The sequence below is a fragment of the Micromonospora cremea genome (genome assembly GCF_900143515.1).
In the GTDB taxonomy this organism is placed as follows: domain Bacteria; phylum Actinomycetota; class Actinomycetes; order Mycobacteriales; family Micromonosporaceae; genus Micromonospora; species Micromonospora cremea.
Map to the genome: position 1 here is coordinate 2460087 of NZ_FSQT01000001.1, position 56278 is coordinate 2516364.

Annotated in this window: 54 protein-coding genes and 4 pseudogenes (1 of these 58 running past the window's edge); 31 read left to right on the forward strand and 27 right to left on the reverse strand. The window is 69.8% G+C overall.

What is annotated here, in order from left to right:
• The first annotated feature begins 602 nt into the window (after positions 1 to 602).
• From BUS84_RS11320 to BUS84_RS39810, 6 genes and pseudogenes are all read left to right on the forward strand, one after another.
• A pseudogene (locus BUS84_RS11320) lies at positions 603 to 1657 on the forward strand (IS110 family RNA-guided transposase).
• A gap of 112 nt (positions 1658 to 1769) precedes the next feature.
• Positions 1770 to 3053 (forward strand): IS256 family transposase, encoded by a 1284-nt coding sequence (locus tag BUS84_RS11325; RefSeq protein WP_074312498.1) that lies wholly within the window; start codon positions 1770 to 1772, stop codon positions 3051 to 3053.
• A 219-nt stretch (positions 3054 to 3272) separates the two neighbouring features.
• Positions 3273 to 4583, forward strand: coding sequence for an IS110 family RNA-guided transposase (locus BUS84_RS11330; RefSeq protein WP_074311185.1), 1311 nt, complete (start codon positions 3273 to 3275; stop codon positions 4581 to 4583).
• A gap of 295 nt (positions 4584 to 4878) precedes the next feature.
• Entirely contained in the window at positions 4879 to 5160 is a 282-nt protein-coding gene (locus BUS84_RS11335) for a hypothetical protein (RefSeq protein WP_074311187.1), read from the forward strand.
• A gap of 453 nt (positions 5161 to 5613) precedes the next feature.
• Entirely contained in the window at positions 5614 to 6129 is a 516-nt protein-coding gene (locus BUS84_RS11340) for a hypothetical protein (protein ID WP_084757458.1), read from the forward strand.
• A gap of 1 nt (position 6130) precedes the next feature.
• Positions 6131 to 6208: pseudogene (locus tag BUS84_RS39810) on the forward strand (class F sortase); the annotation flags it as partial.
• A gap of 261 nt (positions 6209 to 6469) precedes the next feature.
• On the opposite strand, the gene BUS84_RS11345 reads toward BUS84_RS39810, so the two are convergent.
• Together BUS84_RS11345 and BUS84_RS11350 are read right to left on the reverse strand one after the other, a co-directional pair.
• A complete protein-coding gene (locus BUS84_RS11345) occupies positions 6470 to 7594 on the reverse strand; it encodes a pentapeptide repeat-containing protein (protein ID WP_074311191.1) in 1125 nt (374 codons plus the stop codon).
• A gap of 257 nt (positions 7595 to 7851) precedes the next feature.
• Complete coding sequence (locus BUS84_RS11350) at positions 7852 to 8100, reverse strand: hypothetical protein (protein ID WP_425293448.1); 249 nt, start codon at positions 8098 to 8100, stop codon at positions 7852 to 7854.
• 494 nt (positions 8101 to 8594) lie between these two features.
• On the opposite strand from BUS84_RS11350, the gene BUS84_RS37460 reads away from it, so the two are divergent.
• From BUS84_RS37460 to BUS84_RS39815, 3 genes are all read left to right on the forward strand, one after another.
• On the forward strand, positions 8595 to 8858 hold the full coding sequence (locus tag BUS84_RS37460) for a hypothetical protein (protein ID WP_143728328.1): 264 nt from the start codon (positions 8595 to 8597) through the stop codon (positions 8856 to 8858).
• Positions 8859 to 9206: 348 nt separating this feature from the next.
• Positions 9207 to 9380: a hypothetical protein gene (locus BUS84_RS38620; protein ID WP_167627034.1), complete on the forward strand. Its 174-nt coding sequence runs from the start codon at positions 9207 to 9209 to the stop codon at positions 9378 to 9380.
• A gap of 369 nt (positions 9381 to 9749) precedes the next feature.
• Positions 9750 to 10253, forward strand: a complete 504-nt coding sequence (locus BUS84_RS39815; RefSeq protein WP_425293449.1) for a glycosyl hydrolase — start codon at positions 9750 to 9752, stop codon at positions 10251 to 10253.
• Here the strand turns inward: BUS84_RS39815 and BUS84_RS11365 are convergent.
• The gene (locus tag BUS84_RS11365) at positions 10177 to 11070 is read right to left on the reverse strand and encodes an NAD-dependent epimerase/dehydratase family protein (RefSeq protein WP_074311197.1); all 894 of its coding nucleotides are present in this window, start codon (positions 11068 to 11070) and stop codon (positions 10177 to 10179) included. The two genes, BUS84_RS39815 and BUS84_RS11365, sit on opposite strands and share 77 nt — an antisense overlap.
• Positions 11071 to 11241: 171 nt before the next feature.
• Between BUS84_RS11365 and BUS84_RS11370 the strand changes: the two genes are divergently transcribed.
• On the forward strand, positions 11242 to 11736 hold the full coding sequence (locus BUS84_RS11370; protein WP_143728330.1) for a hypothetical protein: 495 nt from the start codon (positions 11242 to 11244) through the stop codon (positions 11734 to 11736).
• 166 nt (positions 11737 to 11902) lie between these two features.
• Entirely contained in the window at positions 11903 to 12772 is an 870-nt protein-coding gene (locus tag BUS84_RS11375; RefSeq protein WP_074311201.1) for an NAD(P)-dependent oxidoreductase, read from the forward strand.
• 95 nt (positions 12773 to 12867) lie between these two features.
• On the opposite strand, the gene BUS84_RS11380 is transcribed toward BUS84_RS11375, so the two are convergent.
• On the reverse strand, positions 12868 to 13218 hold the full coding sequence (locus BUS84_RS11380) for a hypothetical protein (protein ID WP_074311203.1): 351 nt from the start codon (positions 13216 to 13218) through the stop codon (positions 12868 to 12870).
• A 117-nt stretch (positions 13219 to 13335) separates the two neighbouring features.
• Positions 13336 to 15273, reverse strand: coding sequence for a beta-propeller domain-containing protein (locus tag BUS84_RS11385; protein ID WP_244298477.1), 1938 nt, complete (start codon positions 15271 to 15273; stop codon positions 13336 to 13338).
• Between the two features lie 159 nt (positions 15274 to 15432).
• Between BUS84_RS11385 and BUS84_RS11390 the strand changes: the two genes are divergently transcribed.
• Both BUS84_RS11390 and BUS84_RS11395 read left to right on the forward strand, forming a co-directional pair.
• Positions 15433 to 16032, forward strand: coding sequence for a TetR/AcrR family transcriptional regulator (locus BUS84_RS11390; protein ID WP_074311205.1), 600 nt, complete (start codon positions 15433 to 15435; stop codon positions 16030 to 16032).
• Positions 16029 to 17657, forward strand: coding sequence for an isovaleryl-CoA dehydrogenase (locus BUS84_RS11395; protein ID WP_074311207.1), 1629 nt, complete (start codon positions 16029 to 16031; stop codon positions 17655 to 17657). Before BUS84_RS11390 ends, BUS84_RS11395 begins: the two co-directional genes overlap by 4 nt.
• Positions 17658 to 17791: 134 nt before the next feature.
• Here BUS84_RS11395 and BUS84_RS11400 read toward each other — a convergent pair whose 3' ends face one another.
• Entirely contained in the window at positions 17792 to 18982 is a 1191-nt protein-coding gene (locus tag BUS84_RS11400; protein WP_244298478.1) for an MFS transporter, read from the reverse strand.
• A gap of 100 nt (positions 18983 to 19082) precedes the next feature.
• Here BUS84_RS11400 and BUS84_RS11405 point away from each other — a divergent pair, with 100 nt between their 5' ends.
• A complete protein-coding gene (locus BUS84_RS11405) occupies positions 19083 to 19409 on the forward strand; it encodes a DUF4326 domain-containing protein (protein WP_074311209.1) in 327 nt (108 codons plus the stop codon).
• 47 nt (positions 19410 to 19456) lie between these two features.
• Here BUS84_RS11405 and BUS84_RS11410 read toward each other — a convergent pair whose 3' ends face one another.
• Positions 19457 to 20947 (reverse strand): CoA-acylating methylmalonate-semialdehyde dehydrogenase, encoded by a 1491-nt coding sequence (locus BUS84_RS11410; protein ID WP_074311211.1) that lies wholly within the window; start codon positions 20945 to 20947, stop codon positions 19457 to 19459.
• A complete protein-coding gene (locus tag BUS84_RS11415; RefSeq protein ID WP_074311213.1) occupies positions 20944 to 22233 on the reverse strand; it encodes an aspartate aminotransferase family protein in 1290 nt (429 codons plus the stop codon). Before BUS84_RS11415 ends, BUS84_RS11410 begins: the two co-directional genes overlap by 4 nt.
• A gap of 124 nt (positions 22234 to 22357) precedes the next feature.
• Here BUS84_RS11415 and BUS84_RS11420 point away from each other — a divergent pair, with 124 nt between their 5' ends.
• The 4 genes from BUS84_RS11420 to hydA all read left to right on the forward strand — a co-directional run bounded on the left by BUS84_RS11420 (position 22358) and on the right by hydA (position 28011).
• Positions 22358 to 23962 (forward strand): PucR family transcriptional regulator, encoded by a 1605-nt coding sequence (locus BUS84_RS11420; RefSeq protein ID WP_074311215.1) that lies wholly within the window; start codon positions 22358 to 22360, stop codon positions 23960 to 23962.
• 238 nt (positions 23963 to 24200) lie between these two features.
• Positions 24201 to 25757, forward strand: coding sequence for an NCS1 family nucleobase:cation symporter-1 (locus tag BUS84_RS11425; protein ID WP_084757348.1), 1557 nt, complete (start codon positions 24201 to 24203; stop codon positions 25755 to 25757).
• A complete protein-coding gene (locus tag BUS84_RS11430) occupies positions 25754 to 26596 on the forward strand; it encodes a nitrilase-related carbon-nitrogen hydrolase (RefSeq protein WP_074311217.1) in 843 nt (280 codons plus the stop codon). The genes BUS84_RS11425 and BUS84_RS11430 overlap by 4 nt, the downstream gene beginning before the upstream one ends.
• A complete protein-coding gene (hydA, locus tag BUS84_RS11435) occupies positions 26593 to 28011 on the forward strand; it encodes a dihydropyrimidinase (protein WP_074311219.1) in 1419 nt (472 codons plus the stop codon). Before BUS84_RS11430 ends, hydA begins: the two co-directional genes overlap by 4 nt.
• Positions 28012 to 28037: 26 nt before the next feature.
• On the opposite strand, the gene BUS84_RS11440 is transcribed toward hydA, so the two are convergent.
• A complete protein-coding gene (locus tag BUS84_RS11440) occupies positions 28038 to 29204 on the reverse strand; it encodes an RNA-guided endonuclease InsQ/TnpB family protein (protein ID WP_074311221.1) in 1167 nt (388 codons plus the stop codon).
• Between the two features lie 22 nt (positions 29205 to 29226).
• Between BUS84_RS11440 and tnpA (BUS84_RS11445) the strand changes: the two are divergent.
• Positions 29227 to 29826, forward strand: a pseudogene (gene tnpA, locus BUS84_RS11445) (IS200/IS605 family transposase).
• Positions 29723 to 30715 (forward strand): TIGR03842 family LLM class F420-dependent oxidoreductase, encoded by a 993-nt coding sequence (locus BUS84_RS11450; RefSeq protein ID WP_074311223.1) that lies wholly within the window; start codon positions 29723 to 29725, stop codon positions 30713 to 30715. Before tnpA (BUS84_RS11445) ends, BUS84_RS11450 begins: the two are co-directional and overlap by 104 nt.
• Before the next feature lie 70 nt (positions 30716 to 30785).
• Here BUS84_RS11450 and qcrB read toward each other — a convergent pair whose 3' ends face one another.
• Genes qcrB through coxB form a run of 9 tightly spaced genes read right to left on the reverse strand, consistent with a single transcriptional unit; the run spans position 30786 to position 39511 of the window.
• Positions 30786 to 32549, reverse strand: coding sequence for a cytochrome bc1 complex cytochrome b subunit (gene qcrB, locus BUS84_RS11455; RefSeq protein ID WP_074311225.1), 1764 nt, complete (start codon positions 32547 to 32549; stop codon positions 30786 to 30788).
• Entirely contained in the window at positions 32546 to 33409 is an 864-nt protein-coding gene (locus BUS84_RS11460) for a QcrA and Rieske domain-containing protein (RefSeq protein WP_074311227.1), read from the reverse strand. Before BUS84_RS11460 ends, qcrB begins: the two co-directional genes overlap by 4 nt.
• Complete coding sequence (gene qcrC / locus BUS84_RS11465) at positions 33406 to 34206, reverse strand: cytochrome bc1 complex diheme cytochrome c subunit (protein WP_074311229.1); 801 nt, start codon at positions 34204 to 34206, stop codon at positions 33406 to 33408. The genes BUS84_RS11460 and qcrC overlap by 4 nt, the downstream gene beginning before the upstream one ends.
• 3 nt (positions 34207 to 34209) lie before the next feature.
• A complete protein-coding gene (locus BUS84_RS11470) occupies positions 34210 to 34602 on the reverse strand; it encodes a c-type cytochrome (RefSeq protein WP_208869579.1) in 393 nt (130 codons plus the stop codon).
• The gene (locus tag BUS84_RS11475) at positions 34599 to 35513 is read right to left on the reverse strand and encodes a cytochrome c oxidase assembly protein (protein ID WP_074311231.1); all 915 of its coding nucleotides are present in this window, start codon (positions 35511 to 35513) and stop codon (positions 34599 to 34601) included. The genes BUS84_RS11470 and BUS84_RS11475 overlap by 4 nt, the downstream gene beginning before the upstream one ends.
• Entirely contained in the window at positions 35501 to 35905 is a 405-nt protein-coding gene (locus BUS84_RS11480; RefSeq protein ID WP_074311233.1) for a hypothetical protein, read from the reverse strand. Before BUS84_RS11480 ends, BUS84_RS11475 begins: the two co-directional genes overlap by 13 nt.
• Positions 35902 to 36528, reverse strand: a complete 627-nt coding sequence (locus BUS84_RS11485) for a cytochrome c oxidase subunit 3 (RefSeq protein ID WP_208869580.1) — start codon at positions 36526 to 36528, stop codon at positions 35902 to 35904. The genes BUS84_RS11480 and BUS84_RS11485 overlap by 4 nt, the downstream gene beginning before the upstream one ends.
• Positions 36525 to 38450: a cytochrome c oxidase subunit I gene (gene ctaD / locus BUS84_RS11490; RefSeq protein ID WP_074311237.1), complete on the reverse strand. Its 1926-nt coding sequence runs from the start codon at positions 38448 to 38450 to the stop codon at positions 36525 to 36527. The genes BUS84_RS11485 and ctaD overlap by 4 nt, the downstream gene beginning before the upstream one ends.
• Positions 38451 to 38467: 17 nt before the next feature.
• Complete coding sequence (gene coxB / locus BUS84_RS11495) at positions 38468 to 39511, reverse strand: cytochrome c oxidase subunit II (RefSeq protein ID WP_208869581.1); 1044 nt, start codon at positions 39509 to 39511, stop codon at positions 38468 to 38470.
• Between the two features lie 136 nt (positions 39512 to 39647).
• Here coxB and ccsA point away from each other — a divergent pair, with 136 nt between their 5' ends.
• Genes ccsA through BUS84_RS11520 form a run of 5 tightly spaced genes read left to right on the forward strand, consistent with a single transcriptional unit; the run spans position 39648 to position 44172 of the window.
• The gene (gene ccsA, locus BUS84_RS11500) at positions 39648 to 40400 is read left to right on the forward strand and encodes a cytochrome c biogenesis protein CcsA (protein WP_074311239.1); all 753 of its coding nucleotides are present in this window, start codon (positions 39648 to 39650) and stop codon (positions 40398 to 40400) included.
• On the forward strand, positions 40397 to 40807 hold the full coding sequence (locus BUS84_RS11505) for a cytochrome c maturation protein CcmE (RefSeq protein WP_074311241.1): 411 nt from the start codon (positions 40397 to 40399) through the stop codon (positions 40805 to 40807). Before ccsA ends, BUS84_RS11505 begins: the two co-directional genes overlap by 4 nt.
• Positions 40797 to 42728 (forward strand): heme lyase CcmF/NrfE family subunit, encoded by a 1932-nt coding sequence (locus tag BUS84_RS11510; protein ID WP_074311243.1) that lies wholly within the window; start codon positions 40797 to 40799, stop codon positions 42726 to 42728. Before BUS84_RS11505 ends, BUS84_RS11510 begins: the two co-directional genes overlap by 11 nt.
• Positions 42728 to 43279 carry a TlpA family protein disulfide reductase gene (locus tag BUS84_RS11515; protein WP_074311246.1) on the forward strand — a complete coding sequence of 184 codons (552 nt, stop codon included), beginning with the start codon at positions 42728 to 42730 and terminating at the stop codon, positions 43277 to 43279. The genes BUS84_RS11510 and BUS84_RS11515 overlap by 1 nt, the downstream gene beginning before the upstream one ends.
• The gene (locus BUS84_RS11520; RefSeq protein WP_074311248.1) at positions 43276 to 44172 is read left to right on the forward strand and encodes a cytochrome c-type biogenesis protein CcmH; all 897 of its coding nucleotides are present in this window, start codon (positions 43276 to 43278) and stop codon (positions 44170 to 44172) included. The genes BUS84_RS11515 and BUS84_RS11520 overlap by 4 nt, the downstream gene beginning before the upstream one ends.
• A 94-nt stretch (positions 44173 to 44266) precedes the next feature.
• Here the strand turns inward: BUS84_RS11520 and BUS84_RS11525 are convergent, their stop codons facing one another.
• Both BUS84_RS11525 and BUS84_RS11530 read right to left on the reverse strand, forming a co-directional pair.
• Entirely contained in the window at positions 44267 to 45415 is a 1149-nt protein-coding gene (locus BUS84_RS11525) for an RNA-guided endonuclease InsQ/TnpB family protein (RefSeq protein WP_074311251.1), read from the reverse strand.
• Entirely contained in the window at positions 45412 to 45822 is a 411-nt protein-coding gene (locus BUS84_RS11530; RefSeq protein ID WP_074311254.1) for a hypothetical protein, read from the reverse strand. Before BUS84_RS11530 ends, BUS84_RS11525 begins: the two co-directional genes overlap by 4 nt.
• A gap of 23 nt (positions 45823 to 45845) precedes the next feature.
• Between BUS84_RS11530 and tnpA (BUS84_RS11535) the strand changes: the two genes are divergently transcribed.
• Positions 45846 to 46277, forward strand: coding sequence for an IS200/IS605 family transposase (tnpA, locus tag BUS84_RS11535; protein WP_074311256.1), 432 nt, complete (start codon positions 45846 to 45848; stop codon positions 46275 to 46277).
• Positions 46274 to 46795, forward strand: a complete 522-nt coding sequence (locus BUS84_RS11540; protein ID WP_074311258.1) for a glycosyl hydrolase family 65 domain-containing protein — start codon at positions 46274 to 46276, stop codon at positions 46793 to 46795. Before tnpA (BUS84_RS11535) ends, BUS84_RS11540 begins: the two co-directional genes overlap by 4 nt.
• A gap of 78 nt (positions 46796 to 46873) precedes the next feature.
• On the opposite strand, the pseudogene BUS84_RS11545 reads toward BUS84_RS11540, so the two are convergent.
• Positions 46874 to 48304: pseudogene (locus BUS84_RS11545) on the reverse strand (CoA-acylating methylmalonate-semialdehyde dehydrogenase); the annotation flags it as partial.
• A gap of 27 nt (positions 48305 to 48331) precedes the next feature.
• Between BUS84_RS11545 and BUS84_RS41215 the strand changes: the two are divergent.
• On the forward strand, positions 48332 to 48472 hold the full coding sequence (locus tag BUS84_RS41215) for a DUF4326 domain-containing protein (protein WP_425293450.1): 141 nt from the start codon (positions 48332 to 48334) through the stop codon (positions 48470 to 48472).
• A 20-nt stretch (positions 48473 to 48492) separates the two neighbouring features.
• On the opposite strand, the gene BUS84_RS11555 is transcribed toward BUS84_RS41215, so the two are convergent.
• Positions 48493 to 48888 carry a nitroreductase family deazaflavin-dependent oxidoreductase gene (locus BUS84_RS11555; RefSeq protein ID WP_074312510.1) on the reverse strand — a complete coding sequence of 132 codons (396 nt, stop codon included), beginning with the start codon at positions 48886 to 48888 and terminating at the stop codon, positions 48493 to 48495.
• 328 nt (positions 48889 to 49216) lie between these two features.
• On the opposite strand from BUS84_RS11555, the gene BUS84_RS11560 reads away from it, so the two are divergent.
• Entirely contained in the window at positions 49217 to 50362 is a 1146-nt protein-coding gene (locus tag BUS84_RS11560) for a hypothetical protein (protein ID WP_143728331.1), read from the forward strand.
• A 70-nt stretch (positions 50363 to 50432) separates the two neighbouring features.
• Here BUS84_RS11560 and BUS84_RS11565 read toward each other — a convergent pair whose 3' ends face one another.
• Positions 50433 to 50882 (reverse strand): VOC family protein, encoded by a 450-nt coding sequence (locus BUS84_RS11565; protein WP_074311262.1) that lies wholly within the window; start codon positions 50880 to 50882, stop codon positions 50433 to 50435.
• Positions 50883 to 51007: 125 nt separating this feature from the next.
• On the opposite strand from BUS84_RS11565, the gene BUS84_RS11570 reads away from it, so the two are divergent.
• Positions 51008 to 51430, forward strand: a complete 423-nt coding sequence (locus BUS84_RS11570) for a TIGR03668 family PPOX class F420-dependent oxidoreductase (protein WP_074311264.1) — start codon at positions 51008 to 51010, stop codon at positions 51428 to 51430.
• Positions 51431 to 51445: 15 nt separating this feature from the next.
• Here the strand turns inward: BUS84_RS11570 and BUS84_RS11575 are convergent, their stop codons facing one another.
• From BUS84_RS11575 to BUS84_RS11585, 3 genes are all read right to left on the reverse strand, one after another.
• Positions 51446 to 52357 carry a TIGR03619 family F420-dependent LLM class oxidoreductase gene (locus BUS84_RS11575; protein WP_074311266.1) on the reverse strand — a complete coding sequence of 304 codons (912 nt, stop codon included), beginning with the start codon at positions 52355 to 52357 and terminating at the stop codon, positions 51446 to 51448.
• 40 nt (positions 52358 to 52397) lie between these two features.
• Positions 52398 to 52790, reverse strand: a complete 393-nt coding sequence (locus BUS84_RS11580; RefSeq protein WP_074311268.1) for a DUF2267 domain-containing protein — start codon at positions 52788 to 52790, stop codon at positions 52398 to 52400.
• An 85-nt stretch (positions 52791 to 52875) separates the two neighbouring features.
• On the reverse strand, positions 52876 to 53292 hold the full coding sequence (locus tag BUS84_RS11585) for a DUF2267 domain-containing protein (RefSeq protein ID WP_074311272.1): 417 nt from the start codon (positions 53290 to 53292) through the stop codon (positions 52876 to 52878).
• Positions 53293 to 54204: 912 nt separating this feature from the next.
• On the opposite strand from BUS84_RS11585, the gene BUS84_RS11595 reads away from it, so the two are divergent.
• Entirely contained in the window at positions 54205 to 55434 is a 1230-nt protein-coding gene (locus BUS84_RS11595) for a PucR family transcriptional regulator (protein ID WP_074311277.1), read from the forward strand.
• 43 nt (positions 55435 to 55477) lie between these two features.
• Here BUS84_RS11595 and BUS84_RS11600 read toward each other — a convergent pair whose 3' ends face one another.
• On the reverse strand, positions 55478 to 56278 hold the end of the coding sequence (locus BUS84_RS11600; protein ID WP_074311279.1) for a CocE/NonD family hydrolase. 1113 nt of this gene lie beyond the right edge of the window; only the last 801 of its 1914 coding nucleotides appear in the window; the start codon falls outside the window, past its right edge — the gene reads right to left on this strand; it ends in the stop codon at positions 55478 to 55480.

A 56278-nucleotide genomic window follows, 5' to 3' on the forward strand; every position in this document is an offset into this window, starting at 1 on the left:
GGGCCGCCGCAGACGGTAGCGCTGAGAGTGGTTGAGGTTCGTGGGCCGGCAGCCGGCCCCGCCGCGCCCGAGCGACGCGGCGCAGGGAAGGGCACGCCGGGTCCGCGCGGCGAGTCGCGGCGGCGAACCGGTCGCGGTCACTGCGCCTCCGGCGGGGGCGCAACGACTCCAGGATGGCCGGGGCTCCGTCCGCGCGTTGCGGTCCGTGGGTGGTTGCGCAGGGCCATCCCGCCAGCCATCGACCCGGGCAAGCCGAGCAGACCCCCGCCCGACCCGCCAGCGTCCGAACCCGCGTCAAGGTCCGCTTGACATGGCGGGCCGGGCGGCGCCCCGCTCCCCAGGAGGGCGGGTCGGCGGCAGACAGTGAGGATGGTGGGGTGGGTCGCCGGGCTGGTCTGACTCACCGGCAGACCGACGCTTGCTGTCCTCATCCCGATTCGTCGACCAAGCCCGGTGGCCTCACGAGCTGCATGTCACCGGTCAGGCGTCGTGACTTGATAGGAGCCTGTGCGCGAGGCGCCCACCGCTGTGTTGTCCGATCACCTGACCGGTGACGTGTCCACAGATTCTCGACGCAGACGAGAAGTGCGGACCTCACCAGCATGGCAGCCAAAAAACGATCAGTTATCGGTGGTGTCGACACCCACCGCGATACCCACCACGCCGCGGTCATCGACAGCACCGGCGGCCTCCTGGGCGACGCCGAGTTCCCCGCGACCACCGCCGGCTACGCGGACCTGCTGGCCTGGATGCGCTCCTTCGGACGGGTAACGGCCGTGGGAGTCGAGGGCACCGGCAGCTACGGCGCCGGGCTGGCCCGCTACCTCACCAGCAAGAAGGTGCCTGTCGCGGAAGTGGACCGGCCCGACCGGCGAGCCCGTCGCGCTCAGGGCAAGTCCGACTCGATCGACGCCATCGCCGCCGCCCGCGCGACCCTCGGCGGCACCGCCAAGGCACCCCGAAAACCCGCACCGGACCGGTCGAGGCGATCCGCGCCCTCAGGGTCGCCCGTCGAGGAGCGGTCAAGGCCCGCACGGCGGCCCTGAACCAGATGCGCGGCCTGGTCGCTGCCGCGCCCGAGGCCTTGCGAGCCCACCTGACCAGGGTCAGCGCCGCCACGCTGGTCAGCCGGTCCGCTGCGCTGACCTACGACCCGGGCAAACTCCACGAGCCGGAACATGCCACCGCCGCAGCGCTGGCCGGACTCGCCCGCCGGGTCACCGCTCTCACCGACGAAATCACCACCCTCGACCGGCAGGTGGCACCCATCGTCCAGAAAGCGGCACCTCGCACCAGCACCCTGTTCGGCGTCGGCCCCGACGTCGCCGCTCAACTGCTCACCACCGCCGGCGACAATCCCGAACGTCTCCGATCGGAGGCCGCCCTCGCCCACCTCTGCGGCGCAGCACCCATCCCCGCCAGCTCAGGACGGGTGCGCCGCCACCGCCTCCACCGAGGAGGTGACCGCGGCGCCAACCACGCCCTGCACACCATCGCACTCTGCCGCATGCGCTACGACCAGCGCACCCGCGCCTACGTCCACCGCCGCACCACCGAAGGCCTCAGCAAGCAAGAGATCCTGCGCTGCCTCAAGCGCTACATCGTCCACGACGTCTACACCGCCCTGCTCGCCGACTTCACCGCCCTGACCACTTGACCTCCATAGGAGTCTCCGATGTCTCTGTCGTGACGCCCGTGCCGGGCCTGTGGATTTAAGGGTGTTTCCGGCCTGACCCGCCGGGCTTGTGCCTGGTGAGGAAGGTGCCGTGATGACGACACTGGACGACGTGACCGCGAGGAAGAAGGAACCGCAGCCGTCAGCGGAGGCAGCCGCCGCGGCGGAGCTGGTGCGCCTGGCCAAGGAACAGGGCTTGTCGCTGACCGGCCCGGACGGGCTGCTAAAGCAGTTCACCAAGACGGTCCTGGAGACCGCCCTCAGCGAGGAGATGACTGAGCACCTCGGCTATGAAAAGCGCGACCCTGCCGGGGCTGGGTCAGGCAACATCCGCAACGGGACCAGGCCGAAGACGGTGCTGACCGACGCGACGGGTCATGTCGAGATCGACGTGCCGCGTGATCGGGCCGGCACATTCGAGCCGCAGATCGTCAAGAAGCGGCAGCGCCGGCTGACCGGCGTCGACGAGATCGTGCTGTCGCTGTATGCCAAAGGCTTGACCACCGGGGAGATCAGCGCCCACTTCGCCGAAATCTACGGCGCCTCGGTCAGCCGGGAGACGGTCTCGCGGATCACCGACAAGGTGATCGAGGAGATGAACGACTGGACCGTGCGCCCGCTCGACGCTGTCTACGCGGCCGTGTTCATCGACGCCATCGTGGTCAAGGTGCGTGACGGTCAAGTCGCGAACCGGCCGGTCTACGCCGCTATCGGGGTCACCCTCGACGGGGAGAAAGACGTCCTCGGCCTCTGGGCCGGCTCGGGTGGTGAGGGCGCCAAGTTCTGGATGAGTGTCCTGACCGACCTGCGTAACCGCGGTGTCAAGGATGTGTTCTTCGTGGTCTGCGACGGGCTCAAGGGCCTGCCCGAGGTAGTCGCGAACGTATGGCCGCAGACGATCGTGCAGACCTGCATCATCCATCTGATCCGTAACACGTTCCGGCTGGCCTCGAAACGGGACTGGCCGGCGCTGCAACGCGACATCAAACCGATCTACACCGCCGTCAACGCCACCGCGGCCCGGGCTGCGTTCGACCACCTCGCCGAGACCTGGGGAACCCGCTACGGCGCGATCATCAGGCTCTGGGACAACGCCTGGCAAGAGTTCATCCCGTTCCTCGACTATGACCTGGAGATCCGCCGGGTGCTCTGCAGCACCAACGCGATCGAGTCGCTGAACGCCCGTTACCGCCGGGCGATCAAGGCCCGCGGTCACTTCCCCTCCGAGCAAGCCGCGTTGAAGTGCCTCTACCTGGTGACCAGATCACTGGACCCGACCGGGCAAGGGCGGGCACGATGGGCGATGCGGTGGAAGCCAGCCCTGAACGCGTTCTCGATCACCTTCGGCGACCGGTTCCCGGCCGCCGAAACCTACTAACCGAAGACGCCGGAAACACCTTTAGCGAGACAGACCCCCCGTGCCGTGCGTGAAAATTTGGGGTGGTCGCCCGCCGACGTCGTTGATGCTTGGCACCTTGAAGCCGCATAGGAGTCTGACGCTGGAAGCGTGATCATAGGGGCCCTGCATTGTTGCTTCGAGCACGCGAGTCCGCCTCTGTCCTTCCCCTCAATGCTTCCGCGGGCGACCGCCTAGTGGATGCCCGGGAACGAAGGGGTGGTGCACGTGGAGGAGATCACTGAAGAACCGGTCCAGGTCGTGGCGCGGGTCTGCGCGATCGACATCGGCAAGGCGGGGCTGGTGGCGTGTGTGCGCGTGCCGCATGACACCAGGCCGGATCGACGTGTGCAGGAGATCCGCGAGTACACGACGGTGACACCGGCGTTGCTGGAGTTAGCGGACTGGCTGCGGGTCGAGCGGGTCGAGCTGGTCGCGATGGAGGCCACGTCGGACTACTGGAAGCCGGTGTTCTACCTGCTCGAGGCGGAAGGCTTCGAGTGCTGGCTGCTCAACGCCAAACATGTCAAGAACGTGCCCGGTCGGCCGAAGACCGATCGGCTCGATGCGGTGTGGCTGGCCAAGGTCGTGGAACGCGGGATGTGCCGGCCCAGCCTGGTGCACCCCAAGCCGATCCGGCAACTACGGGATGTCACCCGCTACCGGCGCAGTCTGGTACGCGAGCAGACCAGGGAGAAGCAACGCCTGGAGAAGACCCTCGAAGACGCGCAGATCAAGCTGGACTCCGTCATCAGCGACCTGCACGGGGTGTCCGGTCGGCAGATGATGCAGGCGATGATCGACGGGCAGCGGGACCCGAAAGTCCTGGCCGAGATGGCCCACGGATCGATGCGCCGCAAGATCCCCCAACTACGCGAGGCGCTGACCGGCCACTTCGACGACCACCACGCGTTCATCTGCGCCACCATGCTGCGCCGCATCGATGCCCTCGCTGCCGACATCGCCAACCTGGACACCCGGATCGAGGAGTTGATCGCCCCTTTCGCGGCGGTGGTGGAGAAGCTCGATGAGGTCACCGGCATCGGCGTGCAGTCCGCCCTGGAGATCATCGCCGAGATCGGCGTGAACATCACCGTCTTCCCCACCGCCGCGCACCTGGTGTCCTGGGCGAAGTTCAGCCCCATCGACGCCCAGTCCGCCGGCCGCAAGAAGGCCAACTCCACCGGCAAGGGCAACCCCTGGCTGGCCGCCACCCTGGGCGAGGTCGTCGCTGGGCTGTCCCGCACCAGCACGTTCCTCGGCGACCGCTACCGTCGCCTGGCCCGCCGAAGAGGCAAGAAACGGGCAGTCGTCGCAGTCGGCAACTCGGTACTGACCATCGTCTGGCACCTGCTGACCGACCCCGACGCTCGCTACCAGGACCTGGGCCCCGGCTTCCACGAGTCGAGGATCCGCAAGCAGCGCCGTCAACGTGATCTCATCCGTCAGCTCGAACAGCTCACCGGCCAGAAAGTCGATCTCCAGCCCCTACCGCAACCAGCCATCGCCTAACCAGAAGCCGTCAACCCGACCCGGCTCCGCTGCGCTCCGCCGGGTGCTGCCGCCTGCCCACTCACTCACCGATTTTCGAGTCAGCATCGGGATGGCAGATGGCGGGGAGGCTGGAAGGCCTACAACTGCCCGACGAGGAGATCCGCACTTGCAGCCCGAAAGCTCCCTCCTCACCTTGATGCTGCTGTATCACCCCTGCCGCCGGGATGACTCCTCCGGCACCTGTCGGCGAGGAAGCGCCGAGTCGCGCCAAGATCGTTCGGCCCAGTGTCGGCGCCCAACTAGCGATGATCGATTGGCGGCGAGCTGCGAGGCCTTCGCCGAGCCACGGCGGAGGACAAGCCGGGGCGGGCCGACGGAGGACCTGATCGGCGACCTCTACGCCGCGGGCACCGGCGCGACCGGCACGGGCGCCGGGGCCGGCGGGGACAACATCCGCACCGGAGCCGAGCAGCCCTGGGATCCGGAGGACCTGGTGGCGGCGCGGGGTCAGGACCTCACACCGGAGAACATCGAGCGTGCCCGCCGCGACCTGGCCGAGACGGGACGGGCGGCGATCGAGCGAACCGTGCCCTGACCGACCACCTGACCACCGCTGGCAGCAGGTTAGGCGCTCCAGCGGCAGGTTCCGTCGAGCCCCTGGCTGACCGTCAGACGGTCAGCCAGGGGCCCTCGTCGCATTGCAGGGATGCGATCTTGATCCGGGAGCGCTTCTATCGCCATACCTCAATGCGGCCTGCATGGGCGGTGTGAACCGTGCGCCGAACGGCCTACGAGACCCGGACGAGTGCGACCGGGCCACCCGGCGGGGCACGAGTCGACCCTTAAGAGCAGTGCCGGGCAGTAAGGCTCTGGCCACGGCCAGAGCCGGGATGAATACGCTGAAAGCCGTGTAGCACCTCCATAGTACATACCGTGCATAAACTCTGGAATGTGAATCTTTCCCGCTATAGCTCGCGAACGGGGCTAACCTCGGTCGTAGCTCGGATGTCGCCGGGCTAAGGACATCAGGGATGGAGTGACGCAGGTGATGGCAAAGAAGATGCTCGGGAAGCTCGTTGCGGGTGCTGCCCTCGGTGGCGCCTCTCTGCTCGTATTCACGCCCGGGATCGCGTTCGCAGACGACCAGCCCCACGACGACAAGGGGAAGGTCTGGGTCTGCAAGGACCACGACGACAAGCGCAAGGACCACGACGACAAGTTCAAGGACGACGACAAGCGCAAGGACCACGACGACAAGTTCAAGGACGACGACAAGCGCAAGGACCACGACGACAAGTTCAAGGACGACGACAAGCGCAAGGACCACGACGACAAGTTCAAGGACGACGACAAGCGCAAGGACGACGACAAGCGCAAGGACGACGACGACAAGTGCGACGACGGCAAGAAGCACCCGAAGGGCGGGGTCGACGGTGGTGACGGTGGCGCCAGCACCGGCACCGACCTGAACCTGGCCGCCGGTGGGGCGGGCCTCATCGGGGCGGCCAGCCTGGGTGGGCTCATGCTGCTGCGTCGGCGTCGGACCGATGAGTCCCTCGTCTGACATGACGGCGACACGGGTCGGCGGCCGTCACGGGCGACCGTGGCGCGCCGCCGGCACGGCCGTCGTCCTCCTGCTCGCCAGAACTTACAAATGAGGGGTCGAGACGCTCGCGATGGGCAGCCAGGCTGGCGGTGTCAGGGTGAGTGTCTAACTGAGTGACTACGGGTGCGAACAGGGCCGCACAACCACGGACGTCGGCGCACCGCTCCCGCAGGTGAGAGGCTCAGCAACGCCAGCTCAACGAAGCGGAATCGTTGCCTGGGGGTCAAGGTCGCGGCTTGACACCCATAGCATCGGGATGGCTGAGTCCGTACTGGTTGCACGTCATTTAGTACCCCGCTCAACGCTCCGCTACCGGCTGGCGCTCAACAGATTCGATCAGCACTCCGGGCATCCGGCTGAGCCAGGCAAGATTGAATCGCGCACCTTCCTCGACCATCGGCCAACGAAGCGACACGACGCCCCCAGCGAACTCTCCCTCGTTCAGACTCACCTCGGCCCGGCGGTCGAAGATCGCCCCGTCGAAGATCACGCGACCATCTTCAAACTTGGCTGAGGTGAACGACACTGAGCCCGCAATAAACTCGGCCACCTCGAAGGACACTTCCCCGCCAGCGAAACTCGCCCGATCGAAGGACACCTCCCCGCCGGCAAATCTCGCCCGCGTGAAGGACGCTCGCCCGCCAGCAAACGTTGACATGCTTAGATCGCCTCCGTCAAAGACGGCGCCGGTGAAGTCGAAATCGTGGCCTCGCCAGGAAGTCGAAAACTCGTCCGGGAGGCGTAGGTGCGCACCGATGAGGCGGACAACCGTGTGCCGCACCTCACGCTCCTGACGCGAGGCAAGCACGTCTCGCTTAAAATCCTCCGAGGATACGAAGTTGTGCGGATCCAACCCGGTGTTCGGCTTCCACCCTTCGAACTCTGGAGGGGTGTACGGCATCCGTAGGTAGGCACAGAGCACGTCAATGCAGATCTGACGGCCCTCCTGCCAGTCGTCAGCAAGCCCAGCCATCGCGTACACCCCGGCTAGGCGTATCGCGGCTTTGTCCGATCCGAGCTGCTCGGACGCGTTAGCAAACCGTTCATTCAGCAGCCGTACGCCGTTCCGGTCAGAATCGACCTGGGCCCGCTCGTCGGCTGCCTGCGCGAGCGCCTTGGTCAACTCGGCGCGCACGTCAGCCGAGTGGGCAAGCTCGTGGGCAAACTCGGCCAGCTTGTTAGTGTGCTCGGCCACCCGCTGACGCCGGTACGCCACTAGCAGCGCCGCCACCCCTCCGGTGCCTGCCACCACCGCGAAGACCAGCTTCAGCAGGTCGAAGAGGGTCCGGGCGGTCACTGTGCCGTCCCGACTGATCGCCGGGAACCCCGCATACCACAACGCGCCGCCCATCAATCCGACCACGACAAGCAGCGCGGCAAGTATCGCCAAGCAGATTGCCCGGCGGATGCCCCACAGGCTCAATGCCGGTACCGGACTGTCAGCTGTCGGAACGGGGCGCACCTCGACGCCCGCAGGTGACGATGAGGTAGCCATAGCGGAGGGTGGTTCCACCGTCTGACCTTAGATAGCCCTGTCAACCCAGCGATGAGTGACGAACTGAGTGACGACGGGCAGGGACCACGGCGGACGCTGATGGACCACGCCGGACGATTTCAGCAGCTCAGCCATACATGCCGTACAGGTCGACGGCGCGTGATGGTTCCGTCGGGACGAAGAGGTCACTCGACAAACGTGCCATCCGGATTCATGATCTCGTGCCGCACCAGCGGTACGAACGCAGACCAGCCCCCATCGTCCACGGCCACCACCATGCGTACACGTCCATCGCCGTCATCAAGGGCGTAGCAGGCTACGCTGTACCGCTTGCCGTCCTCGCCGACGACCTGGCGCAGCTCCTTGTCTTCGAGCATCACCCGCCACTCGCCATAGCTAAGGCGACGCCATTCAGCCAGGCGCTCCTCGGCCATCCGCGCTGCGGTCTCCTTGTCCAGTCCCACGCCTACAGCCTCTCACCAGAGCTCGGCACGGAACTTGGCCGCGTGCCCGCTCCATGCCCGCTGCAAAGGCCAACACCGGTCAACAACGGCACATGGAGTCGCCTCACCCCTCACCGCTCCGCCCTTCGTTACGAGCGGGCACGGCTGGTCAGCGCCTGGAGCCAACCCATCCGCCAGGCCGAGCAGGGCACCTTCCAAACTGACGGTGCCTGGGCCGTGTCCGGGCCGTCTGGGCCGTCAGCGGGCCGTCGAACGACGACCAATGACGACCGATGACGACCAGCAGCACCCGAAGAAACAGCAGGTCAGCCACCATGTGACGGCGGCTGACCTGGTGGGCGACGGAGGAGTCGACCTGTACGCCGGATTCTGGGTCTTTGATCTCTGGCTTGATACTGCAACGATGCTGGCGATCGGAGGCGGCCGCGGGTGGACGTCTCGTGTGCCACTGACAAGGAGCCGAGTTGCGTCTGCCCCGTGAGCCTCACCCGGTTGACCGGCCGGGCCTTGTCGTCTTCATGATCATATGTGCCGGTCTTGGAGCGCTTGCGGCGGGCGGATGGAACGGCGATGGAGGGCGGTTCCAGCCGATCGCGGCAGTGCTCGCCATTGTGCTGTTCGCGTGCTTCCTGATCTTGTTCGCGGTGTTCTGGGTTGGGTGGCTGATGCGTGGGCACGAGTTGTGGCGCGAGGAGCGGCGAGGGGCAAGAGGCGACGACGGCAATTGAGCCGCCAGCAGTGTGGGGCACACAGGGGGCACAAGACACCGTCAAACGTCGTCAACCAGCGAGCAACGCTGGCAGCCCGAAGCGCCGCGTGAGCAGGTCACCCGCCCTGTTCCCGCTGCTGGTGGGCTAGCGGCTCTAAGTTCCGCTTCGACGTCTGACATGCAGTGCGGGGGATGCGGGGCTCAGGCCGGGGCCATGCCAGACCCGCCGCCACGAGCTGCTGGCCGAGTACGACCGCGCCCCAGTCTCACTCGCCCTCTACCTGGCCGCCCAGCTCGTCGACGCCGCCCAGGACCTGGCCCACGTTCCGGCCGGCCACCTGCACTACCGATTCGTCGGCTGGACCCGATGAGCATCCTGCGAACCGGCGACGAGAAGTTTCACTACAGCGACGGCTCCCATAAGTGGATCCCACCGGACCCCGATTACGACCAGGAGATCTGGGACGAGCAGGTCCGCCAGCACAAGCAGGGCCACCTGAGAAACGTGCACCCGAAGGTCCGCATCCAGCGCCTCCTCTGATGCCGGCAGTACAGCAGCGAAGTACAGCAACCGTGCCAGCCGAACCAGGCCGAGCCGGGCGTCAGCAGAGCCCGTGACCTCGGGAACAGCCGGACCAGACCACAACGCAGCCAGTTCGGCTCGAAGGGGGTCCTGGGGCCGATCTCCGCGGCCCCCGCGGTCGCCGCACTGGTGATCGGGGCGATCGTCGTGGCCCAACCGACCGGATCGACCCCCGCCCCGGCGGCGGCCCCGGCGGTCGAGGCGCTGCCATCCACCACCGCGCCGGCCAGCCCGCCCGCTGCGACCACGCCAGCCGCCGCCACGCCCCCGACGGCGACCCCGAAGCCGAAGCCGACGACCGCCCGCCCGGCCGCCCCGGCGCCCGCGGTGACCTCCAAGAAGAAGGGCGTCGGCGTCTGGACCTTCGACGGCGTCAGCGAGGCGCTGGCCAACTCCTCGGCGAGTTGGTACTACACCTGGAACGTGGGCCACCCGGGCGTCACCAGCCCGAAGGGCAGCGAGTTCGTCCCGATGATCTGGGGGGCGAAGAGCGTCACCGCCAGCAACCTGCAACAGGCCAAGAAGAACGGGCGGCAGCTGCTCGGCTTCAACGAGCCGGACATGGGCGGTCAGCCAGTCCCAGCAGGCCGCGTTCCTCACCGCGGCGACCCGGATGCTGGGTGGGCTGTCCTGGCTGCAGCGGTACGCCTGGTTCGGCCTGCCCGCCACCGACAAGGACCAGACCGGGCTCTTCCGTACCGGCAGCGACGCGACCGCCGTGGGCCGGGCTTACCAGGCCGCACGCCGACCGGGACTACAGCAGGTCCACGTGGTCCCGCCACGAGTGGCGGGGCTCGTAGCCCAGCACCCGGCGTGCCTTGTCGATGCTGAGCAGGGTCTCGTGGTCACCGAGCTCCCTGCGGATCTCGACACCCGGATAGACCTCGGCCATCAGGCTTGCGCTGGACCTGCTCATGACGGTGTCGGCGTTGGCGATGATGAAGACCTCGGCGCCGGGCTGATCGTGGGCGAGGGCCCGCTCGACCGCCTGAGCCCCGTCGCGGGCGTCGATGTAGCCCCACAGGTTCCACCGGCGCAGCTGCGGGTCCGCGTCGAACGAGGGGAACGGAGCGTAGTCCTCGACGTCCATCACGTTGGAGAACCGCAGGCCCACCATGACCAGCTCCGGGTCCCACCGGCAGAAGTGCCGCGCCATCTCCTCCTCGAGCGCCTTGTTCAGCGAGTACGTCGACTCGGGTCGCGGCGCGTACTCCTCGTCGACCGGCGCGTACGGCGGCGGGGTGTCGAACGGCAGCCCCAGCACGGTCTCGCTCGACGCCCACACCACCCGCTTGATCCCGGCCGCCCGGGCTGCGGCGAAGACGTTGTACGTGGCGGCGGAGTTGTTCGCGAAGGTGGTCGCGTTGGACATCAGGCCGGGGGCCGGGACCGCCGCCAGGTGCACGATGGCGTCGACGCCGCCGGCGTGCTCGTCGGCACTGCCGGTGAACGCCTCCACGACCTGCCCGTAGTCGGTGAGGTCGACGAGGAGGAACTCGCCGGCCACGTCGCGGGGGTCGCGGCCGCCGGCGCGGTCGACGGCCAGCACGTCGACGCCCACGGCGCGCAGGTGCGCGACCACGGCGCGGCCGAGTTTGCCGGTGGCCCCGGTGACGACGACGCGCTTGGGCAGTGCGGGATCGGTCATGCTGACATCTTCTCCGGCTCGGCGCGGTGCCCCGCAGGCGGGTGCAGCCCGCTCAGTTCCGGAGGCGGCGCCGTTTCTGGTTACGGCGTCCAGAGGCCCGCGCTGCCTAGCTTGAGCTGGGCCTGATGCCCTTGATCTTGAATGTCGTACCCCTTCGGCATGATGTGCGCCATGACGACGCACCACCCGAAGCCCCGGCGCCTGGTCTACGGCCACGCACAGATGCAGGACTGCCTCGCCTTCGCCGACGCCGACACCGCCCCCGCGGAGGCCGAGGAGATCAAGGCGCTCGCCTCCGCCCGCACGTGGGGCGAAGCCCGGCAGGTTCAGACCACCCACCTGTGGAACCCCGCGGGCCCGGAGTACTACGACCCCGAGGACGGGTTCGCCGACGACAAGCCGTTCAGCATCAACGAAGTTGGTGCGGTTGTGGAGGGAAACTGGCCCCCAATGGTCACGGAGCGGGCGTTCGAGCTGCTGCCGCGGGACCTGCAGGCCCGGTTCGGAGGACGCAAGTTCACGGCCCTCAACGGCGACATCCTCGAGATCCCGCTCGACCACGAAGCCGAGCTGGTGGCCGACCTGCGCCAGCGCGGCTACGAGGTGACCCGCGACGACGATCTCATCAACGTCCTCGACGGCCGCAGCTTCAGCCCCCTCGCCTGAAGCGGCCCAGGCAGGGACACCGCAGCGGCCAGGCACCCTGCGCCCGGTCGAGGCAGTTTCGACCTCGGTCCGGCGGCGGCGCCTCCGGGCCACGGAGCCGATGATCGATGTAGACGAGTCGGCGCTTTGTGCGGCATTGCCCGGGCGAAATTGGCAGGATGGCGCCATGGCCACGGTCGCTGTGATCGGTCTGGGTGGGATGGGTAGCCGGATAGCGGGCCGGCTGCTCGATGCCGGCCATGACCTCGTTGTCTGGAACCGCACGCCGCAGAGGGCCAGCGATCTTGTGGCGCGTGGCGCGGTCGCTGCCGACAGTCCGGCAGAGGCTGCCCGCCGGGCCGATCTGGTCATCACCATGCTGGCCGACCCGGCCGCGCTACAGGAGGTGGCCGAGGGCCCGCAGGGCATCCTCGCCGGTGCTACCGCGTCGACGACGCTCGCTGAGATGTCCACGGTCGGGCTGCCCGCGGTGCGACGGTTGGCCGCGATGCTGCCGGATGGCGTTGGCCTGCTCGACGCGCCGGTGCTGGGCAGCGTCTCGGAGGCCGAGTCCGGTTCGCTCCGGATATTCGTCGGAGGGCCGGAGCCGCTCGCCCAACGGTGGATGCCGGTGTTGGGCGCGCTTGGCTCGCCGATGCATGTCGGACCGCTCGGTGCCGGGGCGGCGGCCAAACTGGTCGCCAATTCGACCCTCTTCGGAGTGCTCGCTGTTCTCGGTGAGGCGCTCGCCCTCGCGGATGGGCTTGGACTGCCGCGGGACACAGCGTTCGAGGTCTTGTCCGCGACTCCCGTCGGCTCGCAGGCGGATCGGCGACGACCGGCGATCGAGTCCGGTCAATTCCCGCTCCGGTTCGCGTTGTCACTCGCCCGTAAGGACGCCGATCTGGTCGTGTCGGCCGCTGAGTCGGCGGGCGTCGAACTGCCGGTCGCGGCGGCCGCACGGCAGTGGGTCGCGTCGGCCCAAAAGGCCGGCCTTGGCGACCGGGACTACTCGGCCGTGATCGCGCACATCACCGACACTGCCCGATCAGGCTGAGACCTGGGTCGTGCGGCAGGCCCGTCGGGGTGATCGTTGAACCCTTCCTCGCCTGCCAAGGGCCGCTCGTCCTGGAGTGAGCTGGCCCGCCTGGTTCAGCGGGGTCGACTCAGCCACTCCCAGGCGCGGCGGAGGCCCGCCTGCACCGGGTCGTCACCCGCGGCCTCGGCCTCTCTGGCCGGCGTGTCCTCGCGGGGCTCGTGCAGTTCGGCACCGGGCACCGACAGCACGACCCCCCGCTCGTACAGGTCGGCGATCTGCTCGCGCTGGGCGAAGCGGTGGGAACCGTACGGCTTTGGCGGGGCCACGATCACGCCGTGGAAGATGTCGGAGCGTTCGTCGGTGAGCACGTGCTCGACCACGCCGACGGGTGCCGAGTCGACGTCGTAGACCCGGGCGCCGACGGCGAGCGCAAGGTACGAGACCTTCGCGCCGAGATCCTCCACGACATTCACGTTACCCGCCGCCTGATCACCATGGGCCCGATCACCCGCGGTCGGCGCGGACGCCAGGCGGTGCGCGGTGGGCAACAGCCGCGCACCGCCTGGCCACCACCATGCGGCTCACGCCGTACGCAGCCAGCCGAGGGTCGTCATGGTGGAGAGGCTGGTCGCCTTGAGGCCAGCGTCGGAAACGGTCCAGAGCACTCCGTCGACCACCAGTGACCGGCGGATCGGCGTCAAATCCTCGGGACGCCCCGTGCCCAGCGTGTGGTCAACGGTGCCGACCTCGGTGAACCCGCCGTCGCCGGCTCGCAGGGCCAGCGCCACGTTGCTCGGCAGGCCCCTGCCGTAGACGATCAGTGGGACCACGACCAGGCGTTCGGCCGGCCAGTAGAGGAACGCATGCGGGTCGAACTCCGCCTCGGAGTGCCCCTGCTTGACGTGATACTGGGCGATCCGGGTCGGCTTGGCCGGATCGGAGACGTCGAAGAGCGAGAGCTGGGTGCCCTGGACACGGCCCTGGTCGGACGCCTCCTGCCCGACGCCGAGCAGCCGTCCATCGCCGGCCGGGTGCAGGTACGCCGAATACCCGTTGATCTTCAGTTCGCCGCTCACCTTCGGCGCCCGCGGATCACGCAGATCGACGGTGTAGAGCGGGTCGGTCTGCCGGAAGGTGACGACGTGCCCGGTGCCGCCGACGAACCGTACCGCGTATATCCGTTCCCCCTTGCCCAGTCCGGTGACCTTGCCGACCTGGGTCAGCGCCGTGCCGTCGGCGCGCAGGACGTACACGCTGGACGTCGAGTTCGGCTTGTCGCCCCAGGTACGGCCACTGGTGGTGGCCACTCTCAGGTGACCGTCCCACTCGGACATGGCGTACTGGTTGATGAGCCAGCCCGGTACGGACGCGTCGGCGACGTACCGCGGGGCACCCGCGCCCGAGATGTCGAACTGATAGATCTCGGTGGTCTCGTCTTTGGGATCGGGTGCGATGTTCCGTGCGGTCAGCATCGGCAGCACCCGCCAGCGCTGGTCGTTGGCGACGTACAGCCGGGGTCCGTTGCTGTAGACGGTGTCGCCGTCGGCGATCACGGTGACCGGGTCGCCAGCGCCGAGCGCAGCCGCGCCGAGGTCGAAGCTGAGCACGGTCATCAGCGACGTGCCGGAGTAGGCGGCCGGCCGGCTCACCCGTTCGCAGCCGACCCGTCCGGTGCTGGTTCGTCCACCGGAGGTGACCTCGTACCGGGGCAGCCAGTCGTCGGCGGTGGCGTTGTCGATGATCTCGCGGTTGGCGGCGGTGCGCTGCTCATCGGTGGCCCCTTCCCGGTGCGGGAAGTTCAGCCGGGGCGCGGAGCGGACCACGACCCGGACGGTGGTGCCCGCCTGGCGGGCGTCCACCAGGTTGCCGTCGATCCGGTATTCGCCGATGATCTTCGGCTCGGCGGACAGGTCGACCATGATCAGCCGGGGGCCGACGATGCCGTCCGGCGTTGGGGCCTCTGCCGGGACGGCGCGTGCGCCTCCCCCGCGGACGGTCGGTCTCGCCATCCCGGCCCACCCGTCGCGGCGCAGCACCAGCGCACGGTCACCGTCCAGCAGCAGGCTGTCCTCAGCCCCGCCGAAGCTGTCTGCACCCGGCAGCTCCAGTTCTCCGGTCAGCCGGCGGGTGGCCGGGTCGACCACGTACAGCTTGCCGTGGCTCACGGTGACGATCCGCTTGCCGTCGGTCTTGACCAGGTCCGGTTCATCGGCCCCGGCCTCGTGCGTGTTGGTGCCCGAGTAGCCCTTGGGCGCCGCATCCGCCCGCCCCGCTGCGGCGGGCGCCCCAGCCTGTTCGGCGCGGTCGAAGGTGCGGATGTCCCCGTTCGGCCCGAACCCCCAGGGCCCGACGTACGCCTTGGCTGCCGCCTTCAGCTGCCGCAGCGCCTCCGGGCAGGAGTCGAACGCGACGAGCCGGAATCCGCCGGCCGGCAATCCCCGGTCAGGTGGCGGCACGGGGGCCGGCTGCGTCGTACAGCCGGTGACCAGCGCCAGACCGGCGACCAGGGCCAGTCCCATGACGCGAGCTGGAATCACGACTCGGGGGACGCCGGTGGCGGCCGTTGGATGGGGTACGTGGGCTCTGCTACGCGTCATGCCCCCTACGACGTGCCTGCCCCGGGCTGGGTTCCCAGCGACACCTTGTCGCCAAGGATTGAATGATGGTTCAATCCTTGCGTGGCGTATCGAAGCACCGAGCGGGTGAAGGCTCGGCTGAGCGCCTCCCGGGAACGGATCATCGCCGCGGCACTGGGAATCATGGCCGAGCACGGGTATGCCGGCTGCTCGGTCGCCGCCGTCGCCGAGCGGGCCGGCGTGGCGACCGGCAGCGTCTACCGCCACTTCCCGACCAAGGCCGATCTGTTCGCCGAGGTGTTCCGCACGGCCTCTCAGCGCGAGGTGGACGCGGTCGCGCGCGCCGCAGCGCTGGAGACCTCCGCCACCGAGCAGATGGCCGCCGTCGTCGAGACGTTCTCTGGCCGCGCCCTGCAGTCCCCACGGTTGGCGTATGCCCTGCTCGCCGAGCCGGTCGATCCGGCGGTCGACGCCGAGCGGCTCGTCTTCCGCCGCGCGTACGCCGAACTGATCGCCGGGTATGTCGCAGCCGGTGTGGCGAGCGGTGAACTACCCCCGCAAGATCCGGAGCTGACCGCGACCGCGCTGGTCGGCGCCCTGGCCGAGGCCATGGTCGGTCCGCTGGCCGCCGGGGTCGCCGGCCCGGAGACCATCCCCGCCCTGATCGCCTTCATCCACCGCGCGCTGGGAGTATCGCCGTGACGACACACGAGGTCTTCAACCAGGTTCCCCCGCTCGCCGGCTACGACGCGGCGGACGACCCGGCACTGCTCGACGGGCTCGAGCGGGAGGGTGCCGGCTGGGCCGCCGCCGAGCTGCACGAGCTCGGCCGCCTGGGCGGCGCCGAGCAGGCCATCGAGTACGGGCGGCTGGCCAACGAGCATCCGCCGGTCCTGCGCACCCACGACCGCTACGGCCATCGGATCGACGAGGTGGAGTTCCACCCCGCCTGGCACGAGCTGATGCGCACCGCGGTCACGCACGGCCTGCACGCCGCACCGTGGGCGGACGCCCGACCGGGCGCACACGTGGCGCGGGCCGCCAAGTTCTACACGTGGCGGCCCGACGCCGGCCACGGCTGCCCGATCTCGATGACCTACGCAGCAGTGCCGGCGTTGCGGCACAACCCGGAGCTGGCCGCGCGGTACGAGCCGCTGCTCACCGCCACGACGTACGACTTCGGGCTGCGTCCGCCGCTGGCCAAGCAGGGGCTGCTGGCGGGCATGTCGATGACGGAGAAGCAGGGCGGCTCGGACGTGCGCGCCAACACCACCACCGCCCGCCCTGAGCCGGACGGAACCTACCGGCTCGTCGGGCACAAGTGGTTCACGTCGGCGCCGATGTGCGACATCTTCCTCACCCTCGCCCAGGCACCGGACGGAATCACCTGCTTCCTCGTCCCGCGTGTCCTTCCCGACGGCACCCGCAACCCGATGCGGCTGATGCGCCTGAAGGACAAGCTCGGCAACCGGTCCAACGCCTCGGCGGAGGTGGAATACGAGCAGGCGGTCGCCTGGCGCGTCGGAGACGAGGGCCGTGGCGTGCGCACCATCATCGACATGGTCAACCTGACCCGCCTCGACTGCGTGATCGGCGCGGCGGCCGGGATGCGCCAAGGCGTGATCACCGCCGCCCACCACGCCACCCACCGGCAGACCTTCGGCCGGTACCTCATCGACCAGCCCCTGATGCGCAACGTGCTCGCCGACCTCGCGGTCGAGTCCGAGGCCGCCACCGTCCTCATGATGCGCCTCGCCGGAGCGACCGACCGATCCGCGCGCGGCGACGCCAGCGAGACCGCGTTCAAACGGCTCGCCCTCGCGGTCGGCAAGTACTGGGTCTGCAAGCGCTGGCCGGCACACACCGCCGAGGCCCTCGAGTGCCTGGGCGGCAACGGCTACGTCGAGGAGTCGGGCATGCCGCGGCTGTTCCGCGAGTCGCCGCTGAACTCGATCTGGGAGGGCTCCGGCAACGTCGCCGCTCTGGACGTCCTGCGTGTTCTCGTCAAGGAACCCCAGGTCATGGAGGCGTTCCAGGCCGAGGTGGGCGCCGCTGCCGGCACCGACGCACGGCTCGACGCCGCGGTTCGCCAGGTACGGGCCGACCTGTCCGACCTCGACGACCTCGAACTGCGGGCGCGGCGCGTCGTCGAGCGGCTCGCCCTGGTGCTGCAGGGCTCGCTGCTGGTGCGGCACGGGCACCCCGCCGTCGCCGACGCCTTCTGCGCGTCCCGGCTCGGCGGCGATCACGGCCAGGCGTACGGCACCCTGCCGACCGGCGTCGACTTCGCCGCGATCATCTCCCGCGCCACCGCGAAGGTGAACTGACAGAAACCTCCCCGGTGGCCATCACCGTCCGGACCGGTGTCGGCGATACCAGACGCGGCGGGGTGCCGGCTGGTCAGCCGGACGTCCGCCGCCGGCTGACCAGCCGGCACCCCGCCGGCTCTCGGGACCCAGCGTCAGGTCGCCGGTCGAACGATGGCAAGGAACAGGGCCAGGGCGACGGCCTGGATGCCGGCCACGGTGATGATCAACGCGGTGATCGAGTAGTCGTAGAGGGCGCCGGTGAGCAGCCCACCGACCAGGGTCGCCCCGCCCAACCCGGCGGCGAAGATGCCGTAGGCGGTGCCCCGCCGAGCGGCGGGGACGATGTCGGCGATGGTCGCACGCATGGTGGATTCCTGGATGCCGAGCACGGCGCCCCAGGCCAGGACCCCGGCGACCGCGGTCGCCGGGGTGGTGGTGAAGGCCGCCAGCGGGATCAGGGCGGTCAGCACGGGTACGGCGGCCAGCACCCGGACCCCGACGCGGTCATACAGCCACCCCGAGGCCAGCGCGGCGAGCGCGTCGACGCCCATCGCGGCGGCGTACACGACCGGGACCACCGCCACGGGTACGACGTGCCGGGTGGCGAGGTGGAAGCTGAGCACCCCGAAGGTGGCGTAGCCGGCCGTGGTCCCCGCCGTGAACGCCAGATAGGTCCAGAACACGCGGGGTAGCCGGCCGCCCGGCGGGGCGGGCGGCGCGCCGGGTCGAGGGCCCGGTTCGAAGCGACGCGGGTCGGGCACGCCGGCGCGTAGCCACAGCAGCAGGAGCATCGCCGCCACGGCGGGTACGGCCAAGGCGAGGAACGCGGGCCGGTAGTTGTGGGCGGTCGCGGCCAGTACGGCGGCGACCAGCAGCGGCCCCGCCACGCCGCCGGCCTGGTCGAGCGCCTCATGGACGGCGAAGCCCTTGCCGCGGCCGACTGCCGCCGCGGCGTGCGAGAGCATGACATCCCTCGCCGGGCCGCGGATGGCCTTGCCGGCGCGCTCCGCGACGAACAGCGCCGCAACCAGCCACAGTGCGGTGGTCAGCCCGAGAGCGGGCACGGCGACCATGGTCACGGCATAACCGACCAGGACGAGCAGCCAGTAGGCGCGGGTCCGGTCCGCGAGGGGTCCGGTGGCCAGCCGCCCGGCCAGGGCGGTCGCCTCGCCAGCGCCGGTGACCAGCCCGACGACGGTCGCGGATGCGCCGACGGTGGCCAGATAGGGGCCGATGACCGACCGGGCGCCCTCGTACACCACGTCCGAGAGCAGGCTGACCAGACCGAAGGCGGTCACGAACCGCCACGGCGTCCACCTGATGGTGAGCGCGGTGACTCTCACCCGTGCAGTCTGGCCTACCGGCAAGGTGGCCGGACGTGGATCGGCAACGGCGACCCGCGCGATACTGACGCTGCCGGGCGGGAACCTGAGGAGCCGAGCCATGCAGGCAACCACAGTGGTCAACATGAAGGGCCACCGCGACGACCCGGCGTACGCCGACGTGCTCTACGTCGGGCGCGCCATGTATCGCGGCGGCTGGCACCTCCCCCGCTCCCCGTTGTCCAGCCCGTACCGCCCCGGCCCGGACGGCACCCGGGACGAGGTCGTCGAGAAGTACCGCGCGTACCTGCTCGACAGCCCCGAACTCCTCGCCCTCCTGGCCGAAGTGCGCGGGCGCAGGCTCGGCTGCTGGTGTGCGCCGGAGCGCTGTCACGCCGAGGTGATCGCGGAACTCGCCGACTCGCCGCCGGCGTCGAGCCTCCGGTAGGAGGCCCGGCAGAGCTGTCTGGTCGACGTGGTCTGCCGACGAGCTGCTCAGCTGTTCTGTGGGAAGCCGAGGTTCACGCCGCCGTGCGACGGATCGAGCCACCTGCTGGTGACCACCTTGGCCCTGGTGAAGAAGTGCACGCCGTGCGGCCCGTACGCGTGCGAGTCACCGAACAGTGAGTCCTTCCAACCCCCGAACGAGTAGTAGGAGACCGGAACCGGGATCGCCACGTTGACGCCGACCATGCCGATCTCGATTTCATTCTGGTACCGCCGCGCGGCGCCGCCGTCGTTGGTGAAGATGGCGGTGCCGTTCCCGTACGGGTTGGCGTTCACCACGTCGACTGCCGCGTCGTAGCTGGGGACCCGCACCACCGAGAGCACCGGACCGAAGATCTCGTCCGTGTAGATGGACATGTCCACGTCGACGTGGTCGAAGAGTGTCGGCCCCAGCCAGAAGCCGGCGTCGTCACCGTCGATCGAATGGCCGCGTCCGTCGACCACCAGCTTCGCGCCGGCGGACCGGCCGGCGTCCAGATATGACCGCACCCTGTCGCAGTGCGCCCCGGTGACCAGAGGTCCCATCTCGCAGCCCGGGCGGCGACCGTCGCCGACATGCACTCCGGCGATCCGCTCGCTGATCTTGCCGACCAGCTCATCGCCGACCGGATCCACCGCCACGACAACGGAGATCGCCATGCAGCGCTCACCGGCCGAGCCGAAACCGGCCGAGACGGCGGCGTCCGCGGCGAGGTCGAGGTCGGCATCGGGCAGCACGACCATGTGGTTCTTCGCGCCGCCGAGCGCCTGCACCCGCTTGCCGTTGCGCGTTGCGGTTTCGTAGACGTACCGGGCGATCGGCGTCGACCCGACGAACGAGACCGCCTTGACCTGCGGATGCACGAGGATCCGGTCGACCGCCTCCTTGTCGCCGTGCACGACGTTGAACACGCCATCCGGTAGTCCGGCCTCGGCGAAGAGCTCCGCCAGGAAATTCGCCGCGGAGGGGTCCTTCTCGCTCGGCTTCAGCACCACGGTGTTGCCGCAGGCGATGGCGTTGGGCACGAACCACAGCGGCACCATCGCCGGGAAGTTGAACGGGGAGATCACCCCGACCACGCCGAGCGGCTGCTGGATCGAGTACACGTCCACCTTGGTCGAGGCGTTCTCGCTGAACCCGCCCTTGAGCAACTGCGGGATGCCGCAGGCGAACTCCACCGCCTCCAGCGCACGCTGTATCTCGCCCGCCGCGTCGGAGAGCACCTTGCCGTGCTCGGCGGTGATGATCTCGGCGAGGTCGGACTTGCGGGCGTTGAGCAGTTCGCGGAACGCGAACATCACGTTCGCGCGGTGGGCGAGGGAGGCGTTGCGCCACCGGGAGAAGGCTTCGCGGGCGGCGGTGACCGCCTCGTCGACGTCCGAGGCGCTGGCGAAATCGACCTGCCCGCCGACCTGACCCGTCGCGGGATCGTACACGTCACCCGTGCGCTGGGCGGTGCCGGTCCATGCCTTGCCGCCGATCCAGTGCGTGATCCTCATGCCGACACCGCCTCAATTGCCTCAGCGAGGATGCCCAGCGCCTCGTCGGCCTCGTCCTCGGTAAGCGTCATCGGCGGCGCCAGCCGGATCACGTTGCCGTGCAGGCCGCCCTTGCCGACCAGCAGTCCGCGACTGCGCGCTTCCTCCAGCAGCGCCGCTGCGGCCGCGGGATTGGGTTCGCCGCCCGGGCCGACGAACTCGAGGGCGAGCATCAGACCCTTGCCGCGTACGTCGCCGACCACCGGATGCGTCGCGGCGAGCGAGCGAAGGCCGTGGATCAGGCGGTTTCCCAGCTTTGCGGCGTTCGCCTGCAGGTCGTGGTCTAGGAGGTAGTTGAGGGTGGCAAGGGCCCCCGCGGTGGAGATCGGGTTGCCACCGAAGGTGGAGATCGAGTTGGCCTGCAGGCAGTCCATGAGTTCCGCGCGCGCGACGACACCGCCGATCGCCAGACCATTGCCGAGTCCTTTGGCGAAGGTCATCGCGTCCGGCACGACGTCGTGCGCCTGGATGCCCCAGAAGTGCTCGCCGGTACGGCCCCAACCGGTCTGGACCTCGTCGGAGACGAGCAGAATGCCGTACTCGTCGAGCACCTTCTTGAACTCGCGGAACAGGCCGTCGGGCGGGGAGGCGAAACCGCCCACGCCCTGGATCGGCTCGACGATCATGCACGCCACGTCGCCGGCGGTCGCGGTTTCGATCACCTCGCGCAGGTCGGCGACGCACGCCTTGACGTAATCGGCGTCCGACAGGTCCTTGAAGGGGCTGCGGTACCGGTAGCCACCGTGCACCCAGCTCACCGTGATCGGGCTGAGCTCACTGGCCGACCAGCCGCGGATGCCGGTGATCGCGACGGTGGCGAACGCGCGCCCGTGGTACGAGTTGCGCAGCGCGAGCACCTGCCCGCTGCGGCGGTGCTGCGTGGCGAGCATCAACGCGGTCTCGTTGGCCTCCGTACCCGAGTTCGTGAAGAACACCTTCGCGTCCGGGATCCCGGACAGATGCGCGATCTTCTCGGCGAGCTCGACCTGCGACTCGATCAGGTACAGCGTCGAGGAGTGCAGCACGCCGGTGTCGAGCTGCGAGCGGACCGCGTCGCTGATCTCGGCCACGTCGTAGCCGATCGAGTTGGTGAGAATGCCGCCGAAGAAGTCGAGGTACGTGCGGCCCTCGCGATCGGTCACCCGGCGACCGTGCGCGCTGGCGATCTCAATCGGCTCCTCGTAATAGAGGGCCAGCCACTTCGGCAGCACGGACCGGTGTCGATGCAGCAACTCCCGATGCGCCATCGCGTCCTCCGTATCTCGTACCTCAGCCGAGTGTCCCGAGACTTCGGTGCTCGCCGCCACCGACAACCTGTACGGGTCGGCATCGATGGCGCTACGTTGTGTGCAACCGCGCAGGGGAGGCCGCATGTACCCGACGGTCGCAGAAGCGGTGGCGCTGCCGGTGATCCGGCGCGGTCGGCCACGCGTCGTCGCGGGGTCCGATGGCATGCAGCGGCCCGTCCGCTGGGTTCATGCGGCGGAGGTCGCCGACATCGCTCATCTGCTGCGCGGCGGCGAGCTCGTGCTGACCACCGGCATCGCGTTACCCGACGAGGAAACGGCACTGACGGCGTACGTGGACGACCTGGCCGCCGTCGGCGCGGCGGGGCTCGTGGTGGAGTTGGTCCGGCGCTGGAGCGATCACGTGCCGGACGCGCTGGTGGCGGCTGCGGAACGACACAGGCTTCCATTGATCACGCTGGCGCGCGAGACCCAGTTCGTGTCCGTCACGGAGGCGGTCGTGGCGTTGATCGTGGACGCGCAGCTCGCCGAGCTGCGGGCGGCCGAGCAGGTGCACGAGACGTTCACCGCGCTCACAGTCGCCGGGGCGGAGCCAGCCGAGGTGTTGCGCGAGGTCGCGAGGATCTCCGGGCTGCCGGTCGTCCTGGAGACGCTGGGGCACGACGTGCTCGCGTACGACACGGCCGGGCAGGACCCGATCGAGCTGCTGACCGACTGGGGGCAGCGATCCCGGTCCGTGGCGGTGTCCCAACGGACCGCCTACGACGAGGAAGCCGGCTGGCTGATCACCGCGGTCGGCGCGCAGGGCGCCGACTGGGGACGGCTGGTTCTGCTCTCGCCAGCCCCTCCCCCGCACCGTCACGTGGTGGTCGCGGAGCGCGCCGCGTCGGCACTGGCGGTGCACCGGCTCGTGGCACGGGATCGGGAAAGCCTGGAGCGGCAGACGCACCGAATGTTGCTCGCACAACTGCTCGGCCAGGCCCTGCCTCCTGCTGATCTGAGCACCCGGGCGGCCGCGCTGGGCGTTGCGCTGGAGCGGCGGAAACTGGTCGGGGTGGCGATCCGACCGGGGAGCATCACGCCGCGCGCCCCCGCACTGGCCACCCAGGAGGTGTTGCGGGACCTCGCAGAGGCCACCGCGTTGGCCGCGCGACGGGTGAGTGTGCCGGCGTTGGTGGGCGTCGTGGACGACACCAGCGTGCGCGCGTTGCTGTCGTTGCCAGCGCAGGCGGAGGTCGATGCGATCCTGCGGCGGTTGGCCAGAGAAGTTCACCGCTCGGCGGCCACTGCCGTGGTGGTCGCCGTCGGCACGACGGTGTCGCAGGTGTCCGATGTGCGGCGCAGTCTCGGCGAGGCCGCACACGTCGCCGGTGCCGCGCTACGCTCCCCCGGCACCAAGGTCTACCACCGGCTCGACGACGTGCGACTGCGTGGCCTGCTGCACCTGCTGCGCGAGGACGAGCGTGTCCGGGCCTTCGCTCACCGGGAGCTCGGACCCCTGTTGGCGCGCGATGACAGCCAGGGCAGCCGGCTCATGGAGCTGCTGCGCTGCTTCTGCGAGCAGGGCGGAAACAAGTCGGCGGCGGCCGGCGCCGCGCACCTGTCACGTACGGCCTACTACCAGCAGCTGTCACGGATCGCGCAGGTGCTCGGGGTGTCGCTGGAGGACCCGGAGTCGATGTTGTCGCTGTACGTGGCGCTGCTGGTGCACGAACTCGACGACGCGTGACAGGTCAAGGTCCGGCAGAAGACCCGAATCCATCCACCGCGACGATTGACAGCTCCGTGCGGACATGCCCGTGGACACAGTGTGCCCCGATCATGGCAAGCGTGGACACTTTGCCGCTGCCCGTGGCGGGTCCGGGACACCCACCATTCCGAGATAAAGATCGTGCTGATCCGCCCCCACCCGCAGCACGCGCCGGTTGGACGGCCGCTGTTGCGGCAGCGTGACAGGGAGGTGACCGATGGCCGTTGAACCCCTGCCCCCCACCGAGACCACCGCGCTCGAGCCGGGCACACAGATCACCCATCCGGATGGCCGAGTCGAGCTGCGCGATTTCTCCACGATCGCCGACAGCCCGTACTTCAACCAAGAGCTCGCCCCGGTGCCCATCGAGAAACGCACCTGGACCACGTACAACTTCGCGGCGCTGTGGATCGGCATGGCGCACAACATCCCCACCTACCTGCTCGCCGCCGGGCTCATCCAGCTCGGCATGAACTGGGTGCAGGCGTTCCTCACCATCACGCTGGGCAATCTGCTCGTCCTGATCCCGATGCTGTTGAACAGCCACGCGGGCACGAAGTACGGGATCCCGTTCCCGGTCTTCGCCCGCGCCTTCTACGGAGTCCGCGGCGCGAACCTCCCGGCCCTGCTGCGCGCCTTCATCGCGTGCGGCTGGTTCGGCATCCAGACCTGGATCGGCGGCGAGGCGATCTACGCGATCGCCGGCAAGCTGCTCGGCTCCTGGTGGGTCGACGCGGCGACGGTGATGGACTACCCGTGGACGCTGTGGGCCTCGTTCTTCCTGTTCTGGGCGATCGAGATGGCGATCATCTGGCGGGGCATGGACACCCTGCGGCGCTTCGAGAACTGGGCCGCACCGTTCGTCATCGTGGTCGCCGTCGCCCTGCTGATCTGGGTGCTGGTCGAGGCCGGCGGGCTCGGCCCGATCCTGTCCCAGCCGTCGAAGCTGGGCTGGGGCGCCGACTTCTGGAAGCTGTTCGCGCCGTCACTGATGGGGATGATCGCCTTCTGGGCGACGCTGTCGCTGAACATCCCCGACTTCACCCGGTTCGGCGGCAGTCAGCGGCAGCAGGCGTACGGCCAGATCCTCGGCCTGCCGACCACGATGTCCTTCTTCGCCATCCTGTCGATCATGATCACCTCGGGCACGGCCGTGATCTACGGTGAGGCGATCTGGGACCCCATCCAACTCGCGGCCAAGTTCGAAAACCCGCTGGTGGTAGCGCTCGGCCTGTTCACCGTCGTGGTCGCCACGCTGTCGGTGAACGTCGCGGCGAACACGGTCAGCCCGGCGTACGACTTCTCCAACGCCGCGCCCCGCCTGGTGAGCTTCCGGACCGGGGGCCTGATCACCGGCGTGCTCGGCATCCTGATCCAGCCGTGGCGCCTGGTGCAGGACCCCAACATCTACATCTTCGTCTGGCTCGGGTTCTACGGCGGCCTGCTCGGCGCGGTCGCCGGCGTACTCATCGCCGGGTACTGGATCCGCTACCGCACCAAGCTCCAACTGCCGGCCCTCTACCGCCCCGAGGGCAGGTACTGGTTCTCCGGCGGGTGGAACTGGCCCGCCATCGTCGCCACCGTCGTCGGCGCGGTCCTCGCGGTGGGTGGCGCCTACTCCGCACCCGGCAAGGGGCCGTTCCCGTCCGACGGGCTCATCCCGTTCCTCAAGCCGCTCTACGACTACAGCTGGGTGGTCGGTCTGATCGGCGGGTTCCTCGTCTACCTGGCGCTGTCGATGCCGCGCACCGCGCACGCGAAGGGGGAAAAGTGAGCAACATCATCCGAGCCGGGCTGGTGCAGCAGAAGTGGACCGGCGACAAGGAGTCGATGATCGCCAACGCGGTCGAGGCCATCCGCAGCGCCGCCTCGCAGGGGGCACAGGTGGTCTGCCTGCAGGAGTTGTTCTACGGCCCGTACTTCTGCCAGATCCAGGACGCGGACTACTACTCGTACACCGAGGCCATCCCGGACGGGCCGACGACCGCGCTGATGCGCGAGGTCGCCGAACAGCACGGCGTGGTGCTGATCGTGCCGATGTACGAGCAGGAGCAGCCCGGCGTCTACTACAACACCGCCGCGGTGATCGACGCCGACGGCACCTACCTCGGCAAGCACCGGAAGAACCACATCCCGCAGGTGAAAGGGTTCTGGGAGAAGTTCTACTTCCGGCCGGGAAACCTCGGCTACCCGGTGTTCGACACCGCCGTGGGGCGCATCGGCGTCTACATCTGCTACGAGCGGCACTTCCCCGAGGGCTGGCGGGCGCTCGGCCTGGCCGGCGCGAAGATCGTTTTCAACCCGTCGGCGACCAGCCGCGGCCTGTCGGAGTACCTGTGGCGGCTGGAGCAGCCCGCGGCCGCGGTCGCCAACGAGTACTACGTCGGCGCGATCAACCGGGTCGGCGTGGAACCGTTGGGCGACAACGACTTCTACGGCCAGTCGTACTTCGTGGACCCGCGCGGGCAACTGGTCGGCGACGCGGCGTCGGACAGCGAGGCGGAGGTCGTCGTCCGCGACCTGGACATGGACAAGCTGGCCGAGGTCCGTGACCTGTGGGCCTTCTACCGCGACCGCCGTCCCGACACGTACGAATCGCTGGTGAAGCCGTGAGCATCGTCATCCGCAACGGAACAATCGTCAACGCCACCGGGGCGCACCCGGCGGACGTGCTGGTCGAGGGCGAGCGGATAGCGGCGCTCGCCGCGCCCGACTCGGGTCTGGCCGAGCAGTGGGCGTCCGGTGCCGAGCGCGTGATCGACGCCACCGGGAAGTACGTAGTGCCGGGCGGCATCGACGGCCACACCCACATGGAGATGCCGTTCGGCGGCACGTTCTCGGCGGACAACTTCGAGACCGGGACAATCGCGGCAGCCTGGGGCGGCACGACGACCATCGTCGACTTCGCCGTACAGGGCAAGGGCACGTCCGTGCTGTCCGCGCTGGACAAGTGGCACAGCAAGGCCGACGGCAACTGCGCGATCGACTACGGGTTCCACATGATCATCTCAGACGTCAACGACACGTCTCTGAAGGAGATGGACGCCTGCATCGACGCGGGCGTCAACACGTTCAAGATGTTCATGGCCTATCCGGGGGTCTTCTACGCCACCGACGGGGAGATCCTGCGGGCGATGCAGAAGGCCCGCGACACCGGGTCGATGATCATGATGCACGCGGAGAACGGCATCGCCATCGACCAGCTCGTCCTCCAGGCGCTGGCCAACGGTCAGACGGACCCGGTGCAGCACGGCCTGACCCGGCCGCCCGAGCTGGAGGGCGAGGCGACCTCGCGGGCGATCGCGCTGGCCAAGGTCACCGGCTCGCCGCTGTACATCGTGCACCTCTCCGCCGCGCACGCCCTGGACGCGGTCACCCAGGCGCGTGACACCGGGCAGAACGTGTTCGCCGAGACCTGCCCGCAGTACCTGTACCTGTCGCTGGAGGATCTGGCCAAGCCCGACTTCGAGGGCGCGAAGTACGTCGCCTCTCCCCCACTGCGCCCCAAGGAGCACCAGGCGGAACTGTGGCGGGGCCTGCGCACCAACGACCTGTCGCTGGTGTCCACCGACCACTGCCCCTTCTGCTTCAAGGACCAGAAGGAGCTGGGCCGGGGAGACTTCTCCAAGATCCCGAACGGGATGCCCGGCGTCGAGCATCGGATGGACCTGCTCTATCAGGGCGTCGTGAAAGGCGAGATCACCCTGCCGCGCTGGGTGGAGATCAGCTCGACCACGCCCGCCAGGATGTTCGGGCTCTACCCGCGCAAGGGCGTCATCGCGCCGGGCGCCGACGCGGACATCACCGTGTACGACCCGACGGCCCAGCAGACCATCTCGGCCAGCACCCACCACATGAACGTGGACTATTCCGCGTACGAGGGCATGGAGCTGACCGGAAAGGTCTCCACCGTGCTGTCCCGTGGCCGGGTCGTGGTCGACGACAACGCCTTCCACGGCGCGGCCGGGCACGGCAGGTTCCTGAAGCGCGATCTCAGTCAATACCTGGTGTCAACTACCCGCCTATGAATGGGCAGGCTTGCAGGTCAGTCCCCCTACTGGATGCAGGGTGATGCCGCGTGCGGACGGTTGACTGCGCCCCAGCCCTCGACGCCGCGCTGGGCGATGTTGAGCGCCGCATTGTGATCGGCGTGGGCAACGACCCCGCACGACCGACAGTGGAAGGTTTCCTGGTCCGGCCGGTTCCGCTTGTCGCGGTGCCCGCAGCCGTTGCAGGTCTGGGAGGTGTACCGCGGGTCGACCTGGACCAGCGGTACACCTGCTCGGCGGGCCTTGTAGTCCAGGAAGCTGCCGAGCTGGTGAAACGACCACGAGTGCAGTGTGACCCGTTGGGGCTTGCAGAGCCGGACCCGTTCGCGGATCCCCGTCAGTTCTTCGACGGCGATGCCGCGACCGGTGCGTACAGCCTCGGTCACGATGGTCTTGGCGATGCAGTGGTTGACGTTCCCGGCGTGCCGCCCTTCCTTCTTGTTGCGCCGTGCCAGCAGCCGTCGGGCCGACTTGGTGCCCTTCTTCTGCAACCGCTTGCGCAACCGCAGCTGCCGCCGGCGGTAGCCGTTGAGCTGGTCGCCCGCGTAGCGAGTGCCGTCGGAGTCGTAGGCGATGTTAGCGATGCCCATGTCCACGCCGAGGAAGCCGAACGGTTCGATCAGTTCAGGTTCGCACACCTCGACGGTGGCGTACAGGAACCACATGCCGTCCCGGAAGATCAGGTCCGACTCGCCGGTCTTGCTGGTGGCGATCGCCTTGAGCTGGTCGGCGGACCCGGTATAGGCGACGCCCTTGAGCCGGCCGTGCGTGGTCCAGATGGACACGGTCCGGGCATCGGCCTGCCAGGACAGCATCCGGGCGTCATAGGGCTGGGCCGCGTTCCAGCGGAACCCGATCGGATTGGTCTCCACCTTCCGGCGCCGCTTCGAGCCGGGCTTGCCGTAGGTGCCAGCCCGCAGGTTCGCCTTCAAGGTGGCGTAGGCGTCGGAGACCTTCTTGATCACATGCTGGGCCGCCTGGGCACCCAGGGCGTAGTCAGCCTTGATACCGGCGTAGACCTGCTTACGCAGGTCGTAGTTCCGGTACACCCCGGTCTCCCGGGCCACGGCCGCCACGTCGGACGCCGCCGTGTTGCACGCGCGCAGGGTCGCCTCCAACGCCGACGCCTGCCCGGACGTCGGCAGCAGCTTCACCTGCACGACCAGCTTCACACGACCACCGTAGCTTCGGCCTATGTCACCCAGATGGACCCCACACCCGGATGTTCGCCGAGGTCGCTCAGTCGTCCACAACCTGCGTGCCCACTTGGTCCTCACCACGAAGTACCGGCGGGGCGCGCTCACCTCAACCCCATCCTCACTCGCTGCCAGCAGATCATGGCCGACGTCTGCACCGACTTCCGCGGAGCTGCGCGAGTTCAACTGCGAGGACGACCACGTCCACCTGCTCGTGCATTACCCGCCGGCCCTCGCACTGTCGAAACTGGTCAACAGCCTCAAAGGCGTATCGGCCCGCCGACTGCGCTAGGAGCACGAACCGCACCTGCACCGGTACCCGTGGGGCGCGCACCTGTGGTCCCCGTCGTACTTCGCTGGGTCCTGCGGCGGCGCACCACTCGCCGTGGTCAAGGAGTACATCGAAAACCAGAAGCATCCCGGTCCGCAACAGCGTTCCTCCGGCCCTGAAGGACCGGGGTTCCCGCCTAAGCAACTGTTGAAAAGGAGAAGCGATGGACTTCGGTGTCGTACTTCAGACCGACCCGCCGGCGCGCGACGTCGTGGCCGGCCTCACCGCCGCCGAGGACAACGGGTTCCGCTACGGGTGGACGTTTGACTCCTGCGTGCTGTGGCAGGAGCCGTTCGTCATCTACTCGCAGGTCCTCGCCGCAACCAAGCACCTGATCGTCGGGCCGATGGTGACCAACCCGAGCACCCGCGACTGGTCGGTCACCGCGTCGCTCTTCGCCACGCTCAACGACATGTTCGGCAACCGCACGGTGTGCGGGATCGGCCGCGGCGACTCGGCCCGGCGGGTCATCGGCCAGCCGCCGGCGAGCCTGGCCACGCTGAAAGAAGCGATGCACGTCATCAAGGAGCTGGCCGAAGGCAACGAGGTCGAACACCACGGCACGCCGGTGCGCATCCCGTGGGTGCGGGACGGCCGGCTGGAGATCTGGATGGCCGCCTACGGCCCGAAAGCGCTGCGGCTGGTCGGCGAGCAGGCCGACGGCTTCATCCTGCAGACGGCCGATCCCGACATCGCCCGCTGGACGATCGGCTCGGTACGCGATGCGGCCACCGCAGCAGGTCGAGATCCCGACTCGATCACGATGTGCGTGGCCGCACCCGCCTACGTGGGCACCGACCTCGCGCACCAACGGGACCAGCTGCGTTGGTTCGGCGGCATGGTCGGCAACCACGTGGCCGACCTGGTCGCCCGCTACGGCGACTCGGGAGTCGTGCCGAAGGCCCTGACCGACTACATCAGGGGCCGCGCAGGCTACGACTACGCCCACCACGGCCGCGCCGGCAATCCGTCCACCGACTTCGTGCCCGATGAGATCGTCGACCGGTTCTGCCTCGTCGGCCCCGAGTCAGCCCACGTCGACCGGCTGCAGGAGCTCAAGGAGATCGGAGTGCACAACTTCGCCCTCTACCTCATGCATGACGACAAGGAGAAGACCCTCTCCTCGTACGGCAAGAACGTCATCACGCAGGTCTGATCCGGCTGAGCGGTCCACGTGGCCGCCGGAGCGGTCTGGGGACTTCCCTCCACGCGCCCCACCAGGTGTGTCATGTCCGCCCATCCCCGGTCGGCGCCTCTTCCGCCGGCTCCGGCGGCGTCGGGCCGTCCACCCGTTCCCGCTCCCGGCGGTCCCGCCGTTTCTCGACGAGGGCTGCGAGCAGCAGCGACCCGACGGCCGCCGCCCGGCCCCAACGGCGCAGGGCGGCGCGGATCGGCCCGGGCGGTGGCGCCGGCGGCGGTCCGGGCACCACCACCCGGTCGACCCCCGGGTACGCGAGCCGGGAGGCCGAGATCGCTTCCTCCTTCGAGCGCAGGGCCCGGTTCCCGCCGATGACGAGGTGCCGGGCCTCGTCGCGGTATCGCCAATGCCACAGGTCGCCCTCCGGCCACAGCTCGATTCGCTCCCCCGGCCTGTCCGGGGCGGGTGTTTCCGGTTCACCCTCGCCCTCGGGCGGGTGAGGCGAGCGGTGGGCGGCCCGCCGCAGGTCCGCACGGGTGAGTTCGCCGACGCCGGCTGCGCCGCCGCGGTGCAGCGCCCGCGCGGTCAGGAAGGCGAGCGCCCCGGCCAGGATCGGCAGGACGAGCACCAGCACCTGGAACATCGACAGCAGGTCGTAGATCGGCACCCGCAGCAGACGGGCGATGATGTCGTCGCCGGCCGCCACCGTGAGTACCGCGTAGAAAGTCAGCGCGGCCACACCGATGCCCATCCGGACGGGATGGTCGCGGGGCCGGTCGAGCAGGTGGTGCTGCCGGCGATCGCCGGTCAGCAGCCGTTCGACGAACGGCCACGCGTAGAGGACGAGGAAGGTCAACCCGCCGAGCACCACGCCGGGGAAGAACGGCGCGGGCACCAGATGCCCGGCGACGCGGAACTCCAGCGGCGGGAACAGCCGCAGGGCCCCATCACCCCAGGCGACGTACCAGTCGGGCTGGGCCGGCGCGGTGGACTGGGCCGGTTCGAAGGGCCCGTAGAGCCAGACCGGGTTGATCTGGATCAGGCCGCCGAGGGCGAACAGTACCGCCAGCACCCAGGCGAACAGGGCGAGCGTGCGCAGGGTGTAGCTCGGCCACAGCCGGGAGCCGACGACGTTGTGCTCGGTTCGCCCCGGACCGGGGAACTGGCTGTGCTTCTGCCGCACCAGGATGCCCATGTGCAGCGACACGAGGGCGACGAGGACGGCCGGCACCAGCAGCACGTGGGCGACGAACATCCGGGGGATCATCTCGTCGGAGGGGAACTCCCCGCCCAGGGCCAGGGAAACCAGCCACGCCCCGAGCAGGGGGATCGACTCCACCACCGAGGTGATGATCCGCAGGCCCAGCCCGGAGAGCAGGTCGTCGGGCAGGGAGTAGCCGGTGAAGCCGTTGGCCAGGGCGAGGGTCAGCATGGTCACGCCGATCAGCCAGTTGAGCTCACGGGGTTTGCGGAACGCCCCGGTGAAGAAGATCCGCGCCAGGTGCAGCACGATGGCCGCGACGAAGACCAGCGCGGCCCAGTGGTGGGTCTGCCGGATCAGCAGGCCGGCCCGGACGTCCCAGCTGAGCCGCACCGTCGAGGCGTACGCCGCGGAGGTGGTGGCGCCGTCCAGCGGGGCGTACGCACCGCGGTAGACCCGGTCGGCGGAGCTGGCGTCGAAGAAGAAGGTCAGGTAGACGCCGGTGAGGATCAGCGCGATGAACGAGTAGAGCGCGATCTCGCCGAGCATGAACGACCAGTGGTCGGGAAAGACCTTCACCAGCGCCCGGCGGGTGATCGGCGAGAGCCGTAGCCGGTCGTCCAGGGCCCGGGCCAGCCGGTCGGTGATCATGGTGAGCTCCAGAAGCCCGCGCCGGGCGGCGCGGTGAATTCACCGGTCGCGCGGAGGAAGCCGTCCGGTCCGACCTCGATCGGCAGCCCTGGCAGCGCCCGGGCCGCCGGACCGGCCACCGGCCGGGCATCTGCCAGCAGGTCGAAGGAGGACTGGTGGCAGGGACAGAGCACCTGCCCGGTGCCCTTGAGGTAGATCCGGACCGGGCACCCTGCGTGCGTGCAGAGCAGCGAGTAGACGACCAGCCCGTTCAGGTGGCCGGCGGAGGGCGGGCGGGAGAAGCGTTCGGGATCAAGGCGGACCGCGAATGCGGGGCCGTCCCCGGTGTCGAGGTGGCCCTCGGGAAAGATCCCGACCGCGGTGCCGGCGGGCACGTCCTGCAGCCGAAGTGGCCGTCCGTCCGCGGTGACCAGCCGCACGCCGGGTCCCCATGGGGTGTCTCTGCGTGCCTTGAGCGGGTGGGCCCGACCGGAGGGCAGTAGGGAGCGCAGCGGGAACAGCGCGGCGGCGCCGAGCGCGCTCAGCGCGAGCCCGAGCGCGGCGAGCAGGCCCCGCCGCCGCACCGGGCTGTCCGGCGCGGCGAGCACCGCGGCGGTCATCGCCTGCTCGCTCGGAGGCGGCGCGAAGCCCTCGTGCTCCTCGACGTACCCGTCGACCGGCACGAGCCGCCGGCCCCAGATGGCGAGGCCCACGGCCAGCCCGGCGAAGGCCACCGCGAGGCAGACCCCCTCCCAGCGGGTGTCGCCGCCCACCGCGTACGTCGCCGCGAAGCCCACCGCCCCGGCGGTGCTGACCAGAAACGCGACGACGATCCGGCGACTGGCCGCCCGCTCGCTCGCCGAGGGACGCCGCGCGCTCACTCCTCCGCCCTCCTGCCCAGCCACCGAGCGGCTGCCACCAGCAGACCCAGGACGGCCACCCAGGCGACCAGTCCCTCGGCGAGCGGGCCGAGCCGACCGAGGGGGTTGCCGCCCCGGTCCAGCCGCTCGCCGCGGAGCCGCTGCACGTACGCGGTGAGGTCGTTGACCTGCTGGTCGTTGAGCACCTGGCTGGGAAAGACCGGCATCAGCCCGGGGCCGACCCGGACCGCCTCGGCGACCTGCGTCGCTGTGGCGTCGTACAGCGGCGGGGCGGTCCAGCCGTCGGTCAGCGCGGTGCCCGCGCCGGTGGCCCCGTGGCAGGGTGCGCAGTTGGCGGCGAAGATCTCCTGACCGGAGGCCAGGCTGCCCGGGGCGACCCGGGGTATCTGCGGACCACCCCCGCCGAAGCTGGCGACGTGGCCCACCAGTGCGCGGATGTCGCCGGCCGAGAACACCGGTTCCGCGCGCCGGGCCTGCTGCTGCTCCCGCGACAGCGGCATCCGTCCGGTGGAGACCTGGAAGTCGACCGAGGCGGGGCCGACGCCGATCAGCGACGGGCCCCGCTGCGTGCCCCGCCCCTGCTCGCCGTGGCAACTCGCGCACTGCTGCAGGTAGAGCTCGGTGCCCCGGTCCGCCGGGTTCGACGACGGCGCGGACGCGGCCGGGGTCGCGGCCCCGGGGGTCGGCTCGGGGGCGAGCGCCACCGGACCGGCGGCGAGCACCAGCACGGCTCCGACCGCGAGCATCCGGCGGGGATGCAGGGTGAGCCGCCGGGCCGCGGCTCGTGAGTGCCGCATCGGTCAGTCCAGCGTGTAGAGGTAGGCGGCGATGTCCTGGGCGTCAATGGCACTGATACCGAGGTTCGGCATGGCGGTCCCGGGCTCCACGGCCTGGGGATCGGCGATCCAGCGCCGGAGGTTGTCGGCGTTGTTGGGCAGTTGACCGGCGATGTAGGAGCGGGCGCCGAACCGAGTCAGGGGCGGGCCGACCAGGCCGTCGGCGCGGTTGATGCCGGGGATGGTGTGGCACGACCCGCAGCCGTACTGGGCGATCAGCTCCGCGCCGCGGTCGGGCCGTCCGTTGCGCGACTCCGGTGGTGGCGGTGGGGCCGTCGAGGCGCAGGCGGTAACCGCGACCATCGGCAGGATCATGAGGGCCGCACCGAGTGCCCAGAGCCGGCGGGGCAGCATCATGGCACCACCTCTTCCGCTTCAGCTGTGGTCGCCATCGGGCGGGTCCCTGCGGGTGGCGGCCCCCCGCGCAGGCCGTCGGGCCGGTCGCGGTCCATCCGCAGCAGCCAGCCCAGGAACACGGTCAGCGCCACGACCAGCACGGCCAGGTCCATCGGCGCCCACATCAACAGGCCGGCGAGTTGCTGGTCGGCCAGCGGGTCGGCGCCGAACACCCGCCGCGGATAGATCGGTTGCGGGGCGAAGGTGAGCACGGCGCCGAGGGCCGAGGCGGGCAGCATGGTGCCGGCCAGCAGCAGCACCGTCACCGGGGCGGGGGCGCGGTGCCGTGGCGAGCCGAGCACCGGCGCCCAGAACAGCCAGGCCGTGACCAGGAAGCACAGATGCTCGGTGGCGTGCACGGCGGGACGGTCGACCGCGGCCGCGTACGGCCCGGGCAGGTGCCAGAACCAGAGCACGACGGTCTGCCCGCCACCGGCCAGCAGGGCGTACGTGCCCGGGTGACGCAGCCGGCGTATCGGCGGTGCCACCCGGCAGCGGGCGAGCAGCCGGCGCAGCGGGAGCGGCACGGCCATGCTCAGCGGCAGCCCCGCCGCGCCGGCCGCGAGCAACGGCCCGGCCACCAGCAGGAGCAGCATGTGCTGAGCCATGTGCCCGGCCAAGGAGGACTCCGCCATCTCGTGCGCCGGCCCGTGCTCAGTGCCGAGCACCACCAGCAGTCCGGCGCCGAACGCGGCCACCCGCCAGCGGGGGACCACGTGCCCCGCGCCGCGGCGCGACCACAGCTCCTGGACGCCCCGCCCGTAGCCGGCTGCCAGCAGGCAGACCGTGACGACGACGAGCATCGCCAGCAGGCTCTCGGCCAGCGGGCTCTGGCCGGGCCCGTGTGCCTGGTGGACGCTCAGAGCTGACATGGCGGCAGCACCAGCACGGCGACCCCGCCGAGCACGATGATCGTCAGGAACAGCAGGTTGACCCAGACGCCCACCACGGCGAGCATCCGGGACCGGCCGTACGCCCGGTCCTGGGTGCCCGTGGCCTGCGCGCGGGCGGTGCGTCGCCACGCCAGGGCGGCGACCGCCAGCGAGCCCGCGGTGACCAGGGCCGGGACGATCACCGCGAGCCCGACGACCCGCCCGAGCGGCATGGCGAGGACGCGGTCGGAGCCGGCGGCGCAGGCGAGTTCGTCGAGGCCCCAGGCGGCGAGCACGTGTACGCCCCACGCGACGCCGCCGCCGAGGACGCCGTACCAGAGCAGCACCCCGCCGGTCAGACGGGCCCGTGGCCCGGGTGGTGTGGTGGTCATAGTCGTGGGGAGAGGTAGATGGTGAACAGGATGGCGGCCCACACCGCGTCGACGAAGTGCCAGTAGATGGCGGTGTTGCGGACCCGCTCGCGCCGGTGGGCGTCGATGGTGCCGCCGCTCAGGGCGGCGGCGAGCAGCCAGCCGATCATGGTCAGGCCGACCAGGACGTGTAGCCCGTGGAAACCGGTGATCAGGTAGAACAGCGACCCGTACACGTCGGTGGTCAGGGTGAAGTGCCGGAGCTTCTCGGCGTACTCGGTGGCCTGCAGGGTCAGGAAGGTCAGCCCGAGCAGCATGGTGGCGCCCAGGCCGCACCGCAGCTGCCATCGCCGGCCGTGCCGGCTGCCGCGTTCGGCCCACACCATGGGCAGACTGCTGGGCAGCAGCACGGCGGTCATGATCAACGGCTTGAGCAGTTCCGGGGTCCCGATGGCGCCCGGCGGCCACTGGGGGCCGTACTGGAAGCGGAGGTAGAAGTAGCTGCCGAGCAGGCAGGCGAAGAGGGTGGCCTCGGTGGCCACGAACATCACCATGCCCCACCAGCCGGTCGATCGACCGGCTGGCAGCTCGGTGCTCAGCGCCTCGGCGCCGGTGGCCGCCATGATCCCGCCCCGATCCGTCATGGTGTCGCCACTCCGCTCGTCCGGCTCGGTCCAGCTGGCCAGAGCCAGACCGCGATCGTCGCGGCCACCACCACCGCGGCGACGGCCGCCACCGGGTACCAGGCGACGAGCAGAGCGGCGAAGAGGACCAGCAACGCGGCGGCGAGCACGAGGGGCTTGAGCGTTGAGTCCGGCATCGGCACCGGGCGTTCGACGCGGGCGTCCAGTTCGCTGGTGAGCAGTGTGTTGCGTCCCTCGCTGAGGATGCGGTCCGCGGTCGCCCCCTCGCCGGTCGACTCGGCGGTCCGTTCGTCCCACACCGGGTGCAGGCTGTGCACCCGAGGCAGGACGGGGAAGTTGTACGGCTCGGGCGGCGACGTGGTGGCCCATTCCAGGGTGTCGGCGCGCCAGGGGTCCGGCGGGGCGGGCCGACCCCGGCGGACGGCGTGCACCACGCCGACGAGCACGAGCAGCAGTCCGAGAGCGAGCACGTAGGAGCCGATGGTGCTGACCAGGTTCCATCCGCCCCAGCCCGGCTCGCTGACGTAGGTGTAGACCCGGCGGGGCATCCCGAACAGACCGTAGAGGTGCATGGGGAAGAAGGTGACGTGCATGCCCGCGAAGACCAGCCAGAACGCCCAGCGCCCCAGCCCTTCGTGGTACATCCGCCCGGTGATCTTGGGCAGCCAGTAGTAGATGCCGGCGAGCATCGGGAAGACCGCGCCGCCGATCAGCACGTAGTGGAAATGCGCCACCACGAAGTAGGTGTCGGTGACCTGCTGGTCGAACGCGGTCAGGGCGAACATCGTGCCGGTGACGCCGCCGAGCACGAAGGTCACGATGAAGCCGACGACGAACAGTAGCGGCACCCGGATGACCAGCCGGCCGAGCAGCATGGTGGCCAGCCAGGCGAAGATCTGCAGCCCGGACGGAATGGTGATGATCGTGCTGGCCGCGCTGAAGAAGCTGTACGACAGTTGCGGCAGCCCGGTGGCGAACATGTGGTGCACCCAGACCCCGAACGAGATGATCGCGATCGCCACGATGGACAGCACGATCAGCGGGTAGCCGACCACGCCCCGCCGGGTGAATGCGGGTAGCACCGCCGAAACGATGCCCAGCCCCGGCATGACGATGATGTACACGTCGGGGTGTCCGAAGATCCAGAACAGATGCTGCCAGAGCAGGACGTTTCCGCCGGCCGACGGGTCGAAGAAGTGGGTGTCGAACCGGCGGTCGAGGAACAGCATCGCGTTGTCGAGGTTCAGCGCCGGCAGCGCGAAGATCACCATGAACGCGGTAGCGACGATCGCCCAGACGAACAGCGGTACCCGGTTGAGCGACATTCCCGGTGCGCGCAGCTTGAGCGCGGTGACGATGAAGTTGATCGAGGCGGCGGTCGTGGATATGCCGAGGAAGAGCAGACCGAGGGCGTAGACGTCCATGTGCAGGCCGGGGTTGTGCTGCTCGGAGTTCAGCGGCGCGTACGCGAACCAGCCGTTGTTGGGGGCGGCGCCGAAGGGCAGGCTCGCCCACATGAACAGGCCGGCGAACAGGAAGACCCAGTAGCCGAAGGCGTTCAGTCTCGGGAACGCCATGTCCCGGGCGCCGATCATCAGGGGTACGAGGTAGTTCCCGAAGCCGAAGAGCATCGGTGTGGCGAACAGGAAGATCATCGCCGTGCCGTGCATGGTGAAGAGCTGGTTGTACTCCTCGGGCGAGAGCAGTCCCGCCTCGGGTCGGGCGAGCTGGGTGCGCATGGCCAGGGCGCTGAGTCCGGCGAGGACGAAGAAGAACCCGGCGGTGACCAGGTAGCGCCGGCCGATTCTCTTGTGGTCGACCGTGCTGAACCAGCCGCGTAGCGAACGCGGCTCCGCCCAGTGTTCCGTCAGCTGGGCCAGGTTCACCCGGCTGACGGCGGGCGGCGTGCTGGTCGTGGCCATAGTTCCCCCTCCCCGACCTAATCCAGCGACCGCAGGTACGTGATCAGGTCGGGCAGCGCGGCCGCGCCGACCGGCTGTGGGGGCATCGCGTTGCCGGGCTTGACCGTCTGGGAGTTGACGATCCAGCCGCCGAGGTGTCCGGCGTCATTCGGTACCGCCCCGGCGCCGAGGCTCCATCGGGAGCCCACGTTCGACAGGTCCGGCCCCACCTGGCCCTGGGCGCCGGTGCCCCGTACCGCGTGGCAGGCGGCGCAGGTGCCCTGCACGAACGCCTGCTGGCCGCGGCGCTCGGCCTCTGTGCGCGGTTGACGGGCCGGGGCGTTCAGGCGGGTCAGCCACGCGTCGAAGTCGGTGCGGGGTTCCGCCACGACCAGGAAGGCCATGTGGGCGTGCTGGGTGCCGCAGTACTCGGCGCACTGGCCGCGGTAGCGGCCGGCCCGCTCCGCCCGCAACCAGGTTTCGCGGGTCTCACCGGCGATCAGGTCCGTCTTCGGCATGAGCTGCGGCACCCAGAAGCTGTGCAGCACGTCGTCCGTGCGCAGCCGGACCTTCACCCGCTCCCCCACCGGAATGTGGATCTCGTTCGCGGTCGCCCCGGACGCCCCCGGATAGCGCACCTCCCACCACCACTTGTGGCCGGTCACCTCCACCGTCGGGGCATCGGGGTCCGGATCGGCGGCGAGCGCGGCGAGGTCCCGCAGCCCCACCCCGTAGACAGCGACGAGAATGACGAACGGCAGCCCGGCTCCGGCGATCGCGACGAAGCGCAGCGGCTGCCCGTGGCGCACCCGGACGTTGCCCCGCCGGAACACCAGCGCCCAGATCAGCAGCGCCATGACCTCGGCGACCACCGCCAGCGAGATCCAGAAGAGCAGCCACCACAGGTTGGCGACCCGGGCGGCGCCCGTGCCTGCGGGGTTGAGGACGGACGGCGGGTCACCCCCGCATCCGGCGAGCAGGGCCAGGCCGCACAGGGCCGTCAGCACCGGGAGCGGGCGCGGCTGCCGGCGCCGCCCGGCGGGTCGGGCGGCGCTCATGGTCATCCCTGCTGTCGTGTCCACCGAGAGCGACACTAGGCCCTTCCGAACCCCCTTCATCCCTGTTTGCGGCTGATAACCCCACAAGTGCGACCGGACCGATTTATGGTGATACCGCAACTCGATCCGCAAGCGCCCCCGGGGCGCGGACAGGGAGATCATGCGAGCCTCCACCGTGGACCTTGTCGCGGACACCGGCAGAGCGGCCGCCGGCCGCCGGACCATGGCCTGGCTCGCCGGCGGGCTCACCGCGGCGGCGACGGCGGCCGGCGGATGGCTGGCACCCCCCGACGAGGTGCAGGGCCAGGCGCAGCGACTGATGTACCTCCACGTCCCCGCGGCCTGGGTTGCCTACGCCGCGTTCGCCGTCGTGCTGACCGCCAGCGGCGCGTACCTGATCGGGGGCGACCTTCGCTGGGACCGGTTCGCGCGGGCGGGCGCCGAGATCGGCGCGGCCCTGACCGCCGTCGCGATCGCCACCGGGTCACTGTGGGGAAAACTGGTCTGGGGTGCCTGGTGGGCGTGGGACCCCCGGCTGGTCAGCACCGTCCTGCTGCTGCTCGCGTACGCCGGCTACCTGGCCCTGCGCCGCTCGCTGGCAGAGCGGACCGGCGCGCGAGACGGAGGCGACCACCGGGTGGCGCGGCCCGCCGCGGTCGTCGGGATGGCCAGCTTCCTGCTCGTCCCGGTGGTGCACTTCTCCGTCGTCTGGTGGCGGTCGCTGCACCAGCAGGCGACCGTGCTCGCCCCGCAGCGCCCACCCATCGACCCCAGGATGGGCGTCGCCCTGCTGCTCGCCGTCGCCGCCGCGACGCTCGCCGCGCTCTGCGTCCTGCTGTACCGGGTGGTCCGGCTGGAACGCCGGCTGACCCCCGACACGCCCGCCGACCGCGCCCCGGCCCGTGTCGGATGAGCCGTCGCCGCAGGGGCCGCACCGCCGTCGTCGCCGTGCTCCTCGCCGCCGGCGCGCTGCTGGTCACCAGCGCGCTCCGGGAGACCCTGACCTATTACCGCACTCCTTACGAGGTGCTCGGCGATCCGGACGCGACCTCGGAACGGGTACGCCTCGGCGGCGACGTGGTGCCCGGATCGCTGCGGCGCACCGGCGACCTCGTGGTGTTCCGCCTCGCCCAGGACGGTCACGAGATCACCGTCGAGCAGCGCGGCGTCCCACCGGAGACGTTCCGGGAGGGCGAGGGGGCGGTCGTAGAGGGCACCCTGTCGCAGGACAGGGTGTTCCGCTCGGATCACGTCGTGGTCCGGCACGGCAACGAATACCGCCCGTCCACCGCCCCGCCAGGGTCGGTCGATGCTCGCTGACCTCGGCACCGCCAGCCTCACGGTCGGTCTGCTCTGCGCTACCCTGACCGCCCTGCTCTGGCTGCGGGCGGCCCTGTTCGCCACGCCCACCCGAGCGGCCCGCCTCGGGACCGCCGCGACCCTGGCAACCGCCGCCGTCGCCTGCGCGCTGCTGGAGGCGGCCCTGCTCCGGCACGACTTCAGCGTCCGCTTCGTGGCCGAGAACGGCGGACGCCAGGTGCCGTTGTACTACACGCTGACGAGCCTCTGGTCCGCCCTGGACGGGTCGCTGCTGCTCTGGCTGCTGATCCTCGCCGGGTACGCGGCACTGCTGGCCCACCGCCGGCACCCGCCCCGGCTGCACGCCTACGCGATGGTGGTCGTCAGCACGGTGACCATGTTCTTCTACGCGCTGTCCACCTTCGCCGCGAACCCGTTCCGCGAGGTGAACCCGGTACCCGCCGACGGCCCGGGGCCGAACCCGCTGCTGCAGCAGCACCCGGCGATGGGCGTGCACCCTCCCCTGCTCTACGCCGGCTACATCGGCCTGGTCGTGCCGTTCGCCTTCGCCCTCGCCGCACCACTGGCCGGCCAGCAGGGGCGGAGCTGGGTACGGGCCGCCCGACCCTGGGCCCTGGCGGCGTGGGCGGCGCTGACCGCCGGCATCGGGCTCGGGGCCTGGTGGTCGTACGCGGTGCTGGGCTGGGGCGGCTACTGGGCGTGGGACCCGGTGGAGAACGCGTCGCTGCTGCCCTGGCTGACCGCCACCGCCTTCCTGCACGCCACCCTGGGCCGCGCCGCCGGCCGGGCCGGCTGGAACCTGGCCCTGGCATCCGCGAGCTTCGTGCTGGTGCTGCTCGGCACGTTCCTTACCCGGTCCGGCGCGGTGGCCAGCGTGCACGCCTTCACCGACTCACCGTTGGGGCCGATGCTGCTCGGCTTCGTGCTGCTGACGGTCGTCGTGTCGACGGTCCTGACCGGATGGCGCGATCCCGAACCCGCCCACGGCAGGAGCACACCGCTGCTGTCCCGGACGACGGCCGTGCTGGTCAACGGCGTGCTTCTGGTGACGATCGCGGCGGTGGTGCTGATCGGCACGATCTTCCCGCTGCTCTCCGAACCGCTCGGCGGGGTGCGCACCTCGGTCGGACCCGGCTACTACCAGCGCACGGCGGTACCGCTGGCGATCGCGGTGCTGCTGATGTTGGGCGTGACGCCGGCCCTGCGGGTCCGCGACCGGACGCAGGCGCTGCGGCGACTCGCCCTACCCGGCGCCGTGGCGCTCGCCACCGTCGCCGTGGTGGGGCTGCTCAGCCGGCCCGGCCTGCCCGCGCTCACCGCGTTCGGAGCGGCGGCGTTCGTGCTCACCGGCGTGGCCGCAGAGCTGGCCGACCGGCGGCCGCGCTCCGGCCGGACCCGGAAACCGGGTAGGGCTGCCGCACTGGTCGCGCACGCCGGGATCGCCCTGGTTGCGGTGGGTGTCGCGGGATCCTCCGCGTACGGCCGCGACACGGAGCGAACCATCCACACTGGGGAGGCGCTGCGGTTGGGCGACGTGTCCGTGCGCCTGGTCGGCGTGGACCGCAGCGGCGCCAGCGGGGGTATGACCGTACGGGCGCGGCTCCGGCTCACCGAGGCGGGCGGCGGGCAACGAACGGTCCGGCCCGCCCTACGCTACAACCCCGCCCGGGACACCGCTGTCACGGTGCCGGCGATCCAGACCGGACTGCTGCGAGACACGTACGTCACCCTGATCGCGGTCGCCCCGGACAGCGGCAGCGCAACCGTACGGCTCGCGGTGAACCCGCTCGTCGGGCTGCTCTGGGCCGGCGGCACGCTGACGGCCGCGGGGGGACTCCTGGCGGCGATCCGCACCGCCCGTCCGCGACGCCCGGACGTCGTCGCGGCGTCGCCTGACCCGGTCGCCGCCGGGGCCCGGTGATGACCGCCCGCCGCCTGCTGCGACCTGGCCCGGCGCTGGTGCTGGTGCTCATCGTCGCCGTTGGCACCGTGGTCGCCCTCGGCCTGCGGTCACCGTCAACGCCGCTCGACGCCGGCGCCGCCAACGGCGTCACCCCCGCGCCGGCCCCGGCGCTCACGGGCGCCACCCTGGATGGTGGCCGGTTCGACCTGACCGAAGCCCGTGGCCACGTGCTGCTGGTCAACGTGTTCGCCTCCTGGTGCGGCCCGTGCCGGGACGAGCTGCCGCTACTGCTCGAGACGGAACGGCAGTGGTCGCCCCGGGGGCTGCGGCTGGTGGGGCTGAACGTCCGGGACGGCGCCGAGGCGGTCCGGGCGCTACTTGACGAGACCGGCACACGGGAGTTGACCGTGCTGCCAGACCCGGAGGGCACCCGGGCGGTCGACTGGGGCGTCCGGGCAGTGCCGGAGACGTTCGTGGTGGACCGCGACGGCCGGATCGTCGACCGGCAGCAGGGTGTGGTCACCCGGCAGTGGCTTGAGCAGCGGGTGGCGCCGTTGCTGGCCCGATGAGGTGGCGCGCGGCCGTCGGGGCACTCGTCCTCACGGCGCTGATCGGCGCAGCGGGCGCAGGGCTGGTCCGGTCGACCGGCGGCACCGGTCGGGAGGACCCCGTACGCGCCGTGGCAGTGGGTCTACGCTGCCCGGCCTGCCAGGGTGAGTCGGTGGCGGACTCCCGGTCGCCGATCGCGGCGGCCATGCGGCAGGTGGTGGCGGACCAGCTGGCCCAGGGGCGGGACCGCGACGAGATCCGCCGCTGGTTCGTCCAGCGCTACGGCCCGGAGGTGCTGACCGACCCGCCGACCCGCCGGGCGGAGCTGCTGCTCTGGGCCGTACCCGCGCTGACCTTGCTGGCCGGCGGCTACGCGGCCCTGCGCACGCTGCGTCCCCGCCCGACCCCGTCTGCGCGGGCCACGGCCGTGCGGGCGGCGCCCACCGGTCGGGCCGCGCGCCGGGCGTGGCGCGCGGTGTCGGTGGGAATGGTGAGCCTCGTCGCGTCGGTCACGGTGGCCGCCAGCCGCCTGGACCGGCCGGGCCAGGATCCGGAACCGGCCGATCCCGTGACGGTCGCCGTGCAGCTGGCCCGCGACCTCGAGGGGCAGGCCCGCTACGACGCCGCAGCGCGGATGTACCGGGAGGCCCTGCGGGACCGCCCCGACGATGCGATCCAGCTGCGGCTCGCCTTCGCGCTGCTGCGGGCCGGCGACAACGCCGGCGCAGAGCAGTCGGCGCGGGAGGTGCTGACCCGCTCCCCAGACTCCCCGGACGGCCTGCTCGTGCTCGGGCTGGCGCAGCGCGGCAGCCGGTCCGCCGAGGCGGCGCGCACCCTGCGACGCTTCCTGACCATCGCTCCGGAGCATCCAGCCGCCGGAGAGATCAGCCGGCTGTTGGCCGCCGGCCCGTGACACCCCACCCGAACCCCATGGATCCACGGTCAGCTTCTCGACCCTGAAGGGTCGAGCTTGCGGATCGTGACGGCTCGTGGTGATGAGCACGAGGTCACGCCGCGTTCGGCAGGCTGACGGCTGCCCAGCCCGTAACACCGCGTGCGGCGATGTTGCGGGCTGCGTTCCGGTCGGCGTGCTCAGCGAAGCCGCACGACCGGCAGTGGAAGGTGGATTGGTTGGGCCGGTTGGCCTTGGCGACGTGTCCGCAGGCGGAGCATCCCTGCGAGGTGTACGCCGGGTCGACGTGCACGACCGCCACTGCGGACCGCTTCGCCTGGTAGGCGATGTACTGGCCGAGTTGGTGGAACGCCCACGAGTGCAGCGTGACCCGCTGGGGCCGTCTGAGCCGTACCCGGTCGCGGATGCCGCCCAGGTCTTCCAGGGCGATTCCGCGGCCGGTGCGTTCGGCCTCGGTCACGATGCTCTTGGCGATGCGGTGGTTGGTGTCGGCGGCGAACCGGGATTCCTTGCGGCGGCGTTTCTTCAGCAGCCGCTTGGCGGACTTGGTGCCGATGGCCTGGAGTTTCGCGCGGAGCCGCTGGTTGCGGTGCCGGACCCGGTTTGTGGCCTTGCCGCAGTAGTCGCGGCCGTCGGAGTCGGTGGCGAGGTTGACGATGCCGAGGTCGACGCCGAGGAACCCGTCCGGCTCCTTAGTGGGTGCGTCGGGGATGTCGCAGGTGGCGTACAGGAACCACTTGCCGTCCCGGCGGACCAGGTCCGACTCGCCGCGGCGGTGCGCGAGCAGGAGGGCGTGCTGCTGGTCGGAGCAGCCGAACCGGATCGGCCCGGATCGGCCAGCGACCGTCCAGATTGACACGGTGCGGGCAGCCAGTTGCCAGGACAGGCAACGGTCGTCGAACGGCTGCGCCGCGTCGCGACGGAACCGGATCGGTCTGCCCTCGGCGGCCTGGCGCCTCTTCGACCCTGGCTTGCCGAGGTTGCCGGCTTGGATGTTGGCCGTCAGGGTGGCGTACGCGCCGGATACCTTCCGGGCGACGTGGATGGCGGGCTGCGCCGACAGACCCATGTCCTCCAGTTGGCCGTAGGTGAGCCGCTGCAACGACTGCTTGGCGAACACCCGCCGCTGATACGCCTGGGTGGACGCGACGTTTGCGGCCTCGTTGCACAGGTCCAGGGTTGCCCGCAGCGCCGCATGCTGGGCGGCGTCCGGAAACAACCGGACCTGCACGACGATCTTCACCAGGCGTCCTGGTCGGCGTAGTCCTCTTCGGCTGCCATCGACTTCGGCCACCGCCGCCAGGCAGCCCGGTCCGCTTCGTCTTCGGAGCAGCGAGTCACGGTCGTCAGGTGGGTCAGGGCGCCGTCGATGTAGAGCGCAGCCTGATCAACCGTGCCGAGGTCCGGGGCGTCGTAGCCGAGCCGTGCCAGTTCCGCGTGCAGCTCTGCGGCCCGAGACTCGTTCGCCTGCTGCACGCGGGTCGCGTGCCGACGGCGCGCCTCGGTCAGCCAGTCCGGCCTGCTGTCACGCAGCGACCGCACGTCCCGTTGGGTCCAGGGGCGCTCGAGTTTCGGCAGGTCCGCGTAGTCGATGCCGAGGACCTTGGCCGCCCATCTCGGCTTCACGACCTTGTCCAGTTTCGCAGGCATGCCCACACCGTCTCATCTTATCTATGTCACCACGATGGACCCCGGACCCGAATATTCGCAGCGGTAGAAGCGTTGTCTACGACCTGCACGTACATCTTGTCTTCGTCACCAAGTATCGGCGGGACGTCCTCAACGACGCGATGCTCACCCACTGCGAACAGATCATGCGGCAGGTCTGCGCCGACCTGGGCGCCGAGCTGCGCGAGTTCAACGGCGAAGACGACCACGTCCACCTGCTCGTGCACTACCCACCCAAGCTGCCGACCTCCACACTGGCCAACCGACTCAAGGGCGTCTCAGCGCACTACCTACGCAAGGAGTTCACCGACCGGATCAACCGGCACATCATGCACGGGCACCTGGGGTCCCCTTCGTACTTCGCCGCGTCCTGCAGCGGCACCCCACTAGAAGTGATCAAGGACTACATCAAAGAACAGAAACATCCCGGTCCGTGACGCGACTCCTCCCGGCCCTGAAGGGCCAGGATTCCTCGCTAATCCAGTTGAGCCGGGTAGCGCACGCATGGGTGCTGGCCCGCACCGATCGCGGCCGATCCTTCGAGATGCTGCTGACCGCACTCGGCACCGACCTCGCGGATCCGGAGCACAGCTCGACGCGGAACGGCATACACCTCGGCGCCACTGCCGGAACGCTGGACATCCTGCAACGCTGCTACACCGGCCTGGAGGCCCGCGGTGACGTGCTCCGGCTCAACCTGCTGCTGCCCGAAGGGCTCGACCGGCTCGACTGCGTGATCCGGTACCGAAACCAGCTGATCTCCCTGCATGTCTACCACGAGCGGTTGCGGATCTCGGCCGCCCCCGGGTCGGGGCAGCCCGTCCCGGTGGCCGTCCGGGGCAGGTCCTTCATGCTCTGCCCCGGTACGATCGTCGCCGTCGCGCTGCACGGCCGCGCCGAGCCCGCGAGTCGACCGGATCAGGGCAGTGCACCGCCCGACGCGGCGGAATCGTGACGAGACCTGGCACGGGCAGCGGGCCGCCCGATGCCGGCGAGATGGCCGTCCCCGGGCGCAGTTGATTCAGGCCGGTGCTCAGCTGTTCTGTGGGAAGCCGAGGTTCACGCCACCGTGGGACGGGTCGAGCCACCGGCTGGTGACGACCTTGGATCTGACGAAGAAGTTCACTCCCTCTGGCCCGTACGCGTGAGCGTCACCGAACAGTGAGTCCTCCAACCCCCGAAGGAGTAGTACGAGACCGGGACCGGGATCGGGACGTTCACCCCGATCATGCCGATCTCGACCTCATTCTGGAACCGGCGAACTGCGCCACCGTCGTTGGTGAAGATCGCCGTACCGTTGCCGTACCGGTTGGCGTTGACGAGTTCGACGGCGGCGCCGTAGCTGGGCAGCCGGAGCACCGAGAGGACCGGTCCGAAGATCTCGTCGGTGTACATGGACATGTCGCTGTCGACATGGTCGAAGAGAGTCGGTCCGAGGCAGAAGCCGGCATGCTCACCGTCGATCGGGTGGTTCCGCCCGTCGACCACCAGCTGCGCCGCCGCGGACCGACCAGCGTCCAGGTATGACATCACCCGGTCGCGGTGAGCGCCGGTGACCAGCGGCCCCATCTCGCAGCCCGGGCGACGGCCGTCGCCGACGTGGAGTGCCGCGATCCGTTCGCTGATCTTGCCGACGAGCTCGTCACCGACCGGGTCGACGGCCACGACGACGGAGATGGCCATGCAGCGCTCGCCGGCCGAGCCGAAGCCGGCCGAGACGGCGGCGTCGGCGGCCGAGGTGGAGGTCGGCGTCGGGCAGCACGACCATGTGGCTCTTCGCGCCGCCGAGCGCCTGCACCCGCTTGCCGTTACGGGTGCCCGTTTCGGAGCCGACAAACGAGATGGCCTTGACCGTCGGGTGTTCGAGAATCCGGTCGACCGCCTCCTTGTCGCCGTGCACGACGTTGAGAACGCCGTCCGGCAGCCCGGCCTCCGCGAACAACTCCGCCAGGAAGTTCGACGCGGACGGGTCCTTCTCGCTCGGCTTGAGCACCACCGTGTTGCCGCACGCGATGGCGTTCGGCACGAACCACAGCGGGACCATGGCCGGGAAGTTGAAGGGGGTGATCACCCCGACCACGCCGAGCGGCTGCCGGATGGAGTACACGCCCACCTGGGCCGAGGCGTTCTCGCTGAACCCGCCCTTCAGCAGTTGCGGGATCCCGGAGGCGAACTCGACCGCCTCCAGCGCACGCTGGATCTCCCCCGCGGCGTCGGAGAGCACCTTGCCATGCTCGGCGGTGATGATCTGGGCGAGGTCGGACTTTCGGGCGTTGAGCAGTTCCCGGAAGGAGAACATGACGCTCATCCGCCGAGGGAGGGATGCGCTACGCCATCGGGTGAACGCCTCGTCGGCGGCGGCGACCGCCTCATCGACGACCGAGGCGGTTGCGAAGTCGACCTGTCCGGAGACCTGGCCGGTGGCGGGGTCGTAGTCCGCCCCGGCCCTGACGGCACCCGAAACGAGATCCTCGACAAGTACCGGGCGTACCTGCTCGGCCGACCCGACCTCCTCGCCCTCCGCGCCGGCCTGCGCGGACGCCGGCTCGGCTGCTGGTGCGTGCCGGAGCGCTGCTACGCCGAGGTTATCGCCGAACTCGCCGCCTCGCTGCCAACGTCGAGCCTTCGGTAGGAAGCCCGGCGGAGATCTGCCTAGTGGACGTGGTCTGCATCGGGCACGGTGTCGAGATAGAGGAAGTCGGTCACGCCGATCACCCCGACGAGCTGGCGGACGAGCGGCGGCATGTGCCGGCGGGTGGGGTCGTGCACGAGGCGGGGACGGGTGAGGGGCACTCGCCGGCCGCGGGTCTCCAGCTCACAGCCGCCGGCCGCCAGTACGTTTCTCGCCCAGTCGGTGACCCCGTAGGTCAGCGCGGCGACGTAACCGTCGGACGTCCGGAAGATGTTGATCGGCGTCCGGTACGCCCGACCGGAGCGGCGGCCGCGGTGGATGATGACGCCGAAGCCGGGCAGCCGCCCGGCCAGGGGACCGGTCACGCGGTTGGTGACGACCCGGTTGAACCGCGCCAAGCGTCTGGGTAACACCATGGCCACCATGTTCGCCCAGGTGCGGTCGACGCGTCGGCCGACATTTCGATCGCTGCACCGTTTTGCTACCCGCCGACCGGGCGGCATGGTGCTGCCAGGATTCCAGAACGTCCACATTCACCCGCCCTTGGCCCGGCGCAACCGGCCACGGGTCTGGCTCAACGACCTCGCGGGCGTCTGCCGACCGGCTCGCCGAGTGCGGCGGCGGCAATGGCCCGATTAATGCTATTTGGCGGCACATGTGGCGTTGCAAACATAGCAGCACCCGTATGGCCAGCCGGAGAGATGTGAAGCAGCATGTAGACAAAGTTTTAGTGGGGTGGTTCACGTGGTCAGCACCTGTAAAACAATTCGCAATTTTCGCCAGTTCCCCATGGAGGCCCAGCGATCGGCGGATGGGGCGGCACAGGAGCGTGAGCGGCGCCTCCAGACGATCACCAAAAAGCGCAGCAGCAAAGCCGCGAAGCTGTCGGCTCACGCAAGCCAGCGGCTGCAGCGCCTGCTAGGAGACGACACCTGGGCGGACTTGAGGCAACTGATGCAGCAGGAACGGTTGACGTTTCGTGACCTGCTCCAGCCGCCCCAAGGGTTGAGGTCGCCCTACGCGAAACTCAACAAAGCCAGGAAACATAAGGCCGACGCATTCCTGCGAAGTCGAGACGTCAGGCGCGAGGCCATTGCCGCAATAGCGACGGACTATCACGATTCACTAACCGACGTCTTCACGGTCGACGACAACATCAGCACCGGATTCCACCTCTCGAACAACCTCGACAAGTGGTTGAGCCTGTCTCCGTTCCACGATCATGCGCTCCCCTGGGGAGTCTTCGAACCCGACGACAGCCAGGACCCGCACCGGTGGGAAGTGTTCCGGCCGCCGTTCTTCGGGTTCAACTTCGGCTTCACCCCGGTGCACAACGACAACTTCGTCGTTGATCGCATCCATACGCTCAACCCGTCGGTCGGCGACGTCGGCATCTCGATCACAATGGACAACAGCGACGCAGGCGACTTCGACTACGCGTCCGGCGACGCGTTCAGCTCGATAGCGTTCGGCTTCGTGCCGCCCACCACCGGCCTGGTCGAGGTCCTCATCGACGCGCAGTGCGTCGAGGCGACGCACCGCCTGGAAACAGAGGACGAATGGGGCTGGTCGAACTCTGGCACAGGCCAGCGGAACTTCCTGATGCTCGACGTCCTGCATCCCAACGTGGCCGAGCCCTCGTATGCCGAGATGTCGGTCTTCCACGAGGAGACCGACGATGACGAGAGCTTCCTGCAGGAGAAGTTGACCCGTGGCGCCCACTACTTCGCGCAGCTGTTCAGCGCGGGGCCGGTGCCGGCAGGTCAGTCCGTCGTCGTGTGCGCCGGGACGCGTTCGTTCGACATCAGCGGCACAAACGACGTGTCCATTGACAGCACGTCCGACTTTAGGTGGTTCATCAGCTCGGTAGAGGTACGAGTCTCGCCCTGATCACCAGGGGCCCGATCACGATGGTTGGTCTGGCCGTGACCAAGGGTGCCGGCGGCGCCTGTCGTCACGCTCAGGCAGAGGCTGCCCGACCCATCTCGGCGAGGATCCCGGTGCCCTGGCCGAGCTCGATCAGGTAGCCGTCCGGATCACGCAGGTAGCACCGGATCTCGACGCCATGGTCCTTCGGCTCGGTCAGGAACTCGCCACCCCGTGACCGCCACTGCTCATAGACCGCCCGGACGTCGGTGACCCGGACGTTCATCGCGCTGCTGAGCGTGCGCGAATCCGGCGGCGCCTGCGCCTGCACATCCGGCTTGTCGTCGGTCGGGCCACCCTCGTCGTTGATCACGATGTAGCTGTTGTGGAATCGCAGGATCGCCGGCTGGCGTTCCCGCACCACCGTCGCTCCCAGCACCTGCTGGTAGAACTCCCGGGAGCGGTCCACATCCCGCACGATCAGGAGGTGTGTGAGCACCAGCCCAGCCTCGGGCTGGAAGTAGTCGGGCGCCTCGCTCGCCATCACGCCTCCCCCGGGTCCCGTCGGCAGGGCGTACCCGCGTGCGGCGCCGGCACACCCACCGGCTCGACGACGCCGCTGGCCACAATGAGTAACCCTGGCCGGTGTCGGCTGTTACCGTCGGGCCTGTGCCCGCCGACGAGATCCGGCATCGGGTCCGGTCGGCCAGGGTGGCCCGGCTGGCCACCGTCGCAGCGGATGGGCGTCCCCACCTGGTGCCTGTGTGTTTCGTGCTGCTCGACGATGTCGTCTACCACGTGGTGGACGAGAAGCCCAAGCGCCACCGGCGGCTGCGCCGGCTGGAGAACATCCAGGCGACGGGGCATGCCTGCCTGCTGGTCGACGAGTACGACGAGGACTGGTCGCGGCTGTGGTGGGTTCGGCTGGACGGGCACGGCCGGCTGGTGCAGGACCGCGTGGAGGAGGCCGCGGCCCGTGCGGCGCTGGCCGACAAGTACCCGCAGTACGTCCAGCAGTCACCAGCCGGGCCGGTGATCGCGGTAGCGGTGACCGGCTGGTCGGCGTGGTCCGCAGCCGACGCGGCCGGGTGAGCGCCGGCCGGCGTGTCAGCGGGTCGGAGCGAGGGCGTCGAGCACCTCGTCGGCCCGGCGCAGCGACGCCTGCGCGTCGGCGCGGGGTGAGCCGATCTCCGGATCGAAGTTGAGGTCGACGAACAATTCCGTGATGCCGGCCTCGGCGAGTCTGCCGAGGTCGGACCGGATCTGCTCGAGTGTGCCGGTGAGCGGCTCGCGATCGGGTGGGCCTGTCGGGCGTACGCGGACCGCGCCGCGGCAGACGAATCGCAGTGAGCCGGGGTCGCGGCCGGCCTCGGCAGCGGCGGCCTTGACGGTCGCGACCGCCTCGCCGATGCCTGTCAGGTCCGCCTGGCTGCCACTGACCCAGCCGTCGGCGAGCCGGCCGGCCCGGCGCAGCGCGGCGGGCGCCTGGCCGCCGAGGAGAATCGGCGGGTGTGGCCGCTGCACGGGTTTCGGCTCCAGGCGCGTCGGCGGGACCTGGTAGAACTCGCCGCGATGTTCGGCGACGTCGTCCTGCCACAGGGTACGAAGAACGGCGAGGAACTCCTCGGCGCGCTGGCCCCGCCGATGCTTGCTCACCCCCGTGGCCTGATACTCCTCGTCCGCCCAGCCGAGGCCGAGTCCCACGTCGAGTCGTCCGCCGGCGAGGATGTCGAGGGTCGCGGTCTGCTTGGCCAGCAGCACCGGGGATATGAACGGCATGTTGAGCACCGCGACGCCGAGCCGGATCCGCGTGGTGTGGGCCGCCAGGAACGCCAGCGTGGTCAGTGGGTCCTGGACGCTGTGGTAGGTCTCGCTCCAGCCGAGGTCGGCGGGGACCAGGAGCCGTTGGAACGTCCAGAGCGAGTGGTATCCGAGCTGCTCGGCCCGGCGGGCAACATGGATCATGTTCTCCGGTGTGGCCCACGAGCCGGAGACGGGCGGGGCGAATCCAACCTCCACCCGCGCACCGTACCCGGATCGGGCGAGGAAGTGGCTCGGTTCAGGCCCCGACGCTGCGATCCACCGGACGCAGCAGCCGCCGGAAGTCCTTTGGCAGCTCGGATTCCAGGTTCTCGAGGTCTTTTGCGCTCACCGCCTCGCGCAGGGTCGTCAACACGGCGCGGGCAACCTCGGCGGTCCGGTCGTCATCCGTTCCCGCGCGGGCCCCTACCTCATTGAGGAACTTCACGAGGTCGATCCGTTCGGCGAAGTCCACTTCCTTGTGCAGGTAGCCTTGCAGCTCCTCGGGGAGCTGCGTGGCCAGGTGCCGAGCCTCGCCGCCACTGACCCCTTCCGCCAAGGTCGTCAGCGTGGCTCCGACGACGTCCGCCGCCTCCGCCGCCGGCATTCGCGCCCGCTTGCCCACCGTTTCGAGAAACTCGGCATAGTTCACGGGTTCTCCTTCCCGACCAGTTGGTGCACCTCGCAGCGTCTGTGACCGGTGTCGAGAGTTGTTCTCTCTCGTACAACTGTGCGTGCTACGAGCCGGGGCGCTGCCCGCCACCGGCACCCACCGGTTCGATCACCTGCCGGAACTCCTTCGGAAGCTGGGCCAACGCGTCCTCGAAATTCTCCCGGGAAACCGCCTCACGGAGCGTGGTGAGCACCGCGCCGACCCCGGGACCGGCGATCGCACGGTCGATGGCCGGGTGGTCTGCCACCCGCCGCACGAACTCGTCGAGCCCGAACGACTTGGCATGTTCCGCTCTACGCGGCGGCGGATTGCGCAGGGGATCGTCAAGCCCTCCGGGAAGCTGATAGGCGAGGTCCTCAGCCTTGCCGGAGCTGATCCGATCTGCCAATGTCTCCAACGTCGCGCGGCTGAGTGTCGCTGCCTGATCGGTCGACACCTTCGCCCGCGTGGCCACTAGGTTGATGAAATCCTGGTATTCCACCTGATTCCCCTCTCAAGCCGGATCGCCGTCGAACCGCCAGTTACACGCCCCTGACCTCAATGCGCCGCGATCGCGCACTTCTCCTCTCGGGTGCCGAGCGAACTGGTACCTCGACAGCCTCCTGGGACGGGGGGTGACCCTGCCTCATCCTCATCGGGCGAATCGCCAAGGCACGCTACGGAGACATCCTCGACCTTCGCGCGAGCCCCCATCCCAGCCGGAGTCACCGCCCGCTCGAGGGACGAACTGGCCGAGGAACGCAACGGCGGAATACCGGACTACCGCCGTGTGACGTTACGCCGGAGCTCAGATCGTTCGGGACAGGTGCGGAGCAGGACCGGTACGGCAAGCACCAGCTCACGGTCCACGACGGCGACTACCTCGAGATTCCGCTCGAACGCGAGGCAGAGCTGGTAGCGGAGTTGCGCCAACGCGGCTACGAGGTGACGCGCGACGACGAGCTCATCAACCTGCTCGACGGCCTCAGCCTGAGTTCCCTCCCCCCGCTTGAGGAGTGACGGAGACGCCGGCATCGCTTCCGAGGGCTGATGGTGGTCGGCCAGTCCGACGCGAGCCAGCGTCTCCGTAGCTAGTGCTCATCGCCGGCGCTGGCTCAGACCCGGAAGGCCGCCGGTCACGGTCCGCACGCTACCGTCCGGCTGCTCCGGCCCGGCTTCTGCCGGAGGTCAGCCGCGCGGCCACCCGGTCGCGCAGCGCGCGCTCAGCGCCGCGCTGGCGGTGGCGGCGAGCGGCGTCCCGACGCCAGAAACGCTGGCTACGGCCCGATAGACGGTTGTGAAGGTCCGCGTCGCCCCGCATGATCGTTCTGTGGCACCGGGTCACCGGGAGACTCGTGCAGCCCCTTCGGGGTATTGCTGCGGTGACGACCCAGCGAGGCGACGGGAGGATCTCATGCAAGGGGAGCTGCAACGCCTTGTCGACGCTCTCGCCGCGTACGCGGGCCGCCCGGCGCTGATCGAGGACCGCCGTCAGCGGGTGGTGGTCTACAGCGAGCACACCGGGTTGATGGACGACGTGCGCAAGGCGTCCATCCTGCGCCGGCAGAACACCCCGGAGGTGATGGCGTGGTTCCGGGACGTCGGCGTCATGGACGCCCGTACGGCCGTGCGCACGCAGGCGTCGCGAGAGCTCGACCTGCTGCCGCGGGTCTGCGTGCCGATCCGTCACCAGGACCTGCTGCTGGGGTTTGTGTGGTTCATCGACGCGGACGGCACGATGGCCGACGCGGACATCACCGCCACCGGCCTGATGAGCGAGCTGTCGCTGGCGCTGTACCGGGAGAACCTTCTCGGTGAGCTGGCCTCACAGCGCGAGAGTGAGGCGGCGCGGACCCTGCTCTCCGACAGTGAGGCCAGCCGGGACCAGTCGGTGCGGATCCTGCGCGAGACCGGCCTGATCGCCGGGGACGGGCCGGCCACCGCGCTTGTCGCGCAGCTGGTGCCGTTGCACGGCGAGCTGCCCGACGAGGTGGCACGGCTGGCGCTGGAGCAGGCGCTGGTCACCACCCGGCGGTGGATCGGCACGCGGGAGGCGCTGCACCTGGTCCGCGACGACCACGGGGTGCTGCTGCTCTGCGGCGGGCGGGGTGCCGGGCGCCCCTCCCCCGAGGTCGTCGCGAAGCTGCTCGACGACAACCTGCGGCAGGCGACCCGTGGGCTCGACTCGGTGGAGCGCGTCGTGGTCGGGGTCGGGCAGCCGCGGTCCCGGCTGACCGAGGCGATCGGGTCGTACGGGGAGGCGCTGCGGTCGGCCCGGGTGGGCGTGCGGTTGCCGGCGCTCGGCCCGGTGGTGTCGTGGGCGGGGCTGGGTATCTACCGGGTGTTGTCGCGGATGGAGGGTCGGCACCTGGACATCGCCGACGTGCACCCCGGTCTTGAGCGGTTGCTGCGGGAGCAGCCGAACCCGGTGTTGCTGCAGACCCTGGAGCGCTATCTGGATCTGGCCGGGAACGCGCACGCCACGGCCGAGCAGTTACGCTTGCACCGCACCACGCTCTACTACCGGCTACAGCGGATCGAGGAGCTGGCCGACACCGACCTGAAGAACGGAAACGAGCGGCTCTGTCTGCACCTGGCGTTGAAGCTGGGCCGGTTGACCGGCGCCTACCGGCCGCAGGAGTGACACCGGTGGGCAGGGCTGTCGCCCCGCCCACCGGGTCCCCCGGTTACAGGCCCGCGGCCACGGCCGCCGACCGGCCACCGACGATCGGCAGCTCGATTCGACTGCGGTCGAAGTGGACGGTGATGTCGGCTCGGTTCTGCTTCGCCCGGCTGCTGTAGCCGGAGTACGAGCCGAGCAGCACCACGCCGACCTGGTTGCCGGCCGCGAAGACGTAGTCCTCGGGAAGCAGCGGCACGTCGACGGAGTTCTTCTTGCCCGGCACCAGCGGCGTCGTCACTGACGGCGAGGTCAGGTTGAGGCCGTCCAGGATGCCCTTGGTCACCAGCTCCTGCGGAGCGGTGACGACGGTCTTCTCGGTCTGTCGGTAGCAGGCGTCCTCGGCGTGTCCGCCCCAGGTGGCCGAGTCGCCCCAGCAGTCCTCGGTGGTCAGCGTCCGGATGCCGTCACCGGAGGTGCTGAACCGCGGTCGGGTGCCGTAGTCCACCAGCAGGCCCGCGAAGCTGGTGTCTTCGCCGTTCACCGACGCGTTGATCTTGACGATTGGTGTGCCCGAGATGTGCAGCGGCTCGCGCAGCGGCTGGGAGAGGAAGACCAACCGGTTCTCCGTGTTCGCCGCCGGGTCCGACGGGTGCCGGATCGCGTTGGTCTGGCTCATCGACGGGGTGTCCTGGAATGTCCGGGACGCCTTACCTGGCTGCGGGCGGACCGACAGCCCGCCGGCCGCCCCCTCGTCGCCGGCGCCCAGGAACACCTGAGTGCTCCGGACGGCCGGGACCGGCCAGCTGCGGTAGGTCTCCCAGACGTCCGGCGTCCGCTCGATGTCGGCCATCGGCTCGGCCATGAT

Coding starts and splice junctions, on each gene's coding strand:
- BUS84_RS11410 (WP_074311211.1), bottom strand. CDS start 20,947: ATGAGGATCACGCACTGGATCGGCGGCAAGGCATGGACCGGCACCGCC.
- BUS84_RS11350 (WP_425293448.1), bottom strand. CDS start 8,100: ATGGCCGAGGAGCGCCTGGCTGAATGGCGTCGCCTTAGCTATGGCGAG.
- BUS84_RS11425 (WP_084757348.1), top strand. CDS start 24,201: ATGGCCGTTGAACCCCTGCCCCCCACCGAGACCACCGCGCTCGAGCCG.
- BUS84_RS11505 (WP_074311241.1), top strand. CDS start 40,397: ATGAGCCGTCGCCGCAGGGGCCGCACCGCCGTCGTCGCCGTGCTCCTC.
- qcrC (WP_074311229.1), bottom strand. CDS start 34,206: ATGCGGCACTCACGAGCCGCGGCCCGGCGGCTCACCCTGCATCCCCGC.
- BUS84_RS38620 (WP_167627034.1), top strand. CDS start 9,207: ATGAGCATCCTGCGAACCGGCGACGAGAAGTTTCACTACAGCGACGGC.
- BUS84_RS11475 (WP_074311231.1), bottom strand. CDS start 35,513: ATGTCAGCTCTGAGCGTCCACCAGGCACACGGGCCCGGCCAGAGCCCG.
- BUS84_RS11555 (WP_074312510.1), bottom strand. CDS start 48,888: ATGGTGTTACCCAGACGCTTGGCGCGGTTCAACCGGGTCGTCACCAAC.
- BUS84_RS11370 (WP_143728330.1), top strand. CDS start 11,242: ATGACGACGCACCACCCGAAGCCCCGGCGCCTGGTCTACGGCCACGCA.
- BUS84_RS11520 (WP_074311248.1), top strand. CDS start 43,276: ATGAGGTGGCGCGCGGCCGTCGGGGCACTCGTCCTCACGGCGCTGATC.
- BUS84_RS11415 (WP_074311213.1), bottom strand. CDS start 22,233: ATGGCGCATCGGGAGTTGCTGCATCGACACCGGTCCGTGCTGCCGAAG.
- BUS84_RS11340 (WP_084757458.1), top strand. CDS start 5,614: ATGGCAAAGAAGATGCTCGGGAAGCTCGTTGCGGGTGCTGCCCTCGGT.
- BUS84_RS11530 (WP_074311254.1), bottom strand. CDS start 45,822: ATGCCTGCGAAACTGGACAAGGTCGTGAAGCCGAGATGGGCGGCCAAG.
- BUS84_RS11385 (WP_244298477.1), bottom strand. CDS start 15,273: ATGGGACTGGCCCTGGTCGCCGGTCTGGCGCTGGTCACCGGCTGTACG.
- tnpA (WP_074311256.1), top strand. CDS start 45,846: ATGTCACCACGATGGACCCCGGACCCGAATATTCGCAGCGGTAGAAGC.
- BUS84_RS11365 (WP_074311197.1), bottom strand. CDS start 11,070: ATGACCGATCCCGCACTGCCCAAGCGCGTCGTCGTCACCGGGGCCACC.
- BUS84_RS11450 (WP_074311223.1), top strand. CDS start 29,723: ATGGACTTCGGTGTCGTACTTCAGACCGACCCGCCGGCGCGCGACGTC.
- BUS84_RS11565 (WP_074311262.1), bottom strand. CDS start 50,882: ATGGCGAGCGAGGCGCCCGACTACTTCCAGCCCGAGGCTGGGCTGGTG.
- ccsA (WP_074311239.1), top strand. CDS start 39,648: ATGCGAGCCTCCACCGTGGACCTTGTCGCGGACACCGGCAGAGCGGCC.
- BUS84_RS11330 (WP_074311185.1), top strand. CDS start 3,273: ATGCCCGGGAACGAAGGGGTGGTGCACGTGGAGGAGATCACTGAAGAA.
- ctaD (WP_074311237.1), bottom strand. CDS start 38,450: ATGGCCACGACCAGCACGCCGCCCGCCGTCAGCCGGGTGAACCTGGCC.
- BUS84_RS11325 (WP_074312498.1), top strand. CDS start 1,770: ATGACGACACTGGACGACGTGACCGCGAGGAAGAAGGAACCGCAGCCG.
- BUS84_RS11480 (WP_074311233.1), bottom strand. CDS start 35,905: ATGACCACCACACCACCCGGGCCACGGGCCCGTCTGACCGGCGGGGTG.
- BUS84_RS11510 (WP_074311243.1), top strand. CDS start 40,797: ATGCTCGCTGACCTCGGCACCGCCAGCCTCACGGTCGGTCTGCTCTGC.
- BUS84_RS11595 (WP_074311277.1), top strand. CDS start 54,205: ATGCAAGGGGAGCTGCAACGCCTTGTCGACGCTCTCGCCGCGTACGCG.
- BUS84_RS11470 (WP_208869579.1), bottom strand. CDS start 34,602: ATGATGCTGCCCCGCCGGCTCTGGGCACTCGGTGCGGCCCTCATGATC.
- BUS84_RS11485 (WP_208869580.1), bottom strand. CDS start 36,528: ATGACGGATCGGGGCGGGATCATGGCGGCCACCGGCGCCGAGGCGCTG.
- BUS84_RS11420 (WP_074311215.1), top strand. CDS start 22,358: ATGTACCCGACGGTCGCAGAAGCGGTGGCGCTGCCGGTGATCCGGCGC.
- BUS84_RS11375 (WP_074311201.1), top strand. CDS start 11,903: ATGGCCACGGTCGCTGTGATCGGTCTGGGTGGGATGGGTAGCCGGATA.
- BUS84_RS11515 (WP_074311246.1), top strand. CDS start 42,728: ATGACCGCCCGCCGCCTGCTGCGACCTGGCCCGGCGCTGGTGCTGGTG.
- BUS84_RS11405 (WP_074311209.1), top strand. CDS start 19,083: ATGCAGGCAACCACAGTGGTCAACATGAAGGGCCACCGCGACGACCCG.
- qcrB (WP_074311225.1), bottom strand. CDS start 32,549: ATGATCACCGACCGGCTGGCCCGGGCCCTGGACGACCGGCTACGGCTC.